At 70.9% G+C, this 48,048-nt stretch carries 32 protein-coding genes and 1 other RNA gene; 12 read left to right on the top strand and 21 right to left on the bottom strand.

Features of this window, described 5'->3' with window-relative positions; translation table 11 throughout:
* Positions 1-85: 85 nt before the first annotated feature.
* The 6 genes from ACFVYE_RS21150 to ACFVYE_RS21125 all read right to left on the bottom strand — a co-directional run bounded on the left by ACFVYE_RS21150 (position 86) and on the right by ACFVYE_RS21125 (position 7,533).
* A complete protein-coding gene (locus tag ACFVYE_RS21150; protein ID WP_383973077.1) occupies positions 86-595 on the bottom strand; it encodes a GNAT family N-acetyltransferase in 510 nt (169 codons plus the stop codon).
* Positions 596-926: 331 nt separating this feature from the next.
* Entirely contained in the window at positions 927-2,075 is a 1,149-nt protein-coding gene (locus ACFVYE_RS21145) for a uroporphyrinogen-III synthase (RefSeq protein ID WP_389606918.1), read from the bottom strand.
* A gap of 212 nt (positions 2,076-2,287) precedes the next feature.
* Positions 2,288-3,520, bottom strand: a complete 1,233-nt coding sequence (locus ACFVYE_RS21140) for an acyltransferase (RefSeq protein WP_389606844.1) — start codon at positions 3,518-3,520, stop codon at positions 2,288-2,290.
* On the bottom strand, positions 3,517-5,706 hold the full coding sequence (locus ACFVYE_RS21135; protein ID WP_383973073.1) for a glycosyltransferase: 2,190 nt from the start codon (positions 5,704-5,706) through the stop codon (positions 3,517-3,519). Before ACFVYE_RS21135 ends, ACFVYE_RS21140 begins: the two co-directional genes overlap by 4 nt.
* The gene (locus ACFVYE_RS21130) at positions 5,707-6,390 is read right to left on the bottom strand and encodes a hypothetical protein (RefSeq protein ID WP_389606842.1); all 684 of its coding nucleotides are present in this window, start codon (positions 6,388-6,390) and stop codon (positions 5,707-5,709) included.
* A gap of 138 nt (positions 6,391-6,528) precedes the next feature.
* Entirely contained in the window at positions 6,529-7,533 is a 1,005-nt protein-coding gene (locus tag ACFVYE_RS21125) for a LysR family transcriptional regulator (RefSeq protein WP_389606840.1), read from the bottom strand.
* 84 nt (positions 7,534-7,617) lie between these two features.
* Here ACFVYE_RS21125 and ACFVYE_RS21120 point away from each other — a divergent pair, with 84 nt between their 5' ends.
* A complete protein-coding gene (locus tag ACFVYE_RS21120; RefSeq protein WP_389606838.1) occupies positions 7,618-8,874 on the top strand; it encodes an MFS transporter in 1,257 nt (418 codons plus the stop codon).
* A gap of 63 nt (positions 8,875-8,937) precedes the next feature.
* On the opposite strand, the gene ssrA is transcribed toward ACFVYE_RS21120, so the two are convergent.
* The 5 genes from ssrA to ftsE form a co-directional block, all read right to left on the bottom strand.
* Positions 8,938-9,325: a transfer-messenger RNA gene (gene ssrA, locus ACFVYE_RS21115) on the bottom strand.
* A 131-nt stretch (positions 9,326-9,456) separates the two neighbouring features.
* Positions 9,457-9,945, bottom strand: coding sequence for an SsrA-binding protein SmpB (smpB, locus tag ACFVYE_RS21110; protein WP_383973065.1), 489 nt, complete (start codon positions 9,943-9,945; stop codon positions 9,457-9,459).
* Between the two features lie 18 nt (positions 9,946-9,963).
* Positions 9,964-11,151 carry a S41 family peptidase gene (locus ACFVYE_RS21105; RefSeq protein ID WP_389606835.1) on the bottom strand — a complete coding sequence of 396 codons (1,188 nt, stop codon included), beginning with the start codon at positions 11,149-11,151 and terminating at the stop codon, positions 9,964-9,966.
* A gap of 67 nt (positions 11,152-11,218) precedes the next feature.
* The gene (gene ftsX / locus ACFVYE_RS21100; RefSeq protein ID WP_327274911.1) at positions 11,219-12,136 is read right to left on the bottom strand and encodes a permease-like cell division protein FtsX; all 918 of its coding nucleotides are present in this window, start codon (positions 12,134-12,136) and stop codon (positions 11,219-11,221) included.
* A 23-nt stretch (positions 12,137-12,159) separates the two neighbouring features.
* Positions 12,160-12,849: a cell division ATP-binding protein FtsE gene (gene ftsE, locus ACFVYE_RS21095; RefSeq protein ID WP_024489199.1), complete on the bottom strand. Its 690-nt coding sequence runs from the start codon at positions 12,847-12,849 to the stop codon at positions 12,160-12,162.
* Positions 12,850-13,118: 269 nt separating this feature from the next.
* On the opposite strand from ftsE, the gene ACFVYE_RS21090 reads away from it, so the two are divergent.
* Positions 13,119-13,319: a hypothetical protein gene (locus ACFVYE_RS21090; protein ID WP_266361154.1), complete on the top strand. Its 201-nt coding sequence runs from the start codon at positions 13,119-13,121 to the stop codon at positions 13,317-13,319.
* A gap of 108 nt (positions 13,320-13,427) precedes the next feature.
* Here the strand turns inward: ACFVYE_RS21090 and ACFVYE_RS21085 are convergent, their stop codons facing one another.
* From ACFVYE_RS21085 to ACFVYE_RS21070, 4 genes are all read right to left on the bottom strand, one after another.
* On the bottom strand, positions 13,428-14,351 hold the full coding sequence (locus ACFVYE_RS21085; protein WP_389606832.1) for a hypothetical protein: 924 nt from the start codon (positions 14,349-14,351) through the stop codon (positions 13,428-13,430).
* Between the two features lie 405 nt (positions 14,352-14,756).
* The gene (gene prfB, locus ACFVYE_RS21080; protein ID WP_266361152.1) at positions 14,757-15,863 is read right to left on the bottom strand and encodes a peptide chain release factor 2; all 1,107 of its coding nucleotides are present in this window, start codon (positions 15,861-15,863) and stop codon (positions 14,757-14,759) included.
* A 163-nt stretch (positions 15,864-16,026) separates the two neighbouring features.
* The gene (locus ACFVYE_RS21075) at positions 16,027-17,265 is read right to left on the bottom strand and encodes a serine/threonine-protein kinase (protein WP_383969302.1); all 1,239 of its coding nucleotides are present in this window, start codon (positions 17,263-17,265) and stop codon (positions 16,027-16,029) included.
* Positions 17,266-17,446: 181 nt separating this feature from the next.
* Complete coding sequence (locus ACFVYE_RS21070; RefSeq protein ID WP_383969349.1) at positions 17,447-19,102, bottom strand: serine/threonine-protein kinase; 1,656 nt, start codon at positions 19,100-19,102, stop codon at positions 17,447-17,449.
* A 497-nt stretch (positions 19,103-19,599) separates the two neighbouring features.
* Between ACFVYE_RS21070 and ACFVYE_RS21065 the strand changes: the two genes are divergently transcribed.
* The 6 genes from ACFVYE_RS21065 (at position 19,600) to ACFVYE_RS21040 (ending at position 31,810) form a co-directional block, all read left to right on the top strand.
* Complete coding sequence (locus ACFVYE_RS21065) at positions 19,600-23,256, top strand: FHA domain-containing protein (RefSeq protein WP_389606830.1); 3,657 nt, start codon at positions 19,600-19,602, stop codon at positions 23,254-23,256.
* Between the two features lie 142 nt (positions 23,257-23,398).
* Complete coding sequence (locus ACFVYE_RS21060; RefSeq protein ID WP_383969308.1) at positions 23,399-24,763, top strand: ABC transporter substrate-binding protein; 1,365 nt, start codon at positions 23,399-23,401, stop codon at positions 24,761-24,763.
* A 4-nt stretch (positions 24,764-24,767) separates the two neighbouring features.
* On the top strand, positions 24,768-26,186 hold the full coding sequence (locus tag ACFVYE_RS21055; protein WP_389606827.1) for a carbohydrate ABC transporter permease: 1,419 nt from the start codon (positions 24,768-24,770) through the stop codon (positions 26,184-26,186).
* The gene (locus tag ACFVYE_RS21050) at positions 26,183-27,094 is read left to right on the top strand and encodes a carbohydrate ABC transporter permease (RefSeq protein ID WP_389606825.1); all 912 of its coding nucleotides are present in this window, start codon (positions 26,183-26,185) and stop codon (positions 27,092-27,094) included. The genes ACFVYE_RS21055 and ACFVYE_RS21050 overlap by 4 nt, the downstream gene beginning before the upstream one ends.
* A gap of 158 nt (positions 27,095-27,252) precedes the next feature.
* A complete protein-coding gene (locus ACFVYE_RS21045) occupies positions 27,253-29,565 on the top strand; it encodes a CDP-glycerol glycerophosphotransferase family protein (protein WP_383969317.1) in 2,313 nt (770 codons plus the stop codon).
* Positions 29,566-29,608: 43 nt separating this feature from the next.
* Complete coding sequence (locus ACFVYE_RS21040; protein WP_383969320.1) at positions 29,609-31,810, top strand: CDP-glycerol glycerophosphotransferase family protein; 2,202 nt, start codon at positions 29,609-29,611, stop codon at positions 31,808-31,810.
* A 6-nt stretch (positions 31,811-31,816) separates the two neighbouring features.
* Here ACFVYE_RS21040 and ACFVYE_RS21035 read toward each other — a convergent pair whose 3' ends face one another.
* The 5 genes from ACFVYE_RS21035 to ACFVYE_RS21015 form a co-directional block, all read right to left on the bottom strand.
* A complete protein-coding gene (locus ACFVYE_RS21035) occupies positions 31,817-32,191 on the bottom strand; it encodes a hypothetical protein (RefSeq protein ID WP_383969322.1) in 375 nt (124 codons plus the stop codon).
* A gap of 70 nt (positions 32,192-32,261) precedes the next feature.
* Positions 32,262-33,776, bottom strand: a complete 1,515-nt coding sequence (locus tag ACFVYE_RS21030) for a methyltransferase domain-containing protein (protein ID WP_383969325.1) — start codon at positions 33,774-33,776, stop codon at positions 32,262-32,264.
* 40 nt (positions 33,777-33,816) lie between these two features.
* Positions 33,817-35,058, bottom strand: coding sequence for a hypothetical protein (locus tag ACFVYE_RS21025; protein WP_389606822.1), 1,242 nt, complete (start codon positions 35,056-35,058; stop codon positions 33,817-33,819).
* 205 nt (positions 35,059-35,263) lie between these two features.
* Complete coding sequence (locus ACFVYE_RS21020) at positions 35,264-38,830, bottom strand: CDP-glycerol glycerophosphotransferase family protein (RefSeq protein WP_383969352.1); 3,567 nt, start codon at positions 38,828-38,830, stop codon at positions 35,264-35,266.
* A 114-nt stretch (positions 38,831-38,944) separates the two neighbouring features.
* The gene (locus ACFVYE_RS21015; protein WP_389606820.1) at positions 38,945-40,948 is read right to left on the bottom strand and encodes a CDP-glycerol glycerophosphotransferase family protein; all 2,004 of its coding nucleotides are present in this window, start codon (positions 40,946-40,948) and stop codon (positions 38,945-38,947) included.
* A gap of 101 nt (positions 40,949-41,049) precedes the next feature.
* Here ACFVYE_RS21015 and ACFVYE_RS21010 point away from each other — a divergent pair, with 101 nt between their 5' ends.
* Positions 41,050-44,586: a CDP-glycerol glycerophosphotransferase family protein gene (locus tag ACFVYE_RS21010; RefSeq protein ID WP_389606818.1), complete on the top strand. Its 3,537-nt coding sequence runs from the start codon at positions 41,050-41,052 to the stop codon at positions 44,584-44,586.
* Between the two features lie 3 nt (positions 44,587-44,589).
* Here ACFVYE_RS21010 and ACFVYE_RS21005 read toward each other — a convergent pair whose 3' ends face one another.
* A complete protein-coding gene (locus ACFVYE_RS21005) occupies positions 44,590-45,204 on the bottom strand; it encodes a TetR/AcrR family transcriptional regulator (RefSeq protein ID WP_383969337.1) in 615 nt (204 codons plus the stop codon).
* 128 nt (positions 45,205-45,332) lie between these two features.
* Here ACFVYE_RS21005 and ACFVYE_RS21000 point away from each other — a divergent pair, with 128 nt between their 5' ends.
* The 3 genes from ACFVYE_RS21000 (at position 45,333) to ACFVYE_RS20990 (ending at position 47,990) form a co-directional block, all read left to right on the top strand.
* Positions 45,333-46,274, top strand: coding sequence for an ABC transporter permease (locus ACFVYE_RS21000; RefSeq protein ID WP_389606815.1), 942 nt, complete (start codon positions 45,333-45,335; stop codon positions 46,272-46,274).
* Positions 46,267-47,043, top strand: coding sequence for an ABC transporter ATP-binding protein (locus ACFVYE_RS20995; RefSeq protein WP_389606813.1), 777 nt, complete (start codon positions 46,267-46,269; stop codon positions 47,041-47,043). The genes ACFVYE_RS21000 and ACFVYE_RS20995 overlap by 8 nt, the downstream gene beginning before the upstream one ends.
* 392 nt (positions 47,044-47,435) lie before the next feature.
* Positions 47,436-47,990, top strand: coding sequence for a hypothetical protein (locus ACFVYE_RS20990; protein WP_389606811.1), 555 nt, complete (start codon positions 47,436-47,438; stop codon positions 47,988-47,990).
* Positions 47,991-48,048: the final 58 nt, after the last annotated feature.

Below are 48,048 nucleotides of genomic sequence, written 5' to 3'. Positions count from 1 at the left end.
GCGCCACCTCCCCCCCGCCCGCCGCGTGGTGTGTTGGGGCGGGTGGGCCCCCTTCCTCCCCCCCCACCCCCGCGGCTCTTGATGTTCAGCCGTAGGTCTTCGCCGGGACGCCGAACGAGATCCAGGTGTCGGGTGGCACGTCCGGTCGGCCCGGCACGGGCCTGCGTTCCTCGGTCCAGGCGTCGCCGGCGATCTCGGTGGCGACCCGACGCCAGAATCGGACTGCTGCGACGTTGCCCTCCTGGAAGGCGACCTGCCACGGCCCCGGATGCTTGGCCATGACCTCTTGAACGGCGCGTAGCCCGATTCCGGTCCGCCGTACGGCACGCACCACGAAGAAGCTGCTCAGCACGCGCGTCGGAGCTGTCAGGCTGCGGACGAACGCGAGCCCGACAGGGCTCTCGCCACTCGTCACGAGATAGGGCGCCCAGTCGGTCTTCGTGAAGGCGGCGTGGAGCCGATCACTCCGGAAGGTTCCGTCCGGGTTGGGCAGCACACCGCCGAACTCCGACATGTCGTGGCGGAACATCAGCCAGAGGCGTTCCAGTACGGGGCGGTCAGAAGTATCGGCGAGACGCACGGATACGTCGGACATGAATCTCCTTCGTGCTCGGCGGCCAGGTGGCGGTCGGGGCATCTCGGGCCCGCTTGCGGCTGGCAGGTTCGTGGTGGTCGCTCCAGTGCGCCCAGGCCGCGAGCCGGGGCCAGGGCATGAAAAAAGCCTCCCTGGTGGAGGCGTTGCCCGGCCGGGGAGGCGTACGTGCTGTCGGACAAGCTATCAGGCTCCCGGAGCCCCTTTCTCGAACCGGTCGGCGCTCGGCGTCGGCTGGGCGAGGCGGATTCCCCACCGCGGGCTGCCGCGCTCGTCGCAGTGGAGGATGCCGGGGAGTGGTCCTGGACGCCGGAGAGCGGGGAGGCCAAACGGCCTAGCAAGCAGGACCGGCATCGGGGCTGTCCCCCGCCGGGTCCAGCGCCAGCCGGTAGCCGCGCTTGACAACCGTCTGGATGAGGCGGGGTGCACCCAGTGACGTACGCAGCCTCGCCATGGCCGTCTCCACCGCGTGTTCGTCCGTTCCGCTGCCGGGCAGCGCGCGCAGCAGGTCGGCGCGGGCCACCACCCAGCCCGGCCTACGGGCCAGGGTGTGCAGCAGGGCCATTCCGGCGGGCGGCACCGGGCGCAGTTCGCCGTCGACGACCGCGGCGTGACCGCGGATCTCCAACCGGTGCCCGGCGATCGGCAACACGCGGACCCTGGAAGGGAGTTCGTCGCACAGCAGCTGGACGAGCGGGGCGACCCGGAAGCGTTCCGGCTGGACGGTGTCGATGCCGCGGGCCTGCAGCGGCAGGGCGGTGACCGGTCCGACGCAGGCCACGAGGACGTCGTCCCGCAGGGCGCTCAGGAGCTCCGGGATCAGCCCCCGCTTCTCGGCCCGGCCGAGCAGCGAGGCGGCGGCCGGGGCACTGGTGAAGGTGAGGGCGTCCAGGCCCCGGGCCAGGGTGATGTCGAGCAGCCGGTCGAGCGGGGCGATGTCCTCGGGGTCCACCCAGCGGTAGACGGGGACGGCCACGACCTCGGCGCCCGCGGCGCGGAGCGACTCGACGAAGCCGGGGAGGGGTTCACCGTGCAGTTGAAGGGCGATCCGGCGGCCCTTCACGCCCTCGTCCAGGAGCCGGTCCAGTACCTCGGCCATGGACTCGGAGGCGGGCGACCACGCCTCGGTCAGCCCGGCGGCCCGGATGGCGCCCTTGACCTTGGGGCCGCGGGCCAGCAGTTCGGTGCCGCGCAGGGTTTCCAGCAGCCGGTCGCCGAGGCCCCAGCCGTCGGCGGCCTCGACCCAGCCCCGGAAGCCGACCGCGGTGGTGGCGACGACCACTTCGGGGGCGGAGTCGACGATTCGCCGGGTGGCGGCGAGGAGTTCGCTGTCGTCGGCGAGCGGCACGATCCGCAGGGCGGGCGCGTGCAGGACGGTGGCGCCCCGTCGCTCGAGCAGTGCGCCGAACTCCTCCGCGCGCCGCGCGGCGGTGACCCCGACGGTGAAGCCCGCGAGGGGCCCGTGCTGTTCGTCCTCGTGCATATGGTCTACCCGGCTCTCGTCCCGCTGCTGCCCGATGATGCCGAGGGCCGAGCCTGCCAACGATGCGTGACAGGCCTGGTTCACCCATATTTCCCGCCCGTTACGTCAGATGACATCGAGCGGTCATGATCAGGCCTCGATGCGGCCGATCTGCGACTCCCCGGGCACGGGCAGGGCGGAATCCGGTCCGGCGAAGGTATACCGTTCCCCGGTCACCCAGGCCGCTTGCGCGATCCGTTCGGCCAGAGTCTCGGTGCGCGCTTCGCCGCTACGTCCTCGACCCAGCCGATCGCCGGGATCGTCAGCGCCATCAGCGGCCAGACGAGGAGCAGCATCAGCGCCGTGTACGAGGCGCCGATGTACGTACCGAAGCGGTCGCCGAAGTACGGGATGTTCCACAGCTGGTCGATCAACGGCTCGGTGGCCGTGATCAACAGGTTGTGCCAGAGGTAGATCGTCACGGCACGGTTGTTGGTGAGGGTGATCAGCCCGTCCCACCGGGCCAGCCTGCCGGGCAGTTGCCGCCAGGACGGTGCGTACTGGAGCAGGATCACGCAGAAGCCGAACGACCAGGTCGCCTGGGCGAGCGGGATCTCGTCGAGGTTCCAGCCCTCCTCGGTGAGGTGCCCCGAGGCCCACCACAGTCCGAACGCCATGACGAACGCGGCGAGCGAGACCGTCAGATAGCGCGGGACCTTCTTCAGGAGACCGTCGTGGTGGGCGAAGCCGAGGACCCAGCAGGACCCGAACACCGCGAAGTCGACGAGCCCTTCACCGGTCTCGCCGGGAACGGTGACCAGTCCGGTACCGGTCACGGCGGTGAGCCCGATCGGAGCGAGCAACGTCGGCCAGGGCATTCGGCGGAAGGCCTTCAGCAGGAGCGGCGACGCGAGCACGAACCACAGGTAGGCGCGGATGTACCAGAGCGGGCCCACGGCCTGGTCGGCCCAGGACTCCTCCAGGAGGCCGCTCGGCGAGCCGTTCTCCCAGGGGTACGGAGGTGCGCCGACCGGAAGGAGGTAGCAGCCCAGCCTGATGAACCACCCGATGCCCTCCTCCTTCACGGGCTTCCAGCCGAGCAGGAACATCACCGGGACGACAGCCGAGGCGAACGCCCACATCGGGGGCAGCAGCCTGCGGAGCCGGCCACGGATGACGTCCCGTGCCGGGCGGGCCAGCGAGCGCGCCATCAGCGAACCGGCCAGCGCGAACATGACGCCCATGGAGGGGAACAGGACGGTCAGCCAGGCCCAGCCGAAGACATGGAAGACGACGACGCGCACGAGAGCGACGCAGCGCAGCAGGTCGAGATAGCGGTCCCGGCCGCCCGGCAACGCGCCGGCGAGCGGCGTCGCGGCCTGTACGACCGGCTGCGGGGACTGCCCCTGCACCGGGAACGACGCTGTCTGCCGTACGCCGGCCGGTTGCGTGGGGAGGTGGCTCATGCGACGGGCCTCCGGTCATTGCTCCGCCGCCGGCCCGGCGTGGCGCCGGGCGCTTCCACGACGCCGGTACGGCGCAGCTTCTGCCAGCGCAGTCGTCCGCCGGTGAGCGCCGTGATCCAGGACTGGAGCAGCACCACGTACATGAGCTGCCGGTAGAGGATCTGCTGGAGGGGCAGCGAGATCAGATGCGTCATGCGTTCCCGGTCGAGCCGGAAGGCGTACGCGGCACAGATCCCCTGCACCGCGAGGACGCCGAGCCAGGCGAGGACGGTCTTCCGGGTGGGGCCGAACACGAGTCCGTACAGCAGGAAGACGTCGATGAGCGGGGCGAGCAGCGGGGCGACAACCATGAACAGGGCTACGAAGGGCAGTCCGACGCGTCCGAAGCGGCCGGACGGGCCGCGTTCGACGACGGCGCGGCGGTGCTTCCAGATCGCCTGCATGGTGCCGTACGACCACCGGTAGCGCTGTGACCACAGCTGCTGCACGGTCTCCGGGGCCTCGGTCCAGGCACGGGCGTTCTCCGCGTAGACGACCTGCCAGCCGTCGCGGTGCAGGGCCATGGTGACGTCGGTGTCCTCGGCGAGGGTGTCCTCGCTCATGCCGCCGATCCGGTCCAGTGCTTCCCGGCGGAAGGCGCCGACCGCACCGGGGATGGTGGGCATGCAGCGCAGGATGTCGTACATCCTGCGGTCCAGGTTGAAGCCCATCACGTACTCGATGTGCTGCCAGGCGCCGATCAGCGAGTCGCGGTTGCCGACCTTGGCGTTCCCGGCGACGGCGCCGACGCGCGGGTCGGCGAAGGGCCGGACCAGTTCACGGACGGTGGCGGGTTCGAAGACGGTGTCGCCGTCCATCATCACGACGATGTCGTGACGGGCGTGCGCGATGCCGCTGTTGAGAGCGGCGGGCTTTCCGGCGTTGCGCCGGCGGATGACGCGGACAGTCGGCAGGCGCATCGCCTCGACGATGTCCGCCGTGCCGTCCGTCGAGCCGTCGTCGATGACGATGATCTCGATGGGATGCTCGCTCGCCACCAGGGAACGCACGGTGTTGGCGATGCATTCGCGCTCGTTGTACGCGGGCACGAGCACCGAGACGGGGCGGCGGAACGCGGGCCCCCGACTGAATTCCCTCCTGCGGACCTTCCGGGCGTGCAGGAAGGACAGCAGCAGCATCAGTGCGAAGCGGACGAGGACGAGGACGCCGATCACCGCGAGCCCGGCCGCCAGGACGCCGGTGACGTTCTCCGAGAGACCCACGGCGCAGACGAACGCCTTGCCCTTCCAGAGCGCGAATCCGGTGACCGGGGTGTGCGCGCTGGGGGCACCGAGGGCGGTGGTGAGGTCGGTGAACTCGTAGCCCCGCTGCTGCATCCGTGGCAGGAACTCGCCGAGGGCGGCGACGGTCTGGGACCTGTTGCCGCCGGAGTCGTGCATCAGGACGACGGCGCCCCTGCCGCCCTTGGGAGTGGCACGCTCGATGATCGCGGAGACGCCCGGGCGCTTCCAGTCCTCGCTGTCGGTGTTGTTGACGACGGTGAGATAGCCACGGCTGCCGACGTACCGGGTGACGGGCCAGGACTTGTTGTCCATGGCGTCGGCGAACGAGGAGTACGGCGGGCGGAACAGGGACGTACGGACACCGGCCGCGCCCGCCAACGCCAGCTGGTTCTGGGAGAGTTCCCAGTCGATGCGGGAGTGGGACTGGTAGGAGAGGTCGGGATGGTCGAAGGTGTGCAGCCCGACCTCGTGCCCCTCGTCGACCATGCGCCGCACGAGCTCCGGGTAGCGCGAGGCCATGGTTCCGGTGACGAAGAAGACGCCGTGCGCGTGATGCTTCTTCAGCTCGTCGAGCACTTTCGGGGTCCACACCGGGTCGGGTCCGTCGTCGAAGGTCAGGACGATGCGGTGGCCGGGGATGCTCAGCGACCTGGCGGGCCCGGTGGTGCTCCGGGCGTCGATGACCGGGCCGCCGTCGAGGATCTTCCCGGGCACCCGGTCGGTGGCCGCCGGGGGCCGGACCCGGTGGTCGGCGAGGATTTCGCTGTGCACATAGCCGCGCAGCATCAACATGGCGAGCAGGGCAACGAGGAGCAGTGACGGCAGCAGATAACGCATGGGAAATCTGCGCCGCCCGCTCTGCTTCCTGACGTTGCGCCTGCCCCGCGGGGCAGGGGAAGTCATTTACTCGGTGCCTTCTCGCTCTTGCACAGGAGGTTCCGGGGACTGGGCCGGCGGCGGCGTGCTGGCCGCGGGCGGAGTCGAGGTGGCGGCGGACGGTGTCGTGGTGTCGACGGGCGGTACGGGGGCCGAGGTCACCGGATCGGGCTTCTTGCCGCCGCCGGTCTCGTCGTGCGCCTTGGGCGATACGACGGGTGCCGACGTCGGGGTGTCCTTGCCGGGTCCGGCCGAGGCGCCGGTGGCCGCGCTGCCCGAGGGCGTCGCGGCGGCGCCGGGCGTCGGGCCGGTGGTGGCGCGGCCGGGCGCGCTGTCGGGCGGGAGCTCCTCACCGGCGCTGCCCGTCGGTGCGGGTGGCGCCTGGACCACGTCCGCGTTCTTGTGGCCTTGCTGACCGGAGAGCGGCAGCCAGGGCGCGCTCGAACTGCCGCCGAGCACGGCGACGGCCAGCGTCACCGCATAGCAGGCACAGGCCGCGGCGAGGACCCAGCCCAGACGCCTGAACGTCTTGCTGCGCCGGCCGCTCTCGTCGACGAACACGGGGCCGTCCGAGCCTTCCGGTTCGCTCGGCTGCGCGGTCAGCTCGGAGAGCTGCCGACCCAGACCGTCGAGCTGGACCGTGACCTCGTTCGGCTCGTGTGTGTGCCCCGAACGGGCACCTTCACGCCAGGTTTCCACAGGTGTACGCACTTCCCCCACTCAAGGATTGGGTGCGCACGACTGTCCGATTATGTGCTTCCGGACCGGGCCCCCACCCTGTCCGCGCCCCCACCACATTGCACCCGGGCGATGAATGTAGCGCACGAAAACAGCACTTCTTTCCCCCAATCAGGTGGATTTCAACATGAGCGATGCATCGATCTCGGGCAGCCAACTTCCGTCCGGCCGCACCATCCAGCCCTCCTCCGAACCCAGTTGAGCTGCGGCTTTGCGCAATGCGTCCAGGCCGGGGTGGCGCAGCCCCTTGCGCCAGACCAGCAGCAGCGGGGAGAGCGGTACGGGCCGGGCCAGCGGACGCAACACGGTGCCCGGCATCGGCGGGAAGTCGACCACGCACAGAACCGGGTACCGCGGCGACTTGGCCATGACCCGCTGAAATTCGGCCACGCCGATCGCAAGAGGGACGGGTGGCGCCAGCCCGATGCCCCACTCGGCGAAGAGCAGCCGGGCGAGGTCCGTCCATTCCTCGGTGCGCGTGTTCCCGGCACCCGCGTAGACGGTCTCGCCGGCCAGGTCGTCCAGCGCGACGGCCTCGTGCGCGGCGAGGGGGTGATCGTCGGGGAACAGAACGGCCATCGGCTCGTACCGCACCGGCTGTACGCCGAGCCGTGCCCGCACCGCGGGGTCGAGTCCGGCGGCGCGGCCGAAGGAGACGTCGAGCCGCCCTGCGAGGATCTCGCCCGCGGCCCAGGTGAGCCCGCTCTCGAAGCGCGCCATCAGCTCGCACGCCGGAGCCAGCTCCCGTGCGCGGGCAAGTACGCGGGCGGCCGTCATGCCGTCGGTGTTGAGGTCGACGAAGAGCGGCCGGGCCGCGGGGTCGGCGAAGGCCGCGGCAAGATCGGCGTGCGCCTCCAGCACCCGCCGGGCGTACGGGAGGAGCCGTTCACCGTCGGCGGTGAGGGCGACCTGCCGGGTGGTGCGTACGAACAGTTCCGCACCCAGCTCGCGCTCCAGCCGACGGATGTCCCGGCTCAGTGCCTGCTGGGCGATGTAGAGCCGGGCGGCGGCACAGGTGAAGTGCAGTTCCTCGGCGACGGCGACGAAGGCACGGAGCAGCCGAGGGTCGGTATGGGTATGCGTCTGGGTGCCCGTATCGGCAGCGGAGGAAGCCACACCCGGGAATTTACAACGCAGATGCGTTAATCGGTACGGAGAAGGTGTTGGACCCCGTGGGCCGTGCGCCGTGAGGGTTGATCCATGCCGTACGAGAGAACCCCGCGCACCGACCCCATGCTCGCCCTCTCCGGGGACCTGCTGGTCATAGCCCCGCGCACCGCCGCCGCCCGGCCTGCGCCCACCAACCCGTACCGCCGACTGCTCGCCACCCCGGGTGCCCGCGCCTTCACCGCGGGCAATCTCCTCGCCCGGCTTCCCATGGGAATGTTCAGCGTCAGTGCGGTGATCATGATCGCCGGTTCGCGCGGCTCGTACGCCCTTGCCGGTGCCGTCACCGCGACCGGCCTCGCCGCGACAGCGGTGGTCGCGCCCTGGACGGCCCGGCTCGTCGACAGGTACGGACAGGCCAGGGTCGCCGTACCCGCCACCGCGATCGCCGCGCTCGGATCGCTGGCACTGCTGCTCTGCGTGCACTACGGCGCCCCGGCCTGGACACTCTTCGCCTCCTACGCCGCGACCGCCACCACCCCCAACACCGGCGGGATGTCCCGGGCCCGCTGGGCCCATCTGCACCGGGGCGATCCGGCCGCCCTGCACACCGCGAACTCCTTCGAACAGGCCGCCGACGAGCTCTGCTTCATGCTCGGCCCGGCCCTCGCCGCCCTGCTGTGCGCGGCGCTCTTCCCGGAGGCCGGAACACTCGTCGGGGCGATCCTGCTGATGACCGGCGTGCTGATCTTCGCCGCCCAGCGCGCCACCGAACCGCCGGTGGCATCCCGCACCCACGCGGGCTCCCCGCTCCGCACCCCGGGCATGCCGGCCCTGCTCGCCGCCTTCCTCGCCACCGGCGCGGTCTTCGGCGCGATGGAGGTCGTCACGATCGCCCGCGCCGGGGGCGCGATCCTGGCCCTCCAGGCTGCCGGATCATGTGTGGCGGGACTGCTGTACGGATCGCTGCGCCCGGCCGCGGACATCCGGCGCCGGCTGCTGGGCTGCCTGGCGGGAATGACGGCGCTGATGTCCCTGCCGCTGCTCGCGGTCTCCTCGACCGATTCGCTGCTCGCTCTCGCGGGCGCGCTGCTGCCGGCCGGTGCGGCGACGGCCCCGACCATGGTCACCGGCATGACTCTGGTGCAACGCCTCACCCCCGAGGGCCAGTTGAACGAAGGCATGACCCTGGCCGTGACCGCGCTGCTGGGCGGGACAGCCGCGGGTTCGGCGACCGGCGGCTGGATGGTGGAACACATGGGGCAGGTGACGGGCTATGTCGTTCCGGTGTGCGCGGCCGGGCTGGCGCTGGTCGTCGCGGCGGCCGGGGTCCGGGCCCCGCGGAAATGATGACCGGAACAAAAACGAGGACCCCGTTGCCGGTGGGCAACGGGGTCCTCGTTCACATGGGAATTGTGGAGATGGCGGGAATCGAACCCGCGTCCAACGGTGCAGAATCAGGGCTTCTCCGAGTGCAGTCCGCTGCGCTTTTCTCGGCCCCGGCAGTCACGCGGACAAGCTGCCGACGGGCCCAGCCACTGTTTGATTTCCTTCTGGGCCCCGTGGCCGGGTCCAGAAGTTTAGATCCCTTGATGATGTCAGGATCCGGGTCGGGATCAACCCCGGGCTGACACTCCGCAGAGTCTTCGCTTAGCTGCTAATTAGGCAGCGAGGGCGAAGGCGGAGGAATCGCGCTTGGAATTGGCGATTATTGGTTGCGACATATGGTTTACGAGATCATTGCCGCTTCCTCGACTCGCTTCCCCTGCTTCGACATCCGCTGTCGAAACCGATCATCCCCATGTTGTTTTTTCAAAACACGCACCCGCTGTGAGGTGCAGTGCCATCGTACGTGACCAACGCACGACGATGCCAGCCTATTCCTGCCGGCCCGCCCGCACGCCTTCCCGGCCCCGCCCGTGTGCTCCCCGGCTATGCGCTGCGCTGGCGCCGGCGCACTGCCGAGATCGCGCGGTTGGTCTCCCGCAGATCCTGCTTCTCGCGCAGGGTCTGCCGCTTGTCGTACTCCTTCTTGCCCTTGGCGAGCGCGATCTCGACCTTGACCCGGCTGTCCTTGAAGTACAGCGCGAGCGGCACGATCGTGTGACCCGTCTCGCCCGACTTCGACTCCAGCTTGTCGATCTCCGCCCGGTGCAGCAGCAGCTTGCGCTTGCGCTTGGCCGAGTGGTTGGTCCAGGTCCCCTGCACGTACTCGGGGACGTGGATGTTGTGCAGCCAGGCCTCACCCCCGTCGATCTGGACGAAGCCGTCCACCAGGGAGGCCCGGCCCAGCCGCAGCGACTTGACCTCGGTACCCATGAGTACGAGTCCGCACTCGTAGGTGTCGAGGATGTGGTAGTCGTGCCGCGCCTTCTTGTTCTGCGCGATGAGCTTGCGCCCTGTGTCCTTTTCCTTAGCCATAGTGCAGCCATTTTCGCACTACGACCCACCCCCGAGGCCACTCAATACCGTCTCGGCCCGCTGCTCGGCCCCGGAGCTGACCGCGAGGTCCGGGGTGATGCCTCGGCCGTCGACGCCGCGGCCCGCCGGGGTGCGGTAGTGGCCGACGGTCAGCTCGGCCACCGAGCCGCCCGGGAGCTTGCTGGGCATCTGGACCGAACCCTTGCCGAAGGTGCGCGATCCGACGGTGACGGCGCGGCCCCGGTCCTGGAGCGCGCCGGTGAGGAGCTCGGCGGCGCTCATCGTGCCGCCGTCGATGAGGACGACGAGGGGGCGGACGGTGTCACCGCCCGGCTGCGCGTAGAGAGCGCGCTGCTCGCCGTGCACGTCGTACGTGGCGACCAGGCCGCCGTCCAGGAAGGCGGAGGCGGCAGTCACTGCCTCGGTGACCAGGCCACCCGAGTTACCGCGCAGATCGAGGAGCACCCCGGCACCCGCCGACGCGTCCCGGACCGCGTCGCGGATCTTGGCGCCCGAGCCCCTGGTGAACGAGTCGACCTCGATCAGTACAGCTGCGGAGGAATCGGAACGGGCCGGTCCGATTTGCCGCACGGCGACGGCCTCGGTGGTGAGTCTGGCCCGGCGCAGCGTCTCGGTCCGAAGGGCGGCGCCCCGCTGGACCCCCAGCACGACGGTGGTGCCCGCGTCCGCCTCCGTACGGTCTCCGCGCAGCAGGGCCACGGCCTCGGCGACGGGGCGCTTGTCGATCCGGTGACCGTCGATCGTACGGAGCAGATCGCCCGGCTCGATGCCGGCCCGGTCTGCGGGGCCGCCGGGCTGGACCCGGGCCACCTCGACCAGCCCGTCCGCGGAGCGCTTCGCGGCGATCCCGACACCGGTGTACGAGCCGTCGAGAGCCTGCTCGAACTCCTCGTACTGCCGCTCGTCGTACACCGCGCCCCAGCGGTCGCCGCTGCGGCTGACGGCCTCCTCGGCCGCCTCCTTACCGGACTTGCCGTCGGCGACAGCGCGGGCGGCGGCGTCGGCCACCTCGTCGCCGTCGACGGTGGAGGCGACGGAACGGGCCGCGATGTCCGAGTACTTAGCACCGCTGTGCGGCAGCGATCCGGTGGCCGCCGCGGTGGCCAGCACGGTCGCGAAGACCAATGTCAGGGCCGCCCCGCGGCGCACGCCGCGGGGCCCGAAACACTGCGTGGGGCCCGACATGGCGTCGAGTCTAGGACAACGCCCCTGTGGCGCACGGCCGGTTGGCCGCGCGCCACAGGGGCGCTTGTCACACCTTCAGGTACTTGCGGAGCGCGAAGAGAGCGGCAACGGCGGGCATCAGCAGACCGATTGCCAGGACCAGGGGCAGCTTGGTGAAGACCGCGTCCCAGCCGATGAAGTCGATCAGATTCAGCTTGCTCTGCAGTGCCAGACCGCCGTCGATCAGGAAGTACCGGCCGGCCAGCAGCATCACGCAGGCGAGCACACCACCGATGAGACCGGCGAACGCGGCTTCCATGATGAACGGCATCTGGATGTAGAAGCCCGAGGCGCCGACGAGCCGCATGATGCCGGTTTCGCGCCGCCTGCTGAACGCGGACACCCGGACGGTGTTCACGATCAGCATCAGCGCAATGACGAGCATCAGCGCCATCACGAAGAGGGCTGCCACATTCATGCCGTTCATCAGCTGGAAGAGGTTGTCCAGGATGGATCTCTGGTCCTGGACGGACTGCACCCCGTCACGGCCGGCGAAGGCGGTGGCGACGACCTTGTACTTCTTGGGATCGTGGAGCTTGACCCGGAACGACTCCTGCATCTGGTCCGGCGTGATGTTGCTCGCCATGGGCGAGTCGCCGAACTGCTGCTGGTAGTGCTTGTACGCCTGGTCGGCCGACTCGTACGTGACGGTCTGGACGGCGTCCATCTTCTTGAGGTCGCCCTCGATCTCCTTCTTCTGCTCGGCGGTGACAGCGCCCTTGGCACACTTGGGCGTCGAGGTCACATCACTCTTGCTGCACAGGAAGATCGAGACGTTGACCTTGTCGTACCAGTAGTCCTTCATCGTGCTGACCTGCTCGCGCATGAGCAGCGCGCCGCCGAACAGGGCGAGCGAGAGGGCGACGGAGACGACGACGGCGAAGGTCATCGTGAGGTTGCGACGGAGGCCGACGCCGATCTCCGACAGGACGAACTGGGCGCGCATGGCGTCCTTTCAGTGCTCGATGCTCAGTGCTGGTAGCCGTAGACGCCGCGGGCCTGGTCGCGTACGAGACGGCCCTGCTCCAGCTCGATGACGCGCTTGCGCATCTGGTCGACGATGTTCTGGTCGTGAGTCGCCATGATCACAGTGGTGCCGGTCCGGTTGATCCGGTCCAGCAGCTTCATGATGCCGACGGAGGTCTGCGGGTCGAGGTTGCCGGTCGGCTCGTCCGCGATCAGCAGCATCGGACGGTTCACGAACGCCCGCGCGATCGCCACGCGCTGCTGCTCACCACCGGAGAGCTCACCGGGCATCCGGTCCTCCTTGCCGCCGAGGCCGACCAGGTCGAGAACCTGGGGCACCGCCTTGCGGATCTCACCGCGCGGCTTGCCGATGACCTCCTGCGCGAACGCCACGTTCTCCGCAACGGTCTTGTTGGGGAGGAGACGGAAGTCCTGGAACACCGTGCCCAACTGGCGGCGCATGTGCGGCACCTTCCAGTTGGACATGCGCGCCAGGTCCTTGCCCAGGACGTGAACCATGCCCTGACTGGCGCGCTCTTCGCGGAGGATGAGTCGCATGAAGGTGGACTTGCCGGAGCCGGAGGAGCCCACCAGGAAGACGAACTCACCCTTCTCGATATCGAGAGACACATCCCGTAGAGCGGGACGGCTCTGCTTCGGGTAGGTCTTGGAGACGTTGTCGAATCGGATCACGGATGCACCACGGTCGGCCGGGAGTAGGTGTGCGTGACCATACGCGAACCGGGCTGACGCGTGCAGGCGCGCGTCCGAGGATGGGCGTTTTATGGCGGAACGGGAATGATCGGAAGCGGGGCCGAAGCACTACGGAACGGGTGATGTCCGGCGGGCCGCGCCGAAATCCGCGCGAGCTGGCACAGTGGTGGGGGGAACAGTTGCGTTTCCATGAGCGTTGTGCGGAGTGAAGACGTATGCGGCTCCGCCGCGCGGGAGGAGGAAAGCGCATGACCTATGACCGACTGGTGTGCGCAAACTGCGCGGCACCCGTGAACGAGGGCCGTTGCCCTGTGTGCCGGGCCAGTCGCGCACGGCTGCAGCAGGAACAGGAGCAGGGAATGTTCGCAGGGCTCAGCCCTGTGACGCTGGTGGCCCTGCTGGTGGTGCTGCTGGGCGCGCTGGCGCTGCTGGCGCACCAGACCGTGTAGTCGAGGCCGTCCGTCCGCCTGCAAGAGCGTGTACGTGTACGCAGAGGGGCCCGGGATGCCGACAGGCGTCCCGGGCCCCTCTGTGCGTAGCTGTACCGCAGGCGGCCCTTAGGCGACCGTACGGCCGTTCATCAGGCGCGGCAGGATCCGGAAGCCGATGCCTCCGGCAATCATCGTCGCGGCGCCGACCAGCAGGAACGTGGTCTCGGCGGCACCGGTCTCGGCGAGCTCGTCCTTGCCCTTGCCCTGCTCGACCGGCTGGTTGCCGGCCGAGTCGGGGGTGGTGTTGTCCGCGCAGTTCGCACCGTCGAGGTCGACGGTGCAGGTGTCGCCGCCACCGGTTGCGGAGCCGGAGGAGGCGTTACCGGAGGTCCCGGACGTACCCGAGGTGCCGGACGAACCCTCCGTGCCGGACGAACCCGAGGTGCCGGACGTACCCGACGTGCCGGAGTTGCCGGAGGTGCCCGAGGTGCCAGAGTTGCCGGAGGTGCCCGACGTGCCCGACGTACCCTGCGTGCCCGAAGAACCCTCGGTGCCGGACGAACCCTCCGTGCCCGAAGAACCCTCGGTGCCGGACGAACCCTCCGTGCCCGAAGAACCCTCCGTGCCGGACGAACCCTCCGTGCCCGAAGAACCCTCCGTGCCCGACGAACCCTCCGTGCCCGACGAACCCTCCGTACCCGAAGAACCCTCCGTACCCGAAGAACCCTCCGTACCCGAAGAACCCTCCGTGCCGGACGAACCCTCGGTACCCGAAGAACCCTCGGTACCGGACGTACCCTCCGTCTGCCCCTGGTCGACGGCGCCCGGGCCACCGCCATTGGTGCCGCCCTCGGACTCGCCCGCCGGACCATCGAGGCCGGCCTCGATCCCCAGACCGCTGTCGTCGACGTGAGTCTTGGCGGAGAGACCGCCGACGTTGACATCGACGCCGACGGCCGAAGCCACACCGGCAGCGGTGAGCGAGGCGCCCGCGGCGATCACCGCACCCGCGGCTATGCGCGCGACGCGTACTCGCGTCTTCTTGGTCATCTGCTGCTACCCCCAGTAGCTGTTCTCGTCAGTGGAGCAGCCATATGCGGGCCCCGGCTCTGCGGGGTTTGCTCCGAACAGCGCCACATGGAGCCGTGGTCATGCCGCCCGCCCCCGTTCACATCCGTCCCAGACATACGCATGCTGCTCTAGCACCCTGTCCACAGATAAGGCCCGCGTCAAGGCCGTTCCGTGCAATGTGCACCGCTTTGATCGCAGTTGACCATCATTCAGAATCACGACTGTGACGCACTCACCACGCCGCCTGCGTAACTCGGAACCCCAACTCCCTTTCGGGTGCCGCCCCGCACCCCTCCCCGACGCAAACGGCGGTGCCGGAAACCCCGTGGGGATTCCGGCACCGCCGTAAGAAACAGGAAGCAGCAACAGGCTGCTGGGGCCCGCCTACTTCTCCCGCTGCTTGCGCCAGCGGATGCCCGCCTCCAGGAAGCCGTCGATCTCGCCGTTGAAGACCGCTTCCGGGTTGCCCATCTCGAACTCCGTACGCAGGTCCTTGACCATCTGGTACGGGTGCAGGACGTACGACCTCATCTGGTTGCCCCAGGAGTTGCCGCCGTCGCCCTTGAGGGCGTCCATCTTGGCCTGCTCCTCCTGGCGGCGGCGCTCAAGGAGCTTCGCCTGGAGGACGTTCATCGCGGACGCCTTGTTCTGGATCTGCGAGCGCTCGTTCTGACAGGAGACGACGATGCCGGTCGGGAGGTGGGTCAGGCGCACCGCGGAGTCCGTGGTGTTGACGCCCTGACCGCCGGGGCCCGAGGAGCGGTACACGTCGACGCGCAGCTCCGACTCATCGATCTCGATGTGGTCGGTCTGCTCGACCACGGGGAGCACCTCGACGCCCGCGAAGGACGTCTGGCGGCGGCCCTGGTTGTCGAAGGGCGAGATCCGGACGAGCCGGTGGGTGCCCTGCTCGACGGAGAGGGTGCCGTAGGCGTACGGGATCTGGACGGCGAAGGTGGTCGACTTGATGCCGGCCTCTTCCGCGTACGACGTCTCGTAGACCTCGGTCTTGTAGCCGTGCCGCTCGGCCCAGCGGATGTACATGCGCTGGAGCTTCTCGGCGAAGTCGGCGGCGTCCACGCCACCGGCCTCGGCCCGGATGTTGACCAGGGCCTCGCGGGAGTCGTACTCGCCGGAGAGGAGCGTACGGACCTCCATCTCGTCCAGCGCCTTCTTGACGGACTCCAGCTCGGACTCGGCCTCGGCCAGGGCATCGGCGTCGCCCTCGTCCTGGGCGAGCTCGAAGAGGACCTCGAGATCGTCGATCCGGCCGCGGAGGGCCTCGGTCTTGCGGACCTCGGCCTGGAGGTGCGAAAGCTTGCTGGTGATCTTCTGCGCCGCCTCCGGGTCGTCCCAGAGGGATGGCGCGGCCGCCTGCTCCTCGAGCGCGGCGATGTCCGCCCTCAGCGCATCCAGGTCCAGGACGGCCTCGATCGACCCCATGGTCGAGGAGAGGGACTTCAGCTCTTCGGAAATATCGACGACTGCCACGGGTCCAGCGTAACGGCTGTCGGCGCGGACATTCCTCGGGCCGCATGATCACGACTCCGCGGCCGTGTGGGCGCCGCATCCCCGGGCCGTACGACGAAGGGGTTGCCCACCGGGCTCTGCGGCCCCGGAGCCATCAGGAACCGCCCAGCGGGGCCCCGCGGGGTCAGGGTGTTCCCGGCGCCGAGTTCTTCGTGTCCTGCGCAGGCGCGTCCGCGGCGTCGTCGCCCAGCGCCAGCCAGCCGCCCACGCCCAGCGCCACCACCAGCACCAGCGCCGCGGCGCCCAGCGTCAGGCGGCGCTTGCGGACGGCCGCGGACTTGTTGCGGGCCGAGCCCGGGCGGGGCCGACCCGGGGAGCGCGGGGCTCTGGCCGTGCCCCGGGGGCCGCCGGAGAGTTCGTCGGGGGCCGGGACACGCATGCTCGTGTGGGTGTCCCGGTTGGAGTCGGCGGACGAGCCGGGGACCAGGGGGACCGCGCCGCGGCGGCGGGGTTCCTCGGGTGCGGGGGTGTACTGCTGCTCGTCGTACGTCTGGGGTTCCGGTTCGACGTCCGGCTCGTCCACGTCCAGCGGCGGGATACCGGCCAGCTGCGGGAGCTGCTCGCGCAGCCGGGCCGCGAGCTCGGAGGCGCGCAGCCGGGAGGCCGGGGCCTTGGCCAGGCACTGGACCAGGAGCTGCCAGAGCTCGTCGGGGATGCCGGGGAGCGGGACGACCGTCTCCGTGACATGGCGGCGCAGGACCGCGCCGGGGTGTCCGCCGCCGAAGGGTGTGAAGCCGGCCAGCAGTTCGTACAGGACCGTCGCGAGTGCGTAGATGTCGACGGCGGCGCGGGGCGGGAGGCCCTCGACTATCTCGGGGGCCAGGTAGTCCGGCGTACCGATGATCTTGCTGGCCTTGGTGCGGCGGGGGGTGTCGATCAGCTTGGCCACGCCGAAGTCGGTGAGCAGCGCCGGGTGCGAGCCGCCGGGGCCGAGTGGGCCCTCCATGTCGAGCAGGATGTTCTCCGGCTTGACGTCACGGTGGACCACCCCGGCGGCGTGCGCGGCTGCCAGGCCGTCTGCGACGTCCGCGATGATCGCGACGGCGGCCTCGGGCGCCAGACGGCGTTCGCGGTCGAGGCGGGTGCGCAGGTCCGTGCCGCGCACCAGGTTCATGACCAGTGCCAGGTCGTTGCCGTCCACCACGAGGTCGCGGACGGCGACGACATGCGGATGGTCCAGGCCGAGCAGGGCGGTGCGCTCCTGGACGAAGCGGCCCACGAGCTCCTGGTCGGACGCGAGGTCCTCGCGGAGCAGCTTGATGGCCACCGGGCCCTCGGGCCCGTCGCCGAGCCACACCGTGCCGGCGCTGCCGCGCCCCAGGATCTGGTGGGCGGTGTACCGGCTGCCGATATTCCGTGCCAAGACTGCTCCCTCAGCGGCTGGCGATGGACCGTCGCTCATGACCCCCGGTCGACAAAGTTACGCGTCGATCGGGGTGTTGAGTGCCCGGGATGGCGCCAACCTTCACTTCTGCGGGCGAAATGCGGTGGAAACTGGCCCGCAGAAGTCGATATAGCTACAGAGTTGATGGTGTACCGGCGGCTCAGGAGCCGCTGCTGCCGCTGCCGCCCAGTTCCGAGACCCAGTCGGTCACGCTGGAGACGGCGTCACTGATCGCCTGCCAGTAGCTCTTGCCCTGGCCGATCCAGTCCTGCAGCGGGGTCAGTTCCCAGATCAGCCAGCTCGCGACGATCAGCAGCACCAGGGTGAACAGACAGCCCTTGAGGCAGCCGAGGCCGGGAATCCTCATCGGGTTGGCGCTGCGCTGCCTCGGCTCGCGGGGCTGCCGCGGGGCCGGCTGCTGGGGCGGCGGCTGCTGCGGGGGTGCGTACTGCTGCCGCTGGTACTGCTGTTGGGGCTGGTGCTGGGGTTGCGGCTGGTACTGCTGCTGCCGGGGCTGGGGGTACTGCTGCGGCTGCGGCTGCTGCTGGTACTGCTGATGCTGCGGCGGCTGCTGCCGTCGCTGAGGCTGCTGCTGGGGCTGGGACCGCTGGGGGCGGCGGCGCAGCGGGTCCTGGCTCGGGTCGAGGTACTGGACCTGCGTCTGCTCGTTGCGATCGCGGGCCGCCTGGAGCTGGGACTGCCAGGGGTGCGGCCCCTCGGGCTGCGGAGGGCCGTCCGGGTGCGGCGGCACGGGCGGCATGACCGAGGTCGGGTCGGCATGCCCGCCAGGGCCGGGGGCGTGCTGCATGACGCTGGTCGCGGCGTTCGGATCGTACGAGCCCGCGTTGCTGGGCAGCACCTGCGTCGGGTCGGCCGCACCGGGGGTCTGGGGAACGGCCGCGGGCGCCGGATCGGGTGCGAGCAGGGCGCCCACGCCGTCGGCCGCAGCGATCTGGGCCGAGGAGGCGTGCACGCCGATGCCGGCCGCGACGGTACGCAGTCCACGGGCCAGGTTCTCGGCGCTGGGCCGCCGGTCGGGGTCCTTGCTCAGGCAGCGCTCTATGACCGTCCACAGCGGCGCCGGGACGGTGGTGGGGCGGCGGGGCTCCTCGCTGAGGTGCCGTTGCAGGACTTCGAGGGCGGTGCCTCCAGCGAACGGCGGGCGCCCGGTGACCAGCTCGTACAGCAGGATGCCCGCACCGTAGATGTCGACCGCGGATGTCTGCGGCCGGCCCTCGGCGGACTCCGGCGCCACATAGGCGGGCGTGCCGACGAACTCATGGGTCCGGGTCAGCCCCGGGGAGTCGGCCAGGCGCGCGATGCCGAAGTCGGTGAGCATCGGGTGCATCTGGCCGTCGCGCTCGTCGAGCAGGACGTTGGCGGGCTTCAGGTCGCGGTGGACGACGCCGTCGGCGTGGCTGGCGGCGAGCGCGTCCGCGATCTGCGCGGTGAGGAGCGCGGCGGCGACCGGGGTGAGCGGGCCGTTCTCGCGGAGGTAGCGGTGCAGGTCGGGACCGTCGACCAGGTCCATGACGAGGGCGAGAAGGTCTCCCTCGACGACCAGGTCGCGGGTGCGCACGATGTTCTCGTGGGTGAGCCGGAGCAGCACGGAGCGCTCGCGCAGGAACCGCATCACGACGTCCGCGTCGTTGGCGAGCTCCTCCTTGAGGACCTTGATCGCCACGGTCTCGCCGGGCTGGCCGGCGACGGCCGCCTCGGCGCCTGCGGTCTCCCGCTGGCGGGCACGCCAGACGGTGCCCGTGGCGCCGCGTCCCAGCGGCTCCTCGAGCAGGTACTTGCTGCCTACCGGCCGCACGTCATGCGCTCCCTGCTGATCGTGGTGCTTGCGGTGCTCCCGGGTCCCCCGGGAGTTCCGGCCCACTCTAGTGGGGCGACCGGCGAGGTCGGGCGGGTCCGCCCGGTTGCCGTCGCCGTCCCTGTCCGCCGGGCCCGACACCTCCTGAAGGAGGTACCGGCCGGTTGCGGAACAAGACGCTCACATCGGGCGGATGGTTGCCGTACACACGTGCGATGAACCGTTCCGGGCGCTCTCCCGGAACGGTTGCGCTGCCGCGGAGAACGTTCCAAGCAGGCACTTATGGGCGCACAGCCGACCTTTCAAGATCACTTAGCGGTGACCCCCGGGCGTGTTGTCAGTGGCAGGTGCGAGGATGCCTTCAGCACGGACTATGGGGTAGGGAGCCCTGTGGCACGTGACGAACCTGTACCGGACGACGCGTCCGGGTCGGGTGGGGGGAATCACAGGGCGTTTCCCCTGCCCGGCGCCCCGCGCAGAAGGGACCGCTGACGGCGATGCAGATCCGGCTGACCGTCCTCGCGCCGCGCAGCGGCCAGACTCCGGCGCGCGCCTGCGACGTGCTGGTCACCGCCCCGCCGGGGACGGCGCTCGCCACGGTGGCGTCCAATCTGGCCGCGGCCGTCTCCGGGCCCGACGGCTCGCTCGGCAGCGGTGCGGTGGTGCTGTTCGCCGGGCGTGAGCGGCTCGACGCGCAGCGGTGCGCACTGGGTGAGCCCCCGCTGGTCGACGGAGCGGTGCTCTCGCTCCAGGTCCCGGGCGAGGACGACGCGGCGGACGACGCCGTCCCGGCGCAGCTGCACGTGGTCGCGGGGCCCGACGCGGGCGGGGTCCATCTGCTGCACGGCGGCCGGATCCGGATCGGCCGCTCCGCCGACGCGGACGTCCCGCTCGACGACCCCGATGTGTCCCGGCTGCACTGCACGGTGACGGTCTCCGCGCAGGGCCTGGTCTCGGTGGCCGACCTGGGCTCCACCAACGGCACCCTGCTCGACGGCACGGAGGTCCGCGACCGCCCGGTCCGTCTGAAGCCCGGCGCGCTGCTGCGGCTCGGCGAATCGACGCTCCGGCTGACCTCGGGCGCGCGTACGCCGACGCTGGCGACGGCCCCGGACGGCGAGGGGCATCTGCGGGTGTCCGGTACGGCAGGCGCGGCCGCCGCCGATGACGGCTTCGCCGTGGAGTACGGCTCCGGCCACGGGTACGCCCCGGCCGCCGGCCCAGGGCCCGCCCCGCACGAAAGGCCCGGCGCCCGTCACACATACGAGAGCGGTGAAGGCGGGTGGACCGACACCCGCCGCCAGTCCCCCTCCGAGCGCTCCCCCCGCTTCCCGGACGACGGGACACCCCGGCGGGGCGGGATAGGCGCCTGGGCGCGCAGACTCGCGGGCAACAAGGGCGAGCCGGTGCACGAGGCGACGCCCGACGAGACGGGCACGGCCGAGCTGCCGTTCCCGGCCGCCGCCTCCCCCGCGACACCATCGGGATCCGCCGCGGAGAGCATCTGGCCCGACCCCGCGGCCGTGCTGCTGACCGCGCTCGGCCCCGGCCCCCGGCTGTGGGAGCGCGACACCGCGCATCCGGAGGCGCTCGTGGTGCGCCTGGGGACGACGGACCGGGCCGAGCTGCCCGCCGTGCCGGTGACCGTGGGGCTGCGGGAGGCCGGTTCCCTCGGGCTCGCCGGGCCGCGGACCCGGTTGGCCGGACTCGCCCGTTCGGCGGTGGCGCAGCTCGCCGCGCTGCACTCCCCCGCCGATCTGGAGATCGTGCTGATCAGCACGGACCGCGCCCGCAGCGCGGACGAGCGCAGACGCGAATGGGCCTGGCTCGGCTGGCTGCCCCATCTGCGCCCCATGCACGGCCAGGACTGCCGGCTGCTCCTCGCGTACGACCGGGAGCAGGCCGTCGCCCGTACGACGGAGCTGGTGCGCCGACTGGACGACGGGCCGCTGGGGCCGGGCTGGGCGAGCCTGGACCGGAGCACGGTCGCCGAGGCCGCCGGGCAGTACTCGGGCCCGTACACCGTGGTGATCGTCGACGGCGACCCCGGCTCGGCCGTGCTGCGCGAGAACACCGCCCGGCTGGCAGCCGCGGGGGCCGCAGCCGGAATCCATCTGATCTGTCTGGCCGAGACCCCGGCCGCCACGCCCACCTCACCGGTCGCGGCGACGTACGAGGCCGCCTGCCACGCCTCGATCGCGTTCCGCGAGTGCGGGGCGGTGGCGATGCTGAGCGGCGATGTGGCCACGGCGCTGCGGCTGCTGCGCACGGCGGACGGCCGGGCCGCGGGCCGCGGCACGGTCGCCGCGGTGGACGCGGTGTCGGCGCACTGGGCCGAGCGGTTCGGCCGGGCGCTGGCCCCGCTGCGTGCGGAGGGTTCGGCGTCGGCCCACGGCCGGCCCGCGTCGGCCGCGCTCCCGCCGACCGCCCGGCTGCTGGACGAACTGGGCCTGGCGCGTGCCACCCCGGCGTCCCTGATGGCCCGCTGGGCCTCCACTGCGGACGACCAGCCCGGCGCCACGGTCCGCGGTTCGGGCCGCTGGACGGGCGGGCCGACGGGCGCCGGTGGCGGTACGGACGCGGCCGACGCGGATGTCCGCGGTTCGGGACATACGGAGTACCCGCGCAGCGCGGGCCCCCGCGTGGGCGCCCAGCGCACGGGCGGCGCACCGGGGCCGGACCGCGCGGGCGGGTACGCCCCCGGCTCGGGGCGCACCCCGTACCCCGGCAGCGAGACCACCACCCACATCGGCACCGTGGGCCACGGCCTCGTGCGCGACGACGCCCACGGCACCGGTGGCTCCGGAGGCGCCCCGTACCCCGGCACCCCCCGTGTCGGCGGCGGGCGCTACGGCAGTTCGCCCGGGGACACCCCGAGCTCCCGCACCGTTCCCGCGTCCGGTACCTGGGGCGGAGGGGATGCCCAGGAGGCAGACAGTCTCCGTTCCGCCGGATCCGGGCGGGCCTCGAACCGGGTCAGCGGACCGCGCGGCGACACGCCCCCGGTCGCGGCCCGGGGCGCCGGGAGCGGAGCGGCAGCCGCACGTACCGCCGCGGAAGCGGACACGGGCACCGGCATGCCCGCAGCCGCCCGGGCCGAAGGCACCGCTGCCGTGGCCGCCGGGCGGCCCGTCATGGTGCTCGGGGCCGGGCCCCGGGGCGCGGTCAGTGTGGATCTGGCGGAGGAGGGCCCCCACCTTCTCATCGAGGGGCCGGCCGGCAGCGGACGTACGGAGCTGCTGCGGGCCGTCGCCGCCTCGCTGGCCGCGGCAGCCCGGCCCGACCGTCTGGGCATACTCCTGGTCGACGGCGCCGGTGGCGAGCGCGGTGAGAGCCTGCGCCCCTGTACCGAACTCCCGCACGCGTTCACGCACCTGGTGGCCTCGGATCCGGTACGGATGCGCGAGTTCGCGCAGGCGCTGGGCGGCGAACTGAAGCGGCGCGCCGAACTGCTCGGCCAGTACGACTTCACCGAGTGGCACCACCGGCACGAGGTGGCGCAGCGGATGGTCGGCCAGCGCCCGCCGAGCGCCGCGGAGCAGCGCGGAGATCTGGACTCCCCGATGAGCGGGACGCTCCGGCTGCGGCCCGCCGCAGCGCGGTCCACGGAACCAGGCCCCTCCCCGCTGCCCCGGCTCGTCGTCCTGGTCGACGACTTCGACGCGCTGGTCGCCCCGGCGCTCGGCAGCCCCGGCCGCCCCGCCGCGGGGTCGGTCGTACGGGCCCTGGAGGCCGTGGCCAGGGACGGCGGCCGGCTCGGCGTCCACCTGGTCGCGACGTCCGCCCGCCCGGACCGTACGGAGGACACGGACCTGGCCCATGGGGCCCGGCTGCGCATCGTGCTCGACGCACCGGTCGTCCCGCCGTCGCCGGAGGATCCGGCGCCCGGACGCGGCCGGCTGGGGCATCCGGACGGGCGGGTGACACCGTTCCAGGGCGGCAGGGTGACGGGACGCATTCCGCGTACGGCGACCCTGCGCCCCACCGTCGTCCCGCTGGAGTGGGAGCGGATGGGCGATCCGCCGGCCCGGCGCCCGGTCCGCGAGCTGGGCAACGGTCCGACGGACCTGGCCCTGCTGGCCAGTGCCCTGGAGCGGGCGGCCCGTTCGGTGAACGCCGAGCCGATAACCCCATTCGGGCCCGCCCGCTCCTGAAGCGGCGCCGGGTCCGGACATCCACTGACATCACGTCACGAGCCCATCACGATCAAGGAGTTGACACGAGAAGCGGTATTGCGGCACCCGTACGCCGGGCGTAGGACTGTGCGCACACAACGATGTGAGAGACGGGGAAGCAATGCGCACAACCCTTCGGATCAGCAGGGCCGCCGCGGTGTTCACCGCCATCGGCGCACTGGCCCTCACCGGTTGCGGTGACGACGGCGGCGGAAAAGACAAGTCGGACAAGAGCTCCGAGGGCGGCAAGGGGAGCTCGTCGAGCGTCGCACTGCCGAAACTGGACGGCGAGAAGCTCTCGGTCGCGGCGGTCTGGACCGGCGTCGAGCAGGCCAACTTCGTCAAGGTCCTCAAGGAGTTCGAGAACCGCACGGGGGCGACGGTCACCTTCGTCCCGGCGCAGGACCCGATCGTCAACTTCCTCGGTACGAAGATCGCGGGCGGCCAGCCGCCGGACGTCGCGATGATCCCGCAGGTCGGCGCGATCCAGCAGGCCGCCCAGAAGAAGTGGGCCAAGCCGGTCGGCGCCGAGGCCAAGGCCCAGCTGGCGAAGAACTACTCGAAGGTCTGGCAGGACCTCGGTGCGGTGGACGGCACCCAGTACGGCGTCTACTTCAAGGCCGCCAACAAGTCCCTGATCTGGTACAACGCCAAGGCGTTCGAGAACGCGGGCGCGAGCGAACCGAAGACCTGGAAGGACTTCCTGGCGACGGCCGAGACGGTCTCCGCCTCGGGCGTCACCCCGGTCTCGGTCGGTGGCGCGGACGGCTGGACCCTCACCGACTGGTTCGAGAACATCTATCTCTCCCAGGCGGGCCCGGAGAAGTACGACCAGCTGGCCCAGCACAAGATCAAGTGGACGGACCCGTCCGTCAAGGACGCGCTGACCACGCTCGCGCAGCTCTTCGGCAAGCCGTCGCTGATCGCGGGCGGCGCCGACGGTGCGCTGCAGACGGAGTTCCCGGCCTCGGTCACCCAGACCTTCACCGGCGGCGACCAGCCCAAGGCCGCGATGGTCTTCGAGGGCGACTTCGTGGGCGTCAACATCGCGCAGACGAAGGCGAAGATCGGGACCGACGCCAAGGTGTTCCCGTTCCCGGCGGTCGGCGCCGAGTCCCCCGTCGTGACGGGCGGCGACGCGGCGGTGGCGCTGAAGGACGGCAAGGGCGCCCAGGCCCTGCTGACCTGGCTGGGCTCGACCGACGCGGCGAAGATCATGGCTGAGCAGGGCGGGTTCATCTCGCCGAACAAGGCCCTGGACGCCGCCGCCTACCCGAACGAGGTGCAGCGCACGATGGCGAAGGCGCTGGTCGCGGCGGGTGACGCCGTCCGGTTCGACATGTCCGACCAGGCCCCGCAGTCGTTCGGCGGGACGCCCGGGAAGGGCGAGTGGAAGACCCTCCAGGACTTCCTGAAGAACCCGAAGGACATCGCGGGGACTCAAGCCGAGCTGGAGTCCGACGCGGCCAAGGCGTACAAGAGCTGACGGGATGACGACAGCCGCAGCGGGGGGCGCCGACGCGGTGCCCCCCGCCGACAAGCATCCGTCCGGACAGTCGTCGCTGCCCTCGCCCAGGAAGCCGTCCGATGCCCCGGCCGGCGGTCCGGAACGCAGCCGCAGAAGTGTGACCGGCACCCGTCGGGTCATCGCGGCGCTGTTCCTGGCGCCCGCGCTGGTGCTGCTGGGCGCGCTCGTGGTCTATCCGATCGTGTACTCCGTCTACCGGTCGTTCTTCGACCAGACGGGTACGGGCTTCGCCGGACTCGACAACTACAAGGCGCTGTTCACGGACGACACCATCCGTACAGCGGTCAAGAACAACGCGATCTGGGTCGTGTTCGCGCCGACGGTCTCCACCGTACTCGGGCTGATCTTCGCGGTACTGACGGAGCGGATCCGCTGGGGTACGGCGTTCAAGCTGATCGTCTTCATGCCGATGGCGATCTCCATGCTCGCCGCGGGCATCATCTTCCGGCTGGTGTACGACGCGGCCCCGGAGCGCGGGGTCGCCAACGCCGTATGGGTGGGTGTGCACGACACGTTCGCCGAGTCGGCGGGCTACCCGAAGGCACATCCGCTGCCCGTCCACCCGCTCAAGGCGGGCACGGGCGGTTCGTTCGTCACCAAGGCGCCGGTACGGGCCGGGCAGCCGGTGCAGTTGCCGCTGGTCGGTGTGGCGCCGGCGAAGATGCCGACGGACGCGAAGCCCGCGAAGGCCGCGGCGGGTGGGGCCGGAAAGATCACCGGTACCGCGTGGCTGGACTTCACCAGGGGTGGCGGCGGCAAGCCCAATGTCATCGACGCCAAGGAGCTGGGGCTCAAGGACATCGAGATCGAGGCGGTCAAGGACGGCAAGGTGGTCGCCTCGGCGACGGCGGCCGCGGACGGTACGTTCACCCTGCCCGCTTCGGCGGACGGCGCCGAACTCCGGCTCCCCGCCTCCAACTTCAAGGAGCCCTACAACGGGGTCGAGTGGCTCGGCCCGACCCTGGTCACACCGGGGATCATCGGCTCCTACGTGTGGATGTGGGCCGGGTTCGCGATGGTGCTGATCGCCGCGGGCCTGGCGGGCCTGCCGCGTGAACTCCTGGAAGCGGCCCGGGTGGACGGCGCGAACGAGTGGCAGGTGTTCCGCCGGATCACGGTGCCGATGCTCGCGCCCGTTCTCGCGGTGGTGCTGGTCACGTTGATGATCAACGTTCTGAAGATCTTCGACCTGGTCTTCATCATCGCGCTGGGCTCCTCGCAGGACGATGCGAACGTGCTGGCGCTCCAGCTCTACCGCTCCTCGTTCGGCACGGACGCGGACCTCGGGATCGGCAGCGCCATCGCCGTGCTCCTGCTGCTGCTGGTACTCCCGGTGATGTTCTTCAATGTCCGCCGGATCCGGAAGGAGGGGCGCCGATGACGACAGCGTCGAACACGGCCACGAGCACGACAGCCGCAACCGAACCGGTGAAAGCCGAGCAGTCCCTCGGCGCACGCATCGCCGCCCGTGCCGGCGGCGGTGCGATGCGGGTCTTCCTCATCCTGGTGGGCCTGTTCTGGCTGATGCCGACCATCGGGCTGCTGCTGTCCTCACTGCGCGGTGCGGACGACATCGCGTCAACCGGCTGGTGGAAGGTCTTCACGGTCCCCTCCCAGCTCACCTTCGACAACTACTCCCGGCTGCTGGACAATTCGACCATCACCCACTCCCTCCTCAGCACGGTCATGATCACCGTCCCGGCGACCGTCCTGGTCGTCGTGATCGGTTCACTGGCCGGATACGCCTTCGCCTGGATGGAGTTCCCCGGCCGCGACTGGTGGTTCCTCGTGGTCGTGGGGCTGTTGGTGGTACCGGTGCAGGTCGCCCTGGTCCCCGTCTCCAAGCTCTTCGGCGCGGTCGGGATCTTCGAGACGACCTTCGGTGTGATCATCTTCCACACGGCCTTCGGTCTGCCCTTCGCGATCTTCCTGCTGCGGAATTTCTTCGCGGAGATCCCGAGGGAGCTGCTGGAGGCGGCCCGGCTCGACGGGGCGGGCGAGATCCGGCTCTTCACCCGGGTCGTGATGCCGCTGGGCGGTCCGGCGATCGCCTCGCTCGGGATCTTCCAGTTCCTCTGGGTGTGGAACGACATGCTGGTCGCACTGATCTTCGCGGACTCCGACTCCCCGCCGATCACGGTGGCCCTTCAGCAGCAGGTACGGCAGTTCGGCAACAACATCGATGTGCTGGCGCCCGGCGCCTTCGTGTCGATGGTCATTCCGCTTGCGGTCTTCTTCGCCTTCCAACGTCAGTTCGTCTCCGGCGTGATGGCGGGCGCGGTGAAGTAGTCGCACAGCCGTACGTCAACACGGGGTGGTCCTGTTCACCGCAACAGGGCCACCCCACCTGCAATTTTGCGGGTTTGCCACGTTTTGGCGTAACCCTGTCACTCCATCGGAAGTTTGCGGACCACCCGCCCGCGCTGCGAACGACCCATGGATGTGTTGTGCCCCGGTTCAGTGTCATCGTGCCCGCTTACCGGGTTCAGGCGTATCTGCACGAGAGCCTGGACTCGGTGCTGACCCAGTCCTTCGAGGACTTCGAGCTCATCGCGGTCGACGACTGCTCACCCGATGCCTGCGGCGCCGTCATCGACGAGTTCGCCGCCCGGGACCACCGGGTGCGGGCCCTGCATCTGCCGGAGAACATGGGCCTGGGCCGGGCCCGTAACGCCGGGATCGCACAGGCCACCGGCGACTATCTGATCTTCCTGGACAGCGACGACACCCTCGCCCCCGGCGCCCTGCGGGCCATCGCCGAACGGATCGAGGAGACCGGGGAACCGGACGTCCTGGTCTACGACTACGCCCGTATGTACTGGACGGGCGAAAGCGTACGCAACACCTTCGCCGAACACCTCGCCGAGACCGGCCCCGCCACCTTCACGCTCGCCGGCCGGCCCGGGCTGCTGAAGGTCCTGATGGTCGTCTGGAACAAGGCGTACCGCCGGGCGTTCGTCGAGGCCGAGGGATTCTCCTTCCCGCCCGGCTACTACGAGGACACGCCCTGGACGTACCCGGCGTTGCTGGCCGCCCGCTCGATCGCGGTACTCGACCGGGTGTGCGTCGGCTACCGGCAGCGGCGCCAGGGCAACATCCTGGCCACCACCAGCCGCAAGCACTTCGACATCTTCGAACAGTACGACCGGGTCTTCGAGTTCATCGACGCCCGCCCCGAACTCGCGCCCTGGCGGCCGGTGCTCTTCCGCAGGATGCTCGACCACTTCTGCACCCTGTTCACCACCCCCGGCCGGCTTCCGCGCGGCAGCCGCGCGGAGTTCTTCCGCCGCGCCCGCGCCCATTGCGGCCGCTACCGCGCCCCGGGCGCTCCCGCCCCGCGCCGCGCCCGGCTGCGCCACGGCCTGATCCGGCTGGGCGCACACCGCACGTACCGTGCGCTGTGGACCGCGCAGTTGCTGCACGGCCGGCTGCGGAAGGTCACCACGGCCGTCCGCCGGGTGCTGCGGGCCGCCGCGCTCCAGGCGTACTACCGCATCCAGCTGCGGCTGCCGGTCCGGTCGGACCGGGCGGTGTTCGCGGCGTACTGGCACCGCGGATACGCCTGTAATCCGGCCGCGATCGAGGCGAAGGCCCGCGAACTGGTCCCCGGCCTGCGGACCGCCTGGATCTGCCGCCCCGAGGACGCGCACACCGTGCCCACCGCGACCCGGCGGCTCACCCCCGGAACGTACCGCTACTGGCGGGCGCTGGCCCGCTCCAGGTATCTGGTGAACAACGTCAACTTCGACCGGCGGCTGGTCAAACGGCGCGGCCAGGTGCTGCTCCAGACGCACCACGGCACACCGCTCAAGACCATGGGCCTCGACCTCCAGGACCGGCCGGCGGCGGCCCGCGGGATGGACTTCGGCCGGCTGCTCGCCAATGTCGACAAGTGGGACTACTCCCTCTCCGCGAACCAGCACTCCACCCTCGTCTGGGAGAAGGCCTACCCGTCGGCCTCCGCGAGCTGCGCGACGCTGGAGTACGGCTATCCGCGCAATGACATCTACCAGCGGGCCACCGCCGACGACGTGGCGCGGCTGCGCGAGTCGATCGGCATCCCCGAGGGCACACTGGCCCTGCTGTACGCGCCCACGCACCGCGACTACCGGCGCGACCAGCCCATCGCGCTCGACCTGGCACGCGTGCTGCGGGTCCTCGGGCCGGGCTTTGTGATCCTGAGCCGCGCCCACTACTCGTACGGGGCTCCGCCGGTCCGCGAACCGCACCCGCGGATCATCGACGTCAGCGGCCACCCCTGCGTCGAGGCGCTCGCGCTCGCCTCGGACGCACTGATCACGGACTACTCGTCGCTGATGTTCGACTACGCCAATCTGGACCGGCCCGTCGTCATCCACTGCGCCGACCGCGAGGCGTACGAAGCGGCCCGCGGCACCTACTTCGACCTGCACTCCTGCCCGCCCGGCGCGATCGCGCACAGCGAGGACGAACTGCTCGACGTCTTCGCGACCGGCCACTGGTGCGGCACCCGCTCCGCCCGGCTGCGCGCGGCGTTCCGGGAGCGCTTCTGTCCGTACGACGACGGGCACGCGGCGGAACGGGTGGTGCGCCGGGTCTTCCTGGGCGACACGTCCGCACAGCCGCCCGCGATTCCTCCGGCACTGCGCCGGCCCGCACCGGCGGCGGGCAACCCGGCGCAGGTCCCGGTCTCCGCACCGGCCACGGCCACGGTCCCGGCGGACCGGCAGGCGTCCGCGGGCCTCGGCCTCGCCGGGACGCAGCCCACCAACCACCCCTGAGCGCACCCCTCCCCCGTAGACCCGAGTCCGAGAAAGAGCCTGTATGCCCCGGCTGAGTGTCATCATTCCCGTCCGCCGTGCCCGAGGGCAGCTGCGCGAGTGCCTGGAGTCGGTGCTCACGCAGTCGTTCACGGACATCGAGGTGATCGGGGTCGACGACGGTTCGCCGGACGGTTCGGGGCTGCTGTTCGACGAGTTGGCCGCACACGACGACCGGGTGCAGGCCATCCACCTGCCGTCGGGGGCCGGGCCCGACGGGCGGCGCAACGCCGGCGCCGAGCGGGCCGTCGGCGACTATCTCCTCTTCCTGGAAGGCAACTTCGTCCACCTGCCGGGCGCCCTGCAGGCCGTCGCCGACCGGCTGGACGCCGCCGGTGACCCCGAACTGCTGCTGTTCGGCCATCACAGGCGCCCGTTCCGGGGCCGTCCCCGCCCGACCCGGTCGCTGGAGTTGCTCGGCGAACTGCCCGAGGGCCGGCTCACCCTGCTCGAACACCCCGTGCTCCTGGACATCGCACCGGTCTCCTGGAACCGCGCCGTGCGCCGCTCCCTCCACGAGGGCGAGAAGCTGTCCTTCGGACCGGGGCAGCACGGGGAGCGGATGTACGCACTGCAGACCCTCGCCGCGGCCGAGTCCGTCGCTGTGCTCCCCACCGCCTGCGTCGAGCACCGCAGCCGGCGCCACCTGCTCGTTCCGGCCGACGGGACGGAACCGTCGGACGGCTCGGCACCGCACCGGCTCGTCGACGCGTACGCCGGTCTGATGGAGTTCGTACGGGACCGGCCGCTCCTGCACCCCGTGCGAACCCTGCTCTTCGAGCGGGCGGCCTGGGAACTCCTGTCCGGATACCCGTCGGTGACCCGGCGGCGCAAGGGCTACGTACGGTCCGTGGCGGCGTTCCACCGTGCGCACCGACCGGAGGGGCACCGGTTCCCGGGCGGCGCCCAGGGGCTGCGGCCGAAGCTGATGGGCGGTGGCCGTTACGTCGTGCTCGGCGCCCTCGACACGGTCCTCGCCCTGCGCCGGAGTCTGCGGGCGGCACCCGGCGCGGTCCGGGCGCGGGCCAGGCGCACCCTGTCCGCGCGCTACTACTGGTGGCAGCGCAGGCTTCCGCTGGACCCCGGGCTCGCCGTCTACGCCGCGTACTGGAACCGCGGGGTGAGCTGCAATCCGGAGGCCGTCTTCCGCAAGGCCCAGGAGCTGGCCCCGCAGGTGCGCGGCGTGTGGGTGGTGTCGAAGAACCAGGTGGACGCGGTGCCCGAGGGCATCGACCACGTGGTGCCGGGAACCCGCCGCTACTGGCAGTTGCTGGCCCGGGCCACGTACTTCTTCAACAACGTCAACTTCCCCGACCACCTGGTCAAGCGCCCCGGCCAGATCCATGTGATGACCCATCACGGCACCCCCCTGAAGATCATGGGGCTCGACCAGCAGGACTATCCGGCGGCGGCCCAGGGGCTGAACTTCGACCGGCTGCTCCAGCGCGTCGACCGATGGGACTGGAGCGTCTCCGCCAACCCCCACTCCACCGAGGTATGGGCACGCGCCTATCCGGGCACCGCACGGTCCCTCGAGTCGGGCTATCCGCGCAATGACGTCTTCGCGACGGCGACGGACGAGCGGATCGCGGAGATCCGCGCGGGTCTCGGCATCCGACCCGGCCGCCGCTCCATCCTGTACGCGCCGACTCATCGCGACTACGAGGCGGCGTTCACCAGCCGGCTCGATCTGGTCCGCCTCTGCGAGGCACTCGGCCCGGACACCGTGGTGATGGTCCGCGCCCACTACTTCTACGAGGGTGCCGGGCTGCCGGAGCACCCTTCGCTCGTCGATGTCTGCGATCACCCGCGGATCGAGGAGCTGTGCCTGGCGGCGGACGCGCTGGTGACGGACTACTCGTCGGTAATGTTCGACTACGCCCATCTGGACCGACCGATCGTGGTGCACGCCCCCGACTGGGAGACGTACCGCACGGTCCGGGGGGTCTGCTTCGATCTGCTGTCCGGGAAGCCCGGCGACACCCCCGGGGCGGTCTCCGCCGATACGGACGAGCTGGCCCGGCTCTTCCTCGACGGCAGCTGGCGGAGCCCGGCGAACGAGGCGCTGCGGGCCGCGTTCCGGGCCCGGTTCTGTCCGTACGACGACGGGCGCGCCGCGGAGCGGGTGGTGCGGAGGGTGTTGCTGGGGGAGTGTGCGGTGCCGGGCCCGTCCGGCGGCGTGTCCTCGAACGCCGGACGGGCTTGAATCCGCTCAGCGTTGCTGGCCCGCCATCACCGTGACGAGGCCGACGACCACGAGCAGCGAGCCGCCCCAGGTCCACATCGAGGTCCGCTCGTGCAGCACGGTCGCCCCGGCCAGCACGATCAGCAGATACCCGAGGGCGTTGAACGGGTAGGCGATGGACAGCGGCACCTTGGCCAGGGTGGTCATCCAGGCGATGGCGGACACTGCGAAGACCACCAGGCCGAGGACGACCCAGGGGCTGGTCGCGGCGCGCAGGGCGATGGACCCGCCGCCCTGCGCGGCGGCGGCCGCGGCGCCCTTCATCCCGTGTTTGAGCATGATCTGGCCGCCCGCCGACGAGAACACGGCGAACAGCAGCAGCATCAGACTGGGGAGGGTCAAGACCTTGCTCCTGACTGCGGCGACCGGGGTTTCGGACGTCGGGGCGGGGGTGGGACGGGGGACGGCGGCCTCAGACTCCGACCCGGTCGGCAGCGGCGTACTCTCGGTTGAGGATGTCCTGTACATCGACGTGCTCTCCAGCAATGATCGTCTCGGCCGCATGCGGGGTGAGCAGTGCGACGTGCTGATAGCCGAACAGCGTCGGCCGGATCCGGGTGAGCAGCCTCGACACCCCGCCGAGGACCGCGGGGAGCGGTCCGCCTCCGAGCAGCGCCCAGAACGGGGCTCCGGTGGAGGCGATGTGGAGGACGTCGTAGCCCGCGTTCCTGACCGTGCGGCGCAGGCTGGCCCGGGTGAAGAAGCGCAGATGCGTTTCGTCGAGGATGCCGCGCCGGTCGTAGTCGAAGACGCCGAGCGCGACCCGCAGCCGTGAGTACCAGTGGCTGAAGTTCGGTACGGAGAGCAGCACATGGCCGCCGGGCCGCAGCACGGTGGCGACCTCGGCAAGCACGCGCTCGGGGCGGGAGAGGTGCTCGATGACATCGCCGGCGACGACGTAGTCGTAATCGGTGCCGATCTCCACGGGCAGCCCCTCCTCCAGGTCGGCGAGGTGGAAGTGGGTGCATTTCTCGCGTACGCCGGGGACCTCGACGTAGTCCACACCCGTCACTTCGTGGCCGAGGGCTTCCAGTCGCTGTGCGAACAGGCCGCCGGAGCAGCCGAGATCGAGGACCCGGCCGGGCGGGAGGCTGCGCATCTTCTCCAGGATGACGGCGTGCGAGGAGCCGTCGCCCTCCTTGAACGCATACTCGACAGGCTTGGGGATCCAGGCGCAGGTACCGAATCCCTTGACGGCGAGCCGGTATTCGAGGACGTCCTTGACGACGTCCTTCGCGTACTTCATGCCGTTGACGTAGCAGATCTCGTCGCCGTAGTAGGTGGGGACGGGGATCTCCTTGATCCGCATTCCTTCGTTGAGCAGCTGGACGATGATCTGGGTGTCGAAGTCGAACGCGTCGGTGTTCCGGTGGATCGGCAGCTTCTTGAGGGCCGCGACGCTGTAGGCGCGGTACCCGGAGTGGAATTCGGTGAGCTGCGAGCCGAGAAGGGTGTTCTCCAGACGGGTGAGAATGCGGTTGCCCAGCCATTTGTACATCGGCATGCCGCCCTTGAGAGCGGATCCGGATTTCATCATCCGCGAGCCGAACACGGCATCGCATTCGCCGCGTTCGATCGGTGCGACCATGTCGGGCAGGAATTCGGGGGCGTACTGTCCGTCGCCGTGCAACAGCACGATGATGTCGAGTCCGTGTTCGGCGGCCAGCGCGTATCCGGCCTTCTGGTTTCCGCCGTATCCGAGATTCTTGGTGTGCCGCATGACCACGGTCCGCGGCAGCCCCTCCGTCTGTGACCAGCGGCAGCCTGCGGTGAAGGTCGCGTCATGGCTCGCGTCGTCGAGAATCAGGACCTCGGCGACCTTGGACCGGAAGTCTTCCGGAATGCGGTCGAGGGTCCTCTCCAGCGTCGTCTCGGCGTTGTACGCGACCACCAGGATGCCGATCCTGGGGCTCGGGCTTTCCTTCACGGGGCGTTCTCCAGTTGTGCTCGGTGCTTGGGAGGGGCGGTCAGTTGACGGGAAATCCGGTGGGCCGCGGGGTGCAGGGCGCCGGGACCGAGGTCCGCTCGGCGGGGGATTGCGGGGGTGCGGCCGGCTGCGCGGCGAGGATCTTGCGGACTCCGCTGACGAGGCCTGCGGCGAGGACGAACCAGCCGGCCTCGCCCAGGTGCAGCACCGTTTCGCTCCAGCGCACGGCGGAGCGTCCCTGGTAACCGAGGATCGCCGTCAGGCCGAGCAGACAGCCGTACGCGGCGCCTTCCCAGAACCCGATGACGAACAGCCCGGCGGCCGCCCAGGTCAGGTACTGCAGGGCGGAAGCGGTGGAGAGCAGCAGCAGGAGGCCCATCGTCACGGCGACGACACCGGGCAGCTGCGCGGGCCGCAACCAGGCGAGCCAGACCCCGACCGCCACGCAGACCAGCACGAAGAAGAAGTGGCCCCCGCCCTGGATGAAGGTGATGAAGGACTGCGGCAGGCCGAGCACATCGGCGAACCGGACGAGGCCCCAGAGCCGGTAGCTGCCGCCCGCGTACTCCAGGACGTTCTCCCTGAGGCTCTGCGGCACGGTCACCAGGACCGGTCCCCAGACGAGGGCGACGAGGACGGTGAACCCGGCGGTGAAACGGATGAGCGCCGGCCGGCCGGCCCGCAGCGCGACGACGAACAGCGCCGGGATCACCACCACCGGGACGAACTTGACACTGATCGAGAGCACGGCACACACCCCGGCGGCCAGCGGAGACTTCCGGTCCACGAGCAGATGGGCGGCGGCCAGGGCGAACGTGATGGCGACCGCGTCGGTGTTGCCGTGATAGCCGGAGGTGGCGATCAGTACGGGGCTGACGGCCACGCCCACACCGCAGGCGACCGCCGTTCCGGCGGAGCTGCGCCGGCGCACGATTTCGAACACGAGGAGAGCGCAGAAGAAATCGGCGATCGAGGCGGGCGATCTGATCAGCGTCCCGAAGGGGATTCCGAGTTCGGAGAGTTCATTCAGACCCAGGAGCATCCAGCCGGCCAGTGGCGGATGGTTGTAGACGGGCAGTCCCGGCAGCGGCTGTTCATAAATCCGAATGGGGCCGTACCGCACGATGGCCTCTGCGAAACCTTGAAAGATCCGCACGTCGGCCGGGCCGGGCGTATTCGCCGCGATCAGCATTCGGGCGAGGAGACCGGCGGCCGCAGCAATGAGCACCACCGCTCTCGCCCGTCGTACGTCCCAGGTTTCGCATCGCATTCGGATACCCATGAAAACAGAACGTAGCAACCCGAAGACGCTGAGCAACGCACCGATGACCACACTTACCTGGATCGCGACTTCGATGCCCTGCGTATCTGCACAAACGTCCGAATCCCTGAATCACTCGAACGATTCAGGCGGGGTGCGGTGGCCTCGGGGCCCTGCCCGGCCGGCACCTGGACCGGCCGGGCCGCACGGACCGCGGTCCGGCGGATCAGGGCCGCTCAAGGCCCTTGAGCATCCGGTCGACCACCCCCGCCGCCGCGTGTCCGTCGTCCAGGTCGCAGAAGTCCCGGAGAAATGCCTCGTACGCCTGCGCGTGTCCCCTGGTGGCCCGCTCCGGGTCGCGCAGCGCCTCGATGAGTCCGGCGGAGCCGGGGATCAGGGGGCCGGGGGCGCGGGCCTCGAAGTCGAAGCAGAAGCCGCGCAGCGTGTCGCGGTAGTGCGCCAGATCGTGGGTGTGGAAGAGCATCGGCCGGCCGGTCTGGGCGAAGTCGAACATCAGAGAGGAGTAGTCGGTGACCAGCGCGTCGCTGATCAGCATCAGCTCGCCGACGTCCCCGTAGCGCGAGACGTCACGGACGAAGCCGCTGCCGCTGTCCGGGAGACGGTCGGTGACCAGATAGTGGCGGCGGACCAACAGGACGGTGTCCGAGCTGAGTTCGCGTTCGGCGACGGCCAGGTCGAGCTGCAGGTCGAGGGCGTAGCGGCCGCCGCCCTGCGGCCGGTCCTCGCGCCAGGTCGGCGCGTACAGCACGACCCGCTTGCCCTCGGGGATGCCGAGCCGCTCCCGTACCGCCGCGGCGACCTTGGTCCGGTCCGAGGCGTGGAACAGATCGTTGCGGGGATAGCCGCACTCCAGGACCTCGCCCCGGTAGCCGAACGAGCGCCGCAGGACGGGGGTGGAGAAGCGGTTCGGGGAGACCAGGACGCTCCACTGGCGGGCGCGCCGCTCGATGGTGGCGATATAGGCGGTGTTGGCCTGGGCGGTGCCCGCGAGGTCGAGACCGATGCGCTTGAGAGGGGTGCCGTGCCAGGTCTGGACGACGCACTGGCCCTCGCGCCGCTCGAACCACTCCGGCAGCTGGGTGTTGGTGACGATGTGACGGCTGCGGGCCAGCGCCTCGTGCCAGGCGGCGGAGCCGTGCTCGACGGCCGTGGCTCCCGCCGGAATACGGGCCTGCTGGTCGCGCACCACCCACAGATGCTCCAACTCGGCGCCCCGCCGCGCCACTTCCTCATGGATCGCGCGCGGCGAGTCGGAGTACTGGCGGCCGTCGAAGCTGCTGTACAGCACGGTGTCGCGCAGGGGTGCCATGCGCAGGCCCCGGTACGCCTCGCGCAGCAACCGCTTGCCGCGCGCACCGCGTTCCGCGGCGGTGAGCACCGATGCGCAGTTGATCAGCAGCTGGTCGTGGAAGCGCCGTTCGATGAGGTACTTCCGGCCCGCGAGGGTGCGGGCGGCGGGCAGGGTGCGGTGGGCAGAGGCCGGGATGCGCAGCGGGGCCTCGTACGCGTCGTCCCTCGCGCCCTTCTCACGGAGGAAGAGGTACCAGTGGCCCTGGCCCAGCGGCAGCTTCCCACCGGGTCCCTCGACGGCGTCCGGCCGGAGCGCGGCCCTGAACCGCCGCGCCCCGACGGCCCCGAAGGAGGCGAGGGGGAAGACGGCCTCCTCGCCGTGCCCGCTGTGCCTGGCCACCAGCTCGACGGGCCGTTCCGGGTCGTCGGGGAAGGTGCCCTCCAGGAGGAGCTGTCCGTCCTCCGTCCAGGTCGCCAGGTCGACGGCGGGTTGTACGGTGCGGTCGCTGATCAGCAGATTGCCGCGGGAGCTTGCGGTCAGACCGAGTTCGCGCCGCTGGTCGCCGTCCCCGCCCAGCGGGTAGCGGCCCGGCAGTACGGGCCCCGGCACATCGATCGGTGTCCTGCGCCCGTCCGGGCCGACGAGTTGCAGGCTGTACGGCAGCTGTGCGGGCGCCGCCCCCTCCCCCGCTCCCTGCCGGGCGTCGGTGAAGGCGCCGAGCGGGACATCGGCTGTGAAACGCCGCCACCCCGCCGCCGAGGGCACGGCCCCCTCGTGCACGGTCACCGGACAGTCGAAGGAGGTACCGGAGGCCCGGTGCGTGAGTGCGAGGCGCAGCGGTCCCCTGCCGAGACGGTCGCGGATCATCCCGTCGACCGCCACGGTGCCTGCGCCGCCGCCCGTACCGCCCGCACGGTGTGTCTCGAAGCGGGCATCGATCCGCTCGGCGTGCAGCACGAGCCTGCCGCTCTCGAAGGCGGGCACGATCCGGTGGTCGCCGTCGGGCCGGTGCACGGGCGGCGGTGCGGCCGCCTCGCTCGTCGAGAGGTCGGAGCGGCGCAGCATGCCGTGCCCGGCGATGCCGATCTCCAGGCGCCAGGTGAGCCGTTCGAGGCTGCCGGCCGCATCGATGCGGAGCCTGGCCGGGTCGATGACGGTCTCGAAACCGGACCGGTCGTAGTCGTGCAGGCTCTGCCGGGACCGGGCGGTGGCCTCGGGTTCGGCGACCGTGCGCAGCCGCAGCGGCAGCACATGCCGTCGCCCCGCCCGCAGCCAGCCGGCCCGGAACTCGCTGCCGCGCGTGGTGGCGGGCAGATTCCGGATGTACGCGTACCCCTTGAGGTGCAGCTTGCCGCCCCGCCAGTGGGCGTCCCGCAGCCGGGCGGTGAGCGGCAGATCCCGGTCGGTGACCCGCAGCACCGAGCGCGGCACCGGCCGGATGAGGGCCGGGAAGGAGGCGCTGCGGCGGCGCACGCCCTGTACCGCGAACGCTCCCGGCTCGGCCTTGTCGAAGGCGAGCAGGGCCATCAGTTCGTCGGTCCGCCGTTCGCGCACGAGGTGCCACATCAGCCGCAGCCGCAGCGGGAGCGCGTCGAGGACGGCCGGGTCGACCTGGTCGGTGAACTCGTTCGCGTAGGTGAGGAAGGCGCGCCGGTACTCCTCGTCGCCGTCGGGCAGCGCCTCCATGAAGTACCAGAGGTCGTTGGCGAGGACGTGCGCCTCGTACTGCCGTTTGTCGGCGGCACCGCGATGCTCGTCGAGGAAGGTGGAGACGCCCAGCACGTGCGAGGCCCGGTCCTGGATACCGCGGACGACCGCGCGGCGGGTGGTGATCGAGCCCGCCCGGTCGCGCCAGTGGTAGACCGCGTCCTTCAGCACATCGACGGAGCGGGCCAGGAAGTGGGCGGGCAGGACGACCGGGATGTCCTCGTACAGGGCGCCGACCGGGAAGGCGAAGGCGTGCTCGTCCCAGAAGGACCGGCGGAAGACCTTGTTGCAGGCGATCCGGTCGGCGGCGAGGTCCCAGTCCCGGGAGATGTGGGTGCGCAGCCGGGTCGTCGCCATGGGCTTGCGGAAGTTGGGCGACTGCTGGAGCTTTCCGGAGGCCCGCAGCCGCAGCACATTGCCGGACGCGATGTCCGAGCCGGTCTCGTCCAGGGCGCCGACGAGGAGTTCGTACGCGCGGGGCGGGAGCACGTCGTCGCTGTCGACGAAAGCGAGATGGCGGGAACCCGGGTCGCAGTTGCGGACCCCGGTGTTGCGGGCGTGCCCGAGTCCGCCGTTCTCCTGGCTCACCAGCCGGAACCGGCCGTCCTGTTCGGCGAACTCGGCAGCCAGCAACGCGCTGTTGTCGGTGGACCCGTCGTCGACCATCACCACCTCCAGGTCGGTCATGGTCTGCTCCGCGAGGGACTTCAGGCAGTCCGTCAGATAGAGCTCGACGTTGTGGACGGGTACGACGACACTGAGCCGTGGCGGCATGTTGAGCACGTCCGTTCATCGGGGGCCTGGTTGTCCGTATGGCTCAACCCCGTGCAGGGCCGGGGGTCACCGGTTGCGGTCTTTCCCGAACGGGTGACATCGGCTGCGCCGCGCTTACTCTCTGTCGCTCAGGAACAGCCGCCGCACCACGCGCTCGGCCGCGTGTCCGTCGTCGTACGGGCAGAAGCGCTCCCGGAACGCCGCCCGCAGCTCCGCTGTCCGCGCCGAGCGCCACTCGCCCGTCCTGAACAGTTCCAGCAGCTCGTCCTCGTCGGTGGCGACGGCGCCCGGGGTGTCACCGGGGCGTCCGGACAGCAGATCGAAGTAGGTGCCGCGCGAGGCCCGGTAGGCGGCCCAGTCCGGGGCGTGGCTGATGATCGGACGGTCCAGGCAGGCGTAGTCGAACATCAGCGACGAGTAGTCGGTGATCAACGCGTCGGAGACCAGGCAGAGTTCCTCGACGGACGGATATCCCGTCACGTCCACCACCCGGGCGCCGTCCAGCTGCGCCGAGCGGCCGTAGAAGTAGTGCGCTCGGACCAGCACGACGTAGTCCGGTCCGAGTTCGCGTGCGAGTCGTTCCAGGTCGAGGTGGGGGACGAAGCCCTTGCGGTAGTCGCGGTGGGTGGGCGCGTACAGCAGCACCGTCCGGTCCGGGGCGAGGGAGAGCCGCTGCCGGATCGCGGCGGTCTGCTCGGGGGTGGCGGTGAAGAAGATGTCGTTGCGCGGGTAGCCGAGGTTCAGATGCTCGTAGCCGGACGGGTAGACCCGGTCCCAGATCTCGGTGGTGTGCGGGTTGGCGGAGAGGGAGAAGTCCCACTGGTCGGCATGGGCGACGATCTTCTCGAAGCTGATGCCGTTGGTGAGGGCCGGGTAGGCGCGCTGGTCCAGGCCCATGGTCTTCAGCGGGGTGCCGTGGTGGGTCTGGAGATAGCGCTGGCCGGGGCGTTTGGTGAAGCCGCCGGGGAAGCTGGAGTTGTTGATCAGGTACGTGGCGGTGGCCATCGCCCGCCAGTAGGCGCGGGAGCCCTCGATGACGTACGGGATGCCGGGAGGCATGCGGTCGCGGTGACGGGAGGAGACGGCCCAGACACCCCGGATGTGCGGGGCGAGTTCGAGGGCCTTGGCGTGGATCGCGGCCGGGTTGCAGGCGACGCCCCGATTCCAATATGACCCGTACACCGCCAGGTCGGGGTCCAGGGGGCGCAGCAGATCCGTGCGGTAGGCGACGCGCATGACGCGGGCCCGGAGCGTCTTCTTGCGCCGGCGCAGGACGGCCCGGGTGCGGGTGTGGCCGGTGCGGGCGGCTTCCCGGGCGCGGTGGACGGCGTAGTTGCCGGGGAGGGCGGCGGCGCGGTGGAAGGCGGCGCGGTCCTCGGGGGCGGTCCGGCCGGGGTCGGCGAGGACGGCGCGCAGGTGGCGGGTGCGCGCCGCCCGGATCCGTGGGTCGTGGCCCGTCTCGGCGAGCAGCCGTTCGTAGGCGTCGAGGATCGCGAAGTGGTGGCGTCCCGGGGTGGTGGCGAAGGTGCCGGAGCGGCGGATGCTGTGGCGGACACAGATCCGGTCGAGGGTGTCGAGCGTGCCGGCGTCGGAGGCGAGGAGGGTGGCACGGTGGACGGGGAGGACGTCCTCATAGTGGCCGTCGGTGAAGTGGAGACCGTGCTCGGTCCAGAAGGCGCGGCGGAAGAGGCGCGGGACGGCGGTGGCGAACCCCTCGGCAACGGACACCGGGGACGAGACGTCCCCCCACCAGTCGATGCGGTCGTGTCCGAGGAGGAGTACGTCCGGTTCGCTCACGGCCAGCCGGCCGGTGATCGCTTCCAGGGCGCCCGGTCGCAGCAGGTCGTCGCCGTCGAGGAAGAGGAGATACCGGCCGCGTGCCTCTGCCGCCCCGGCGTTGCGGGCCGGACCCGCCCCGCGGTGCTCGGCGAGGGTGAGCACCCTGACCCTCGGGTCGCGCGCCGCGATCTCGGCGGCGATCTCGGCGCCGCCGTCCCTCGCCCCGTCGTCGACGACGAGAAGCTCCCATTCACCGGGGCCCTGGCCGAGCACGGACTCCAGGCTCGCCCTGAGATATCCCTGAACGCGGTGGACGGGCACGACAACACTGAGGAGCATGGCAGCCGAGCGTAATCGCGCACCCACCGCGCACCGAATCGCGTGTTCACCCGTTCGGGGCAGTGCCGGTGACCAGGCGCGTCCGCCCCGGTTGACCTGGCATGAAGCCGCGCCTCAGTGTCGTCGTCCCGGTCCACAACGTCGAGGACTATCTGGAGGACTGCCTGCGGTCGGTGGCCGAACAGTCGGTCGCCGACATCGAGGTGGTCCTCGTCGACGACGGTTCGACGGACGGCAGCGCGGCCGTCGCCAGGGTGTTCGCCGCCCGCGACCGCCGCTTCCGCTACGTCCGTCAGCCCAACGCGGGGCTGAGCGCGGCCCGCAACACCGGGGTGCGGCACACCACGGCGGACGTGCCGTATCTGGCGTTCGTCGACAGCGACGACATCGTCGTCCACGACGCCTACGAACGGATGCTGGCGTCATTGGAGTCGACCGGCTCCGATCTCGCGACCGGCAATGTGTGGCGGCTGAACGAGCAGGGACGGCAGCAGGCCTGGCAGTACCGCTGGCTGACCGCCACCCGGGCCCGCACCCACATCAGCCGCGATCCGCGACTGCTCGCCGACCGGGTCGCCTGGAACAAGGTGTTCCGGCGCTCCTTCTGGGACCGGCATGCCTTCGCCTTCCCGGAGGGGAAGCTCTACGAGGACACCCCGGTGATGATCCCGGCCCACTTCCTCGCGGGCTCGGTCGATGTGCTGCACAAGCATGTCTACTACTGGCGGGTCCGGGAGGGGTCGATCACCCGGCGGCGTACGGATGTGCAGGGCGTACGGGACCGCATCTCGGCGTGCGAGCAGGTCAGCGCGTTCCTGGCGGGCCGGGGCGGGGTGGCGAACGGCGGTGCGCGGCGCCGCTACGACCTCTCGTGCCTGCGCGACGACTTCGTGTACTTCCTGGAGGGGCTCGCGATGGGCGGGCCCGAGTACCGGGACGCGTTCATGGCGGACGCGGGGGCGTTCCTGGACCGGATGGAGCGGATGGACGGGGCGGCCAGGTCGGGCCGGGCAGTGGCCCATGAACTGCCGGTGGAGCTGCGGATCAAGTGGCAGCTGGTGAAGGAGCGCAGGCTTGCGGAGCTGCTGGCCGTGCTCGCCTTCGAGCGGGACGGCGGCGCCGGAACGTTCACGGTCGGCGGCGTGCCGGGGCGGCGGCAGGCCGGTTTCCCCGGCATCCCGGACAGCACCCGCCTCGCCCGTACCGATCTCCCGGCCGTGGCTCGGCTCTTGGAGGCTCAGTGGGGCGACGACGGGAAGCTGCTGCTGCGCGGTTACGCGTACATCCGCAATCTGCCGGCTGCGGCTCCGCGCCACTCGCTGAAGGTGGGCATGGTGCGCGCGACCCGCGGTCAGCATCTGCGGACGGTGCCGGTACGGAACGTTTCCGCACCCGAGGCGACCATCAACTCCGGTCAGCAGTTGCACAGTTACGACCACTCGGGTTTCGAGTTGATCCTCGACCCGCATCGGCTTCGGCTCGGCGGCTGGCTGGTGGGCATGATGGTGGCAGCTCATGGCACGGTCCGCCGGGTGGCCGTGCGGGCCGTGGAGGCGGGGTCCGTACAGCCGCTCGTCCATGACCTGGGCGAGGGGCGGCGGGCGGTGCTCGACTACCTGGACGGGCGGCTGAGGCTGACCCTGACGCAGCTGCCGGCCCGGTGCGAGGACCGCCGCATCGGCGAGGAGCTGGAGCTGACCGGCCGGCTGTACGGGGGCGCCCGGCCGAAGGCCCTGGTGCTGACCTGCGAAGGGGTGGCGGACGAGGAGTTCGGCCACCCGGTCGAGTGCCGGGCCGACGGCCGTTTCACGGTACGGATTCCGCTCACCGACCTCGTCGCGATGGCGGCCGCACCACAGGCACCGCACCGGGCGCCCCGCGAGGTCGAACCGGAGCCCGGCGGGCGGTGGCGGGCGCGGCTGGTACTGGCGGACGGGTCGAGGGTGCCGCTGGCCGCGGCCCCGGAGGCGGCGCCGCCGGTCGTGGCCGATGCGGCGGGCGAGCTGGTGCTGGACCTGAGCGGGCAGCCGTTCGTGGACGGGGCGGCTTGGACATCGGACGGTGCGCTGCGGGTGGAGGGGGTGACCGGCGCCGGGACGGGCGCACGGGAGGAGGAGGGCCCGGCCCACCTCGTACTGCGGCACGAGGCACTGCGCGAGACGGTGACGGTCCCCGTCACACACGAGAAGCCGCGCGCGGCAACGTACGGGGAAGCACCCGCAGGGGTGCCCGAAGGGGCTTACGAGGGGCGGCGCTTCACCGCGTTCCTCGCGCCCTCGGTGGCCGCGGGGCTGCACGAGGGCCGCTGGGACGCGTATCTGGGCGGCCGGCCGGTCCGTGTGCTGACCGCACTGACCGCCCGTCTGCCGCTCCGCCGCACGGGGGCGGACTCCACGGCCCCCGCACCCGGCCGGGAGTTCGCCCTGGACCGCAGGTTCGGCGACCGGCTGACCGTGCAGGCCGGACCGGTACTCGCGGTCGCCGAGCGGGGTGCGTACCGCCGGGCCGAACTGCGCGGCACGCACTACCCGGCCCGGCGCGCGCTGCCGCTGCGGGACGCCGTCCTCTACACGGGCGGCGCCTCACCGCGCGCCGTCCACGCCGAACTCCTGCGCCGGGGCGTGGAATCGGAGCACCTCTGGGTCACGGACGGGCTCCACGGGCACATCCCGTCCGCCGTCGTCCCGGTCATCGAGCACAGCGCCGCCTGGTACGAGGCGCTGGCGCGGTCCCGCCGGATCGTCACCGCCGACCAGCTGCCCGAGTGGTTCGAGCGGCGGCCCGGCCAGACCGTCGTGCAGACCTGGCACGGCACCCCGCTCGGTCGCTTCGGTACGGATCTGGGCGGCACCCTGTACGCCGACCACCACCAGCTCGCCTCGCTGCCGCGCCGGGCGGCCCAATGGTCCGTCCTGGTCTCCCCCAGCCGCCACTCCACCCCGCTGCTGCGCCGCGCTCTCGGCTACGGGGGCGAGGTCCTGGAGGCGGGTTCCCCCGCCAACGACCTGCTCTTCTCGGCCGACCGGGCCAAGACCGCCGAGCGGGTACGGCGCAGGCTCGGCATCCCGGACGGCCGCCGGGTCGTGCTGTACGCGCCGACCTACCGTGACCAGCTGGCCCACCCGTCCGGCACCGGTGGCGAGCAGCCCCGCTACCGCTGGGATCCGGCGCTCGACCTGGCAGCGCTGGCGAGGTCCCTCGGCGACGGCCACACCGTGCTGGTGCGGCGCCATCCGCAGGTGACCGGAAGCGTGCCCGAGGGACACGGAGTACGCGACGTGTCGGCGCACCCGGACACCGCGGAGCTGCTGCTGATCGCCGATGTACTGGTCACGGACTATTCGGGACTGATGTTCGACTACGCGCACACGGGCCGTCCGATGCTCTTCCACACCTACGACCTGGAGCACTACCGCGACACGGTGCGCGGTTTCTGTCTGGACTTCGAGACCCGGGCGCCGGGGCCGCTGCTGGTCGGCACGGACGAGATCGCCGGGGTCCTGCGCGACGCCGGCGCCCTGACCGCGTCGGCGGCCCGGCACGCGGAGGCGTACGAGAGTTTCCGCCGGGACTTCTGCGACCTGGACGACGGCGGGGCGGCGGCGCGGGTCGCGGACCGGCTGCTCGCCGAGGGCTAGTACCTACCCGGCCCGGTTCTTGAGTGCGGCGACGGCGGATGCCGCCAGGTCGTCGAGATAGCCCTTGGGCAGCGGGGTGCGGACGACGGCGAGCCGCCAGTAGAGCGGGCCGACGATCAGGTCCAGCGCACGGTCCGGGTCGCTGTCCTCGGGCAGCTCGCCGCGCGCCACGGCGTCGCGTACGACGACGGCGGCAATGCCCTGATGCGGGTCCAGCAGGGCGGCCTTGATCGTCTCGGAGATCTCCGGGCTACGGGCCGCCTCGACCAGCAGGTCCGGAATGACCTGCGAGGCGACGGGGTGGCGCAGGGCGTAGGAGGCGAGTTCCAGTACGGCGCGGACATCCCCGTGCAGCGAACCGGTCGCCGGGGCAGGCATGCCCTGGACGGCGACGGCGGAGACCAGGTCGAGGACCAGGGCCAGCTTGGACTTCCAGCGGCGGTAGACGGCGGTCTTGCCGACACCCGCGCGCCGGGCGATGCCCTCGATCGACATCCGGGCGAAGCCCACCGCGGCCAGCTCCTCGAAGACGGCGCTGCGAATCGCATCGGTGACGTCCTCGCGCAGCACAGCGGCTCCGGCGGGGACACGGCGGCGGGTTCCCGGGTCGGTGGTCATGACCGAATCATAGTCCGTAACGACGAAACGGTTGCGTTGCGACGTGGATGCGCCCTACTCTCGACGTTGCGACGATACGGTGCCGTCCCGTCGGTCGTCGTGTTCCTGCCCTCCCGTCGAAAGCGATCGTGGTGAGCCAGACAACAACCCCAGCGGCCCCGGCCGACACCCCTGCCGGTGCGCCCCTCCCGGTGTACGCACCGGGCGAGCTCGCCGCGCTCGCCGCCCGGCACGGACTGACCATGAGCGGGGCCCGGCCCACGCTGGGCGCGTACATCCGGCAGCTGTGGGGGCGGCGGCACTTCATCACGGCGTTCGCCACCGCCAAGCTGACCGCCCAGTACAGCCAGGCGAAGCTCGGCCAGATCTGGCAGATCATGACCCCGCTGCTGAACGCGACGGTCTACTACTTCATCTTCGGCGTCCTGATGAACACGAAGCGCAACGTCGAGGACTTCGTTCCGTTCCTCGTCACCGGCGTGTTCATCTGGACCTTCACCAGCAGCTCGATCACCGCGGGCACCCGTGCGATCAGCGGCAACCTCGGCCTGGTCCGGGCCCTGCACTTCCCGCGCGCCTCGCTGCCGATCGCGCTGGCCCTGCAGCAGCTCCAGCAGCTGCTGTTCTCGCTGGGCGCGCTGGTGCTGATCCTGGTGGGGTTCGGGCAGTTCCCCAGGCCGTCCTGGCTGCTGGCGATTCCGGCGCTGTTCCTGCAGGCAGTGTTCAACACCGGTGTCTCCATGGTGGTGGCACGGCTGGCCGCCCGGACGCCGGACATCGCCCAGCTGATGCCGTTCATCCTGCGCACCTGGATGTACGCCTCGGGCGTCATGTGGAGCGTGGACACGATGCTCAAGGGCGACCGGGTTCCGCACTTCGTGATGGTGATGCTGGAGTGCAATCCGGCGGCCGTCTTCATCGACCTGATGCGGTTCGCGCTCATCGACAGCTTCGGCGCGTCCCATCTGCCGCCGCATGTGTGGGCGATCGCCGCGGGCTGGGCGCTCGTGTGCGGCGTGGGCGGATTCGTGTACTTCTGGCAGGCGGAGGAGCGGTACGGACGTGGCTGACAACAACGAGCGGGTGCCGACCGTCGTCGTGGACGACGTGCACATCACGTACAAGGTCAATGGCGCCCGTACCGGAAAGGGCAGCGCCACATCGGCGCTCAGCCGGATCGTCTCGCGCCGGCAGTCCCCCGGAGTGCGCGAGGTGCACGCCGTGAAGGGGGTGAGCTTCGCCGCGTACAAGGGCGAGGCCATCGGCCTGATCGGTTCCAACGGCTCGGGGAAGTCGACGCTGCTGAAGGCGATCGCCGGACTGCTGCCCGCGACGAAGGGCCGGGTGCACACCCAGGGCCAGCCCTCGCTGCTCGGGGTGAACGCGGCGCTGATGAGCGATCTGACCGGCGAGCGCAACGTCGTGCTCGGCGGCCTCGCCATGGGCATGACGCGAGCCCAGATCCGCGAGCGCTACCAGGGGATCGTCGACTTCTCCGGCATCAACGAGAAGGGCGACTTCATCACCCTGCCGATGCGGACGTACTCCTCCGGAATGGGCGCGCGGCTGCGCTTCTCGATCGCGGCCGCCAAGAGCCATGACGTCCTCCTGATCGACGAGGCGCTGTCCACCGGCGACGCCAGGTTCCAGCGACGCAGCAAGGAACGGATCATGGAGCTGCGCAAGGAGGCCGGCACGGTCTTCCTGGTCAGCCACAGCAACAAGTCGATCACCGAGACCTGCGACCGGGCGATCTGGCTGGAGGCGGGGACGCTGCGGATGGACGGCCCGGCGGACGAGGTCGTGGCCGAGTACGAGAAGTTCACCGGCAAGAAGTAGCGGCGCGGGCGGCGGGCCGGGGAGAGCGGCCGGAACGGTCGGGGCGATAAACTCCCGTGCCGCACAACGGGGTTGTCCGGACACCGCTCAGGGGGGCACATGCAGGACGGCGTACCGGGACCGCTGCGGGCGGACGATCCGCGGGAGATCTCCGGTTACGTCCTGCGGGGCCGGGTGGGCGAGGGCGGGATGGGCACGGTCTATCTCTCGCACTCCCGGGGCGGCCAGCCCGTCGCGCTGAAGGTGATCCGCCGGGCCACGAGCCGCCCGCGTACCCCACCACCCTGCCGCCGCCCGCGCCCGGCCCGGCGGCGCCCGCCTCGAAGTCCCGCGGGCCACTGCGGATCGCGGCGGCCGCCGGGGCGGCGCTGCTGCTGGTCGCGGGAACGTGGATGATCGCCACCCGCGGCAACGACAAGGGCGGCGACACCTCGCACGCCGACAGCTCGCACAGCGACCGGCCCTCGTCCCCGCAGCCCGATCCGAAATCGTCGGACTCCGCCTCGCCCGGATCATCCGCGCAGCAGAGCAGCTACGAGGTGATCTTCAAGGACCGCCCGTTCGCGCTGCGGGCACCGGCCGAGCCGAGTGTCATCGGAATCGATCTCGACGAGCCTCGGGTCGCGGGCCCCGCCGAATTCACCGACGGGGACGACGAGCTGCAGCTGAGCGAAGTATCGGGCGGCAGCTGGGAATTCCGCACACCGATGGGCAAGAGCACCGGACCGGCCCCCGAACAGTGCCTGCAGGGCTCGCAGTCGGATGTGCTGCCGTCCGAGATCAGGGAGAAGGAGCTCCAGCGCGGCCAGACCCTGCCGGTGGGCACCCGTCTTTGCACGGTGACGTCCGACGGCAATCTCGCCATGCTGAAGATCACCAAGGTGGAAAAGCGTGCCACCAACGATCTGCCGGACTACTTCACCGAACTCACCCTGTGGCAGCAGTAGATATCGAGCGCGTCCGGCGATCGGGGGCGGGGCGGGGGGGGGGGCCCCCCCCCCCCCC

Source organism: Streptomyces sp. NPDC058239 (assembly GCF_042882185.1).
Classification (GTDB): domain Bacteria; phylum Actinomycetota; class Actinomycetes; order Streptomycetales; family Streptomycetaceae; genus Streptomyces.
Note: the sequence above shows the minus strand (reverse complement) of the source record. Positions and strands in the feature narration are given on the sequence as shown.

Bases quoted from the DNA above. Each gene is read 5' to 3' on its own strand.
- ACFVYE_RS21085 (WP_389606832.1), bottom strand. From the start codon at position 14,351: ATGACCAAGAAGACGCGAGTACGCGTCGCGCGCATAGCCGCGGGTGCG.
- ACFVYE_RS21105 (WP_389606835.1), bottom strand. From the start codon at position 11,151: ATGTCGGGCCCCACGCAGTGTTTCGGGCCCCGCGGCGTGCGCCGCGGG.
- ACFVYE_RS21015 (WP_389606820.1), bottom strand. From the start codon at position 40,948: ATGCTCCTCAGTGTTGTCGTGCCCGTCCACCGCGTTCAGGGATATCTC.
- ACFVYE_RS21065 (WP_389606830.1), top strand. From the start codon at position 19,600: ATGCAGATCCGGCTGACCGTCCTCGCGCCGCGCAGCGGCCAGACTCCG.
- ACFVYE_RS21090 (WP_266361154.1), top strand. From the start codon at position 13,119: ATGACCTATGACCGACTGGTGTGCGCAAACTGCGCGGCACCCGTGAAC.
- smpB (WP_383973065.1), bottom strand. From the start codon at position 9,945: ATGGCTAAGGAAAAGGACACAGGGCGCAAGCTCATCGCGCAGAACAAG.
- ACFVYE_RS21040 (WP_383969320.1), top strand. From the start codon at position 29,609: ATGCCCCGGCTGAGTGTCATCATTCCCGTCCGCCGTGCCCGAGGGCAG.
- ACFVYE_RS21050 (WP_389606825.1), top strand. From the start codon at position 26,183: ATGACGACAGCGTCGAACACGGCCACGAGCACGACAGCCGCAACCGAA.
- ACFVYE_RS21020 (WP_383969352.1), bottom strand. From the start codon at position 38,830: ATGCCGCCACGGCTCAGTGTCGTCGTACCCGTCCACAACGTCGAGCTC.
- ACFVYE_RS21025 (WP_389606822.1), bottom strand. From the start codon at position 35,058: ATGGGTATCCGAATGCGATGCGAAACCTGGGACGTACGACGGGCGAGA.
- ACFVYE_RS21150 (WP_383973077.1), bottom strand. From the start codon at position 595: ATGTCCGACGTATCCGTGCGTCTCGCCGATACTTCTGACCGCCCCGTA.
- ACFVYE_RS21120 (WP_389606838.1), top strand. From the start codon at position 7,618: ATGCCGTACGAGAGAACCCCGCGCACCGACCCCATGCTCGCCCTCTCC.
- ftsX (WP_327274911.1), bottom strand. From the start codon at position 12,136: ATGCGCGCCCAGTTCGTCCTGTCGGAGATCGGCGTCGGCCTCCGTCGC.
- ACFVYE_RS21140 (WP_389606844.1), bottom strand. From the start codon at position 3,520: ATGAGCCACCTCCCCACGCAACCGGCCGGCGTACGGCAGACAGCGTCG.
- ACFVYE_RS21145 (WP_389606918.1), bottom strand. From the start codon at position 2,075: ATGCACGAGGACGAACAGCACGGGCCCCTCGCGGGCTTCACCGTCGGG.
- ACFVYE_RS20990 (WP_389606811.1), top strand. From the start codon at position 47,436: ATGATCGCCACCCGCGGCAACGACAAGGGCGGCGACACCTCGCACGCC.
- ACFVYE_RS21135 (WP_383973073.1), bottom strand. From the start codon at position 5,706: ATGACTTCCCCTGCCCCGCGGGGCAGGCGCAACGTCAGGAAGCAGAGC.
- ACFVYE_RS21010 (WP_389606818.1), top strand. From the start codon at position 41,050: ATGAAGCCGCGCCTCAGTGTCGTCGTCCCGGTCCACAACGTCGAGGAC.
- ACFVYE_RS21060 (WP_383969308.1), top strand. From the start codon at position 23,399: ATGCGCACAACCCTTCGGATCAGCAGGGCCGCCGCGGTGTTCACCGCC.
- ACFVYE_RS21005 (WP_383969337.1), bottom strand. From the start codon at position 45,204: ATGACCACCGACCCGGGAACCCGCCGCCGTGTCCCCGCCGGAGCCGCT.
- ACFVYE_RS21055 (WP_389606827.1), top strand. From the start codon at position 24,768: ATGACGACAGCCGCAGCGGGGGGCGCCGACGCGGTGCCCCCCGCCGAC.